The 40,794-nt window shown below is 59.4% G+C and carries 36 protein-coding genes, 1 tRNA gene and 1 other RNA gene (1 of these 38 cut by a window edge); 30 read left to right on the forward strand and 8 right to left on the reverse strand.

What is annotated here, in order from left to right; translation table 11 throughout:
- The 6 genes from MHY22_RS07465 to MHY22_RS07490 all read left to right on the forward strand — a co-directional run.
- A protein-coding gene (locus MHY22_RS07465) for a hypothetical protein (protein ID WP_239278763.1) crosses the window boundary here: on the forward strand, nucleotides 1–295 show its end. It extends 491 nt beyond the left edge of the window; the window shows 295 of its 786 coding nt (coding positions 492–786); the start codon falls outside the window, past its left edge; its stop codon occupies nucleotides 293–295.
- Between the two features lie 32 nt (nucleotides 296–327).
- Complete coding sequence (locus tag MHY22_RS07470) at nucleotides 328–3,435, forward strand: ATP-dependent DNA helicase (RefSeq protein WP_239278795.1); 3,108 nt, start codon at nucleotides 328–330, stop codon at nucleotides 3,433–3,435.
- Nucleotides 3,428–6,607, forward strand: coding sequence for an ATP-dependent helicase (locus tag MHY22_RS07475; RefSeq protein ID WP_239278764.1), 3,180 nt, complete (start codon nucleotides 3,428–3,430; stop codon nucleotides 6,605–6,607). The genes MHY22_RS07470 and MHY22_RS07475 overlap by 8 nt, the downstream gene beginning before the upstream one ends.
- 72 nt (nucleotides 6,608–6,679) lie before the next feature.
- On the forward strand, nucleotides 6,680–7,798 hold the full coding sequence (locus MHY22_RS07480) for a TrkA family potassium uptake protein (RefSeq protein ID WP_370658844.1): 1,119 nt from the start codon (nucleotides 6,680–6,682) through the stop codon (nucleotides 7,796–7,798).
- A complete protein-coding gene (locus MHY22_RS07485; RefSeq protein WP_239278765.1) occupies nucleotides 7,799–8,530 on the forward strand; it encodes an NAD(+) diphosphatase in 732 nt (243 codons plus the stop codon).
- Complete coding sequence (locus tag MHY22_RS07490) at nucleotides 8,523–10,580, forward strand: ATP-dependent DNA helicase UvrD2 (protein WP_239278766.1); 2,058 nt, start codon at nucleotides 8,523–8,525, stop codon at nucleotides 10,578–10,580. The genes MHY22_RS07485 and MHY22_RS07490 overlap by 8 nt, the downstream gene beginning before the upstream one ends.
- On the opposite strand, the gene MHY22_RS07495 is transcribed toward MHY22_RS07490, so the two are convergent.
- Nucleotides 10,558–11,445 carry a hypothetical protein gene (locus MHY22_RS07495; protein ID WP_239278767.1) on the reverse strand — a complete coding sequence of 296 codons (888 nt, stop codon included), beginning with the start codon at nucleotides 11,443–11,445 and terminating at the stop codon, nucleotides 10,558–10,560. The two genes, MHY22_RS07490 and MHY22_RS07495, sit on opposite strands and share 23 nt — an antisense overlap.
- Before the next feature lie 62 nt (nucleotides 11,446–11,507).
- On the opposite strand from MHY22_RS07495, the gene MHY22_RS07500 reads away from it, so the two are divergent.
- Nucleotides 11,508–12,029 carry a M48 family metallopeptidase gene (locus tag MHY22_RS07500; protein ID WP_239278768.1) on the forward strand — a complete coding sequence of 174 codons (522 nt, stop codon included), beginning with the start codon at nucleotides 11,508–11,510 and terminating at the stop codon, nucleotides 12,027–12,029.
- Here MHY22_RS07500 and MHY22_RS07505 read toward each other — a convergent pair.
- Nucleotides 12,026–13,447: a zinc-dependent metalloprotease gene (locus MHY22_RS07505; RefSeq protein ID WP_239278769.1), complete on the reverse strand. Its 1,422-nt coding sequence runs from the start codon at nucleotides 13,445–13,447 to the stop codon at nucleotides 12,026–12,028. The genes MHY22_RS07500 and MHY22_RS07505 overlap by 4 nt on opposite strands.
- Nucleotides 13,448–13,540: 93 nt before the next feature.
- Between MHY22_RS07505 and MHY22_RS07510 the strand changes: the two genes are divergently transcribed.
- Nucleotides 13,541–14,605: a PDZ domain-containing protein gene (locus MHY22_RS07510; RefSeq protein WP_239278770.1), complete on the forward strand. Its 1,065-nt coding sequence runs from the start codon at nucleotides 13,541–13,543 to the stop codon at nucleotides 14,603–14,605.
- A 5-nt stretch (nucleotides 14,606–14,610) separates the two neighbouring features.
- Here the strand turns inward: MHY22_RS07510 and MHY22_RS07515 are convergent, their stop codons facing one another.
- Both MHY22_RS07515 and MHY22_RS07520 read right to left on the reverse strand, forming a co-directional pair.
- Complete coding sequence (locus MHY22_RS07515; RefSeq protein ID WP_239278771.1) at nucleotides 14,611–15,282, reverse strand: beta-N-acetylglucosaminidase; 672 nt, start codon at nucleotides 15,280–15,282, stop codon at nucleotides 14,611–14,613.
- A gap of 46 nt (nucleotides 15,283–15,328) precedes the next feature.
- Nucleotides 15,329–15,865 (reverse strand): PPA1309 family protein, encoded by a 537-nt coding sequence (locus MHY22_RS07520; RefSeq protein WP_239278772.1) that lies wholly within the window; start codon nucleotides 15,863–15,865, stop codon nucleotides 15,329–15,331.
- Nucleotides 15,866–15,988: 123 nt separating this feature from the next.
- Between MHY22_RS07520 and MHY22_RS07525 the strand changes: the two genes are divergently transcribed.
- The 7 genes from MHY22_RS07525 (at nucleotide 15,989) to MHY22_RS07555 (ending at nucleotide 23,713) form a co-directional block, all read left to right on the forward strand.
- Nucleotides 15,989–18,946, forward strand: coding sequence for a UPF0182 family protein (locus MHY22_RS07525; RefSeq protein WP_239278797.1), 2,958 nt, complete (start codon nucleotides 15,989–15,991; stop codon nucleotides 18,944–18,946).
- Between the two features lie 151 nt (nucleotides 18,947–19,097).
- A tRNA-Met gene (locus tag MHY22_RS07530) sits at nucleotides 19,098–19,174 on the forward strand.
- Nucleotides 19,175–19,325: 151 nt separating this feature from the next.
- Nucleotides 19,326–20,201 carry an ABC transporter substrate-binding protein gene (locus MHY22_RS07535; protein WP_049157735.1) on the forward strand — a complete coding sequence of 292 codons (876 nt, stop codon included), beginning with the start codon at nucleotides 19,326–19,328 and terminating at the stop codon, nucleotides 20,199–20,201.
- Between the two features lie 29 nt (nucleotides 20,202–20,230).
- Complete coding sequence (locus MHY22_RS07540; protein WP_255710473.1) at nucleotides 20,231–21,163, forward strand: iron ABC transporter permease; 933 nt, start codon at nucleotides 20,231–20,233, stop codon at nucleotides 21,161–21,163.
- Nucleotides 21,153–22,136, forward strand: a complete 984-nt coding sequence (locus MHY22_RS07545; protein ID WP_239236405.1) for an iron ABC transporter permease — start codon at nucleotides 21,153–21,155, stop codon at nucleotides 22,134–22,136. The genes MHY22_RS07540 and MHY22_RS07545 overlap by 11 nt, the downstream gene beginning before the upstream one ends.
- A gap of 2 nt (nucleotides 22,137–22,138) precedes the next feature.
- Entirely contained in the window at nucleotides 22,139–22,951 is an 813-nt protein-coding gene (locus MHY22_RS07550) for an ABC transporter ATP-binding protein (RefSeq protein WP_239278773.1), read from the forward strand.
- Between the two features lie 24 nt (nucleotides 22,952–22,975).
- Nucleotides 22,976–23,713 (forward strand): kinesin, encoded by a 738-nt coding sequence (locus MHY22_RS07555; protein ID WP_239278774.1) that lies wholly within the window; start codon nucleotides 22,976–22,978, stop codon nucleotides 23,711–23,713.
- A 66-nt stretch (nucleotides 23,714–23,779) separates the two neighbouring features.
- Here MHY22_RS07555 and MHY22_RS07560 read toward each other — a convergent pair whose 3' ends face one another.
- Complete coding sequence (locus MHY22_RS07560; protein ID WP_239278775.1) at nucleotides 23,780–24,223, reverse strand: DUF1990 family protein; 444 nt, start codon at nucleotides 24,221–24,223, stop codon at nucleotides 23,780–23,782.
- A 149-nt stretch (nucleotides 24,224–24,372) separates the two neighbouring features.
- Between MHY22_RS07560 and MHY22_RS07565 the strand changes: the two genes are divergently transcribed.
- From MHY22_RS07565 to MHY22_RS07580, 4 genes are all read left to right on the forward strand, one after another.
- Nucleotides 24,373–25,461 (forward strand): S1 family peptidase, encoded by a 1,089-nt coding sequence (locus MHY22_RS07565; protein ID WP_239278776.1) that lies wholly within the window; start codon nucleotides 24,373–24,375, stop codon nucleotides 25,459–25,461.
- Nucleotides 25,462–25,723: 262 nt separating this feature from the next.
- Nucleotides 25,724–25,969 (forward strand): FeoA domain-containing protein, encoded by a 246-nt coding sequence (locus MHY22_RS07570; RefSeq protein WP_225745784.1) that lies wholly within the window; start codon nucleotides 25,724–25,726, stop codon nucleotides 25,967–25,969.
- Entirely contained in the window at nucleotides 25,969–27,891 is a 1,923-nt protein-coding gene (gene feoB, locus MHY22_RS07575; protein ID WP_239278777.1) for a ferrous iron transport protein B, read from the forward strand. The genes MHY22_RS07570 and feoB overlap by 1 nt, the downstream gene beginning before the upstream one ends.
- On the forward strand, nucleotides 27,888–28,148 hold the full coding sequence (locus MHY22_RS07580; RefSeq protein WP_239278778.1) for a MarR family transcriptional regulator: 261 nt from the start codon (nucleotides 27,888–27,890) through the stop codon (nucleotides 28,146–28,148). The genes feoB and MHY22_RS07580 overlap by 4 nt, the downstream gene beginning before the upstream one ends.
- Here MHY22_RS07580 and hisN read toward each other — a convergent pair.
- Nucleotides 28,145–28,927: a histidinol-phosphatase gene (gene hisN / locus MHY22_RS07585; protein WP_239278779.1), complete on the reverse strand. Its 783-nt coding sequence runs from the start codon at nucleotides 28,925–28,927 to the stop codon at nucleotides 28,145–28,147. The genes MHY22_RS07580 and hisN overlap by 4 nt on opposite strands.
- Nucleotides 28,920–29,756, reverse strand: a complete 837-nt coding sequence (locus MHY22_RS07590) for an inositol monophosphatase family protein (protein WP_239278780.1) — start codon at nucleotides 29,754–29,756, stop codon at nucleotides 28,920–28,922. Before MHY22_RS07590 ends, hisN begins: the two co-directional genes overlap by 8 nt.
- Before the next feature lie 60 nt (nucleotides 29,757–29,816).
- Between MHY22_RS07590 and prfB the strand changes: the two genes are divergently transcribed.
- Nucleotides 29,817–30,920, forward strand: coding sequence for a peptide chain release factor 2 (gene prfB / locus MHY22_RS07595; protein ID WP_239278781.1), 1,104 nt, complete (start codon nucleotides 29,817–29,819; stop codon nucleotides 30,918–30,920).
- Nucleotides 30,921–31,003: 83 nt separating this feature from the next.
- Here prfB and MHY22_RS07600 read toward each other — a convergent pair whose 3' ends face one another.
- Nucleotides 31,004–32,623 carry an AbgT family transporter gene (locus MHY22_RS07600; RefSeq protein WP_239278783.1) on the reverse strand — a complete coding sequence of 540 codons (1,620 nt, stop codon included), beginning with the start codon at nucleotides 32,621–32,623 and terminating at the stop codon, nucleotides 31,004–31,006.
- A 109-nt stretch (nucleotides 32,624–32,732) separates the two neighbouring features.
- Between MHY22_RS07600 and ftsE the strand changes: the two genes are divergently transcribed.
- The 10 genes from ftsE to MHY22_RS07650 all read left to right on the forward strand — a co-directional run bounded on the left by ftsE (nucleotide 32,733) and on the right by MHY22_RS07650 (nucleotide 40,053).
- Nucleotides 32,733–33,422, forward strand: a complete 690-nt coding sequence (gene ftsE / locus MHY22_RS07605) for a cell division ATP-binding protein FtsE (protein WP_150851432.1) — start codon at nucleotides 32,733–32,735, stop codon at nucleotides 33,420–33,422.
- Nucleotides 33,419–34,321, forward strand: coding sequence for a permease-like cell division protein FtsX (ftsX, locus tag MHY22_RS07610; protein WP_239278784.1), 903 nt, complete (start codon nucleotides 33,419–33,421; stop codon nucleotides 34,319–34,321). The genes ftsE and ftsX overlap by 4 nt, the downstream gene beginning before the upstream one ends.
- A gap of 44 nt (nucleotides 34,322–34,365) precedes the next feature.
- Entirely contained in the window at nucleotides 34,366–34,869 is a 504-nt protein-coding gene (gene smpB, locus MHY22_RS07615; RefSeq protein ID WP_005322310.1) for an SsrA-binding protein SmpB, read from the forward strand.
- Nucleotides 34,862–35,218, forward strand: coding sequence for a DUF488 domain-containing protein (locus tag MHY22_RS07620; protein ID WP_239278785.1), 357 nt, complete (start codon nucleotides 34,862–34,864; stop codon nucleotides 35,216–35,218). Before smpB ends, MHY22_RS07620 begins: the two co-directional genes overlap by 8 nt.
- A gap of 62 nt (nucleotides 35,219–35,280) precedes the next feature.
- Nucleotides 35,281–35,661: a transfer-messenger RNA gene (ssrA, locus tag MHY22_RS07625) on the forward strand.
- A gap of 54 nt (nucleotides 35,662–35,715) precedes the next feature.
- A complete protein-coding gene (locus tag MHY22_RS07630; RefSeq protein ID WP_239278786.1) occupies nucleotides 35,716–35,919 on the forward strand; it encodes a hypothetical protein in 204 nt (67 codons plus the stop codon).
- A gap of 184 nt (nucleotides 35,920–36,103) precedes the next feature.
- Entirely contained in the window at nucleotides 36,104–37,126 is a 1,023-nt protein-coding gene (locus MHY22_RS07635; RefSeq protein WP_239278787.1) for a siderophore ABC transporter substrate-binding protein, read from the forward strand.
- A gap of 110 nt (nucleotides 37,127–37,236) precedes the next feature.
- Nucleotides 37,237–38,265, forward strand: coding sequence for an ABC transporter permease (locus tag MHY22_RS07640; RefSeq protein ID WP_239278788.1), 1,029 nt, complete (start codon nucleotides 37,237–37,239; stop codon nucleotides 38,263–38,265).
- On the forward strand, nucleotides 38,255–39,301 hold the full coding sequence (locus MHY22_RS07645) for an iron chelate uptake ABC transporter family permease subunit (RefSeq protein WP_239273510.1): 1,047 nt from the start codon (nucleotides 38,255–38,257) through the stop codon (nucleotides 39,299–39,301). Before MHY22_RS07640 ends, MHY22_RS07645 begins: the two co-directional genes overlap by 11 nt.
- Complete coding sequence (locus MHY22_RS07650; RefSeq protein WP_239278789.1) at nucleotides 39,298–40,053, forward strand: ATP-binding cassette domain-containing protein; 756 nt, start codon at nucleotides 39,298–39,300, stop codon at nucleotides 40,051–40,053. Before MHY22_RS07645 ends, MHY22_RS07650 begins: the two co-directional genes overlap by 4 nt.
- Nucleotides 40,054–40,794 lie beyond the last annotated feature (741 nt).

The following is a 40,794-nucleotide window of genomic DNA, read 5'->3' on the forward strand; positions in this document are numbered from 1 at the left end:
CCACGGCTCCAACCCGCCGGGCATTGTGGACATTGTGCCGAGCGAATCCCCGCGCCCGGCCGGCTGGACGGCCGCTTTGGTTATTGTGGATGGGCTCATTGGCCAAGCGGTCGATGATGGGATCTGTCAGCGCTTTAGTCATGTACCCGGTATGCCGGAATTGCTATTGCGCGCTGTGTCGTATCGCCGTCATGTCAATGACCTGCACCCCGCGTCGCGTTCAAACACGCGTTCGCACATTGAGCGGGTGGAGCAGCATCTGGTGTCGCGGGCATCTGCCATACTGGAGCGGTGAGTTACGACCCCCATTCCACCGCGCGTGCGGGAGTGGTCCTTCCACCGTCCCCGCAGGTGCGCCTCGTTTCCCGTACCCAGTCCGTCACGACCCGCAGTTGGCCTGTTGACCTGCCCGAATCCGGCACCTGGAAGGTAACCGGTGCCGCCGGCACCGGCGTGTCCAGCTTCCTTATCGATACCGTCATTCATGCCTTGGATAAAGCCCGGGAGACCGGCGCGGATCCCTCCGGCATCCTCGTTATCGCTCCCTCGAAGGAATCCGGCGCCCGGCTGCGCCGCGAGCTCTCTGAGCGCCTCGAGGATTACGCCGCACAGACCTCCATGGTGCGTTCCGTACACTCCCTAGCATTCGCGTTGCTGCGCACAGCGGCCGAGGAGGAGCTGCGACTTATTACCGGTGCGGAGCAGGACGCCGTCATCCGCGAGCTGCTCACTGGCCAAGCAGAAGACGGGCATGGCTCGTGGCCCGCGGAGATGCGGCCCGCGCTGGAATATGTGGGATTCGCCCGGCAGCTGCGCGATTTCCTTTTGCGTTCCATTGAACGCGGCCTGGGTCCGGGCGACCTAGAGCGCCTCGGCGCCGAGCACGGCCGCCCCATGTGGTCCGCGGCGGGTGAATTCCTGCGCGAGTACGAACGCGTGCAGCTCCTTTCCCGCGCCCATTCCTATTCCGCTGCGGAATTGGTTACCGCGGTTCTTCAGCGCCCCCAGCTACTGCGCGAGCATCCCTTCCACACCATCATTGTCGATGATGCGCAATTGCTCGATCCCACTGCGGGCAAGCTCATTCGCGACATGACCCCGCAGGCGGATCTCGTGGTGGTAGGCGGCGATGCCGATCAATCCGTCTTTGCCTTCCGTGGTGCTAGCTCGCGTTTCCTGCGGGACTTCCCAGCTGACCACGACATTGAGCTTACCGAGCCTCACCGCACACCCTCACCGGCGTGCATCTCCATTGTGGATTCGGACGGCAGGCTGCGTGACGTCGTAGCCAATACCGTGCGGCGCCGTCACTTAGAAGACGGCGTGCCCTGGCGCGATATCGCCGTCATCGTTCGTTCAACCGGTGATATCGGCCAGATGCGCCGCACCCTTTTGTCCGCCGGCGTGCCCGTGCACATTAGCCCTACCGACGTCGTCTTAGCCGAACAGCGTTTGGTTTCCGCCGTGCTGCTCGCCCTGCGTGCCTTGGAGGAAGACCTATCAAACTCGGAGTTGGAAGAATTGCTCACCGGTCCCGTGGGTGGCGCCGATCCCGTCACCCTGCGCCGCCTGATCCGTGGATTGCGCCGCTGGGATTCCACTACCCGGGGCATCGATAGCCTGCGCGGTCTTCTCTACGGCGAGCTCCCAGACTTTAATGGACAACTCACTGAGCGCGAATACTCCATCCTGGAACGTGTACGCGCGGTTCTAAGTGCCGGCCGGGACGCACTCGCCTCCGGGGACTCTGTGGAGGAGATCCTCTGGGCCGTGTGGAGCGCAACTGAGCTTGATAACCGCCTGCAGGCTTCGGCGCTGCGCGGTGGTGCGACCGGCTCGCAGGCCGACCGCGACTTGGATGCAATGATGGCGCTTTTTGACGCCGCAGGCGACTACGTCGAGCGTCGCCCTGATTCCTCGCTGCGTGCCTTCCTGACGCATATCACCGAACAAGAACTTCCCACCGGTGTGCGCGACCGCCGCACCGCCATTCCGCAGGCAGTAGAGATCCTGACTGCACACGGTGCCGTGGGCCGCGAATGGGATACCGTCATCGTGGCCGGCGCGCAGGAAGGAAGCTGGCCTTCGCTAGGGGAGACCGGCTCCATCTTTGGGCAAGAAGATCTCATCGATCTACTCGACCACGATATTGATCCCGATACCCCCGTCAGCCACGTTGCCTCCCGCTTGGCAGAGGAGCGACGTCTCTTCCACGTCGCTACCACGCGCCACCGACAGCGCCTGCTCATTGCCGCCGTGGAAAACCCGGAGGGCGATACGGTCTCTGAGCCTTCGCGCTTCATTAGCGAATTCGCTGGCCGTGGTGTGGACGTGCCTGGCCAGGCTGGGCGTCGGCAAGCAAAGCGGGCGCTGCGCCGCACCCAACTCCCGCGCGAACTGGGCCTCGATGTGCCCGAACCCGCACCCGTGTCATTGCGCGATGGGCTCGAAGTGGATCCCCTTGATGTGGCGGTGCTGTCCGTGCCGGCCTTTGTCGCACAATTGCGCCGCGTAGTTACCAATCCGGAATCCGGTGAGGTTGAGCGCAAACAAGCAGCGCGCCAGCTCGCTCGGCTAGCGGCAGCCGATATCCCTGGCGCCCACCCGGAGCAGTGGTGGTCTGCGCGCTCCGTTGCGGCTGAAACGCCGCTGCATACCAGCGGCAGTTTGTCACCCTCCCGGGTGGAAGCATTACTCAACTGCCCGCTCAAGGCCGTGCTAGGAAATGTGGCCGAGGACCCAAGCACCGAGGAACCCCTGCTCCGCGGTACTTTGGCGCACGCCTTCTTTGAAGCCCTTGGCCGCGGCATGGACGCGGAAAAGGCCAAGCTATTGGTGATGGAGGCTTTCGAGCGCATTCAGGATGTACCGCAGTGGCAATTGCGATTCAAGCTCGATGAGTTTTCCACCCTGTTGGACCGCGCCCGGGAATGGGCGCGCCAATCCGAGGTCAATCAAGAGCTTGCCGGTGTGGAAATCCCCGTAGGCGTACGCGTCAGCGAGGAGGTGCGCATCGGCGGCTATATGGACCGTCTGCTTCGCGATGAAGAGGGCAATTACTTGGTGGTGGACCTCAAGACAGGTAGAAGCACGCCGGCTAAGAAGGAAGGCGAAGACCATGTGCAGCTGATGACCTATCAGCTCGCGCTTGCCCACGGCGCATTTGACGGCCACCAGGTTCACGACGGCGAAGGCATGCCGCGCCAGGGCGGTGTGCTGGTGTATCCGGGGGTGACCACCAAAAAGATTGGTGAGATTTGGCAAAGCGATAAGTCGCCGGAGGCCTTAGAAGAATTCGCCGCGCTTCTGCCCCCGCTGGTGAAGGAGATGCGTGGCCCGCGCATCACTGCGCGCACCAATAAAGACTGCGATAAATGCCCAATTCGCTCCATCTGCCCTGTGCAGGAAGAAGGAAGGATGACCACCGATGCCTAAGAGCAATTTTTCCCCACAGCAGATCGCTGCCGCCTTGGGCAAGGACTTTCCGCCTACCGAGGAACAAGCCCACGTCATCGAAGGCCCATTTAGCCCCAAACTCGTGGTTGCCGGCGCTGGTGCCGGCAAGACAGAAACCATGGCCTCGCGCGTGGTCTATCTTGTAGCCAATGGCTATGTGCGCCCGGAGCAGGTTCTCGGCCTGACCTTCACCCGTAAGGCCGCGCAACAGCTGGAGCAACGTATCCGCCGGCAGCTGATTAAATTACGCGATTCCGGCCTCATCCCACCAGGCGGTGAGGTGGCAGAAGCGCTAGAAAACATTGCGCCGAAGGTAGCCACCTATGACTCCTACGCGGGAGAACTCGTTCGCGAATATGGGCTCTTGGTTCCAGTAGAGCCCACCGCACGCATCATCACCGAGGCCGAGCGCTATTCCTTGGCCTACGATGTGGTGCGCAATTACACCGGCCAGCTGGAAGACGACCGCGCCCTAGCCACGATTACCGAGACTCTGCTGAAATTCAGCCAGGATATCGATAACGGGCTCAAGGACACGAGTCACATCGCCCAGCATGCCCGCGATTTTCGGGCGGACATCGATAACCTCGATAAATCCCAAAAGAATGGCCCCGAATACTCGCAAAAGTTGCTGGAATATATCCAAACACAGGAACGCCGCGTGCAGTACGTGCCGCTGCTGGAGGCCCTGAAAAAGGAACAATCTGAGCGACAAGTCATCACCTTTGGCGAGCAAATGGCCGTCGCCGCCCGCGTCGCGCGCGACCATCCTGTGGTGGGAAAGCAGCAGTCCCAGCGCTATAAGGTCATCATGCTAGACGAGTACCAAGACACCTCCTATGCCCAGCGCGTGCTTCTCCGCAGCCTGTTCGGAAGGGAGCAAAAGGATCTTTCTGTGACGGCCGTGGGCGATCCAATGCAGGCCATCTACGGGTGGCGTGGTGCTACCTCTGAAAACCTCACTGCCTTCGTGGAAGACTTCCCAGTCGCGCCGGGCACACCCGCCCCGAAGGACCAGTTGACCACCTCTTGGCGCAACCCCTCTGGTGCGCTGGATTTGGCTAACTCAGTGGCGGAGGGAGTATTCGAAGGCGTTGAACGTCCCGTGGACGAGCTGTCTGCCGCCCCGCATAAGGGCGAAGGCGATATCCAGTTGGCGTACTTCGACAGCGAGGTTCGCGAGCGTGAATTCGTTGCCGAGTACCTGAAAGAGCAGTGGGAAAAGCGCGAGGGAGATACCTTCAGCGCGGCGGTTTTGGTGCGCAAAAATAGGCACTCCGCACCCATCGCTGCGGCCCTCGACAAAGCGGGCGTACCCAATGAAATCATCGGTCTCGGTGGCCTGCTGTGGCAGCCAGAAATCCAGGACCTCGTAGCTATTGCCACCATGCTCGTGCGCCCAGAAGACTTGCCTGCGGCAGTGCGGGTGCTGGCAGGGCCGATTTGTGGCCTGGGAATCAGTGATATTCAAGCGCTCGCTTCCCGCCAACGAAACCTGGCCGGCGCGAGGGAGGAGCGCTTGCGCTGGGAGCCGGGGATGGACCCGGAAGAATACTTGCGTGCGCAGCTGGAAGATGTCACCGCTGAGGAGCCGGATCAGCGCGTCGGCCTTGCCGACGCCCTGGCCGATCTAGGTGAGAGAGACCGCTATACCCCGCAAGGCCTCGCCCGTATGGAAGAGGTTTCTGCCAAACTGCGACACCTGCGCACCTATTCTCTTTCCAAACCGCTGGTGGACATCTTCGCCGATATTGAAGCATTGTTTAATATCCGCACCGAGGTACTAGCTCGTGGAAGCGCAGGGGGCGCGACACATCTGGATAAATTTGCCGATATCGTCGCAGGCTTCCACGGTGATTCCTTGTATGCGCTCTTGGATTACTTTGCGTTAGCGCTCGAAAAGGAAGATGGCCTAGACCTCGGCGAGGTTCCCGCCGCCACTGACCGCGTGCAGATTATGACCGCGCACAAGGCCAAGGGCTTGGAATGGGAACACGTCTGCGTGGTGCATGCGGATTCGTCTAGTTATAGTGCGAAAGCAGAGACTTTCCTGTCCAGGATCGACAAGGTCCCAGGGGACGATGACTATATTGAGATCCCGGAGGATGCCCAAAAGCGCTCGCATTTCCAAAACGCGTGCGAGGAGTTTAAGAAGGCAGATAGCACCATCAAGGCGGAAGAATCGGCGCGCCTTTTTTATGTGGCGCTGACGCGTACCGAATCCACCCTGACCGTTACCGGATCGGGCACCAATAACGCTCCCGGAAAGAACAAGAAGGCTCCCTATGAATACCTAGAGCGCCTGAAAGAGCAATTCCCGCAGTACGTGGTGGAGTGGTCCGTCCCCGACGAGCCTTCCGAGGATGATTATGGGGAGAGCGCCCAATTCCCAGCGCTGCAGGCCAGCCCTGAGGCGGTCGCCGGTGCGGACATGGTACTTGAAGCACTGGAAGAGCTCCCAGAAATGAGCCGCGGTGAAACTTTTGAGTTATGGGAGCAAGAAGCTGGCGCGCTCATTGAGGAGTACAAGGCCCTGCAACAGCCGGTGGTAGACGTTGAGCTACCCAGCGAGCTGACCGCCTCGGACATGGTTGCGCTGCGGGCAGACCCGCTCCAGTTTGCCCGCAGGCAACGCCGCCCCGTGCCGTTTAAGCCGAATTCCTATGCCAAGCGCGGAACCGCCTTCCACGCGTGGTTGGAGGATCGCTTCGGCAGCCCGGCACTATTGGGTGAGGAGGAACTTCCCGGCATTGATGAGCCGGAAGATTTCGATTTGGAAGAGCTCAAGGAGGCCTTCCTGAACTCCGAGTGGGCCGAGCGTCAACCGGAGCACGTGGAGGCGCCCTTTGAAATCACCATTGGTGAGGCCGTGGTGCGCGGGCGCATGGACGCGGTATTCCGCTTGGAGGATGGCACCTGGATGGTGGTGGACTGGAAGACCGGCCGCCCACCCCAGGGAGAAGCCATGGATGCTGCCAAGATACAGCTAGCGGTGTACGCAGAGGCATGGCGCCGCATCCACGGCGGGGAAAAGATTCGTGCCGCGTTCTATTATGTCCACGATGGTTATACCTTCGAGCCTGCCCGCCTGCCGCGTGGGGAAGAGCTGAAGAAACTCCTTGAATCGTCAGTAGAGCACCACAAGGGCTAAGGTATGTGGGCGGTTGCGTAAGCGCGCAATCTCTTGAGTAACCATTCGAGACCAGAAAAGAAGGCTGGACTAGTGGCCAAAAAACGTGCGCAGGCAATGAAGTCACGCTTTAGAAGTCGCTTCTTGCCGCAGGTCGAGCTGTCCTCGCAGCCGGACCACGCGCTCATTGATGTCATTACGGTGCCGAGGGATGAAAACTCCAGCCCGTGGCGTCAGTTGGGCAAGCGTGTGCTGTGGGCTTTGGGCATCGTTGTCTTCGTGACCGTCGTGGTCTATTTAGACGGCGGTGGGTATAGCGAGGACATGTCGTTATTGGACTCCGCCTACTATGCGGCGGTGTCGCTGACTACCGTGGGCTACGGCGATATCGTGCCCGTGTCCCCGCAGGCCAGGTTTATTAACTTAACGCTTATTACCCCCGCCCGCCTGATCTTCCTTGTTTTATTGGTTGGCGCGACCTTGTCCGTGCTGACGGATAAGGCCCGCCGTACTTTCCAAATCCAGAACTGGAGAAAGCAATTGCGTAACCACACCGTCGTTATCGGATATGGCACCAAGGGCGCCGGAGCCGTGGCCGCGCTGCTGGCCGATGATGTTCCGTCCTCCCAGATCGTGGTCATCGATACCAACCGTGCGTCCCTCGCCCACGCCGAGCACCACGGGCTGGTCACCATCTTTGGGTCCGGCACCAAGCAGGATGTGCTGAAGATCGCTGGGGTAGAGCATGCCAGCTCCATCGTCGTTACCCCATCCACGGACGATACCGCGGTGCTGTGTTGCCTTTCCGTGCGAGAGCTTGCGCCCAAGGCCAAGATCGTGGCGTCGGTGCGCGAGTCCGAAAACCGTCACCTGTTGCTCCAATCCGGTGCAGATTCCGTGGTCACCTCCGCTGAGACGGCCGGCCGACTGCTAGGCCTGGCCACCGTCACCCCGACGGTGGTGGAGATGATGGAAGACCTGCTCTCACCCAACGAGGGTTTCTCCGTAGCCGAGCGCGCCGTGCGCGAATTCGAGGTGGGCTCCAACCCACGCCACCTGGCAGATATCGTGCTGGCTGTCCTACGCAATAACGAGCTGCACCGCGTGGATACTGCGGATGCCTCCGCGCTGAAGCCGGGCGACCGCCTGCTCTACATCAAGCATGAGATGGAGCAACCCATCGAGGTCATGGACGATGATGACGAGGATTAAATGTTCCTCCCAGTAACCCATAACGGCCAAGTACCGGTTACAGCAGCGGGGGAGCCGGTGCTGGTGGAGAAGGTTCCCGGGGGCGTCGGCAAGCACGCAGTAGTGGACCTAGGTGCCCTGCAGGCGTGCGCGTATCCGGAAGACGGTGCCAGCGAGCTGGGCCGGCTAGAAAGCGCGACGTTCTTTGCGGACCGGCCGGTGATTTTGCAAGCTATTGCACTGATCCGCAATCGGCGCGAGCAGTGCTTTGATCCGCGCACCGGCCGCAAGCTGGACTACCCAGCACCGGGAATCGTGGGGCGCGATCCTGTGGACGAGCGCCGAATGGTTTTCCCACGCCTAGATCCTGCCGTCATCGGGCTTATTCGCCTCAGCGACACCGACCGGATTTTGCTGGCGCGCAATCGCCGCCGCAATAGCTTTTTCTCCCTGATTGCCGGCTATGTTGAGCCGGGCGAGACCGCAGAGGCTGCTTTTGCGCGCGAGGCCTTAGAAGAAACCGGGCGCAGGGTGGAGGATATTCGCTATTGGGGCTCGCAGGCGTGGCCACCGAGCGGCTCCCTTATGCTGGGCTTTTGCGCGCGCACGGCTGATGTCCACCCCACCTGCCATACTGATGGGGAATTGGAAGAAATCCGGTGGGTGGAGCGCGCCGAGCTGCCTGAGCTTACGCTTCCTCGTCCGGGTTCAATTGCACACACGATGATTATGGAGTGGTATCACGGTGACTAAGCCGGATTTGTCCCTGCTGGATGAAGATCAGCTGCGTGCGGCCACGGCGCCGCGCGGGCCCGTGTGCATCTTGGCCGGCGCGGGTACGGGCAAGACCCGCACTATTACCTATCGCATTGCCAACTTGGTCGACCAAGGCTTTGTGAGCCCGCAGCGCGTGCTTGCGGTGACCTTCACGGCACGAGCGGCCGGAGAAATGCGCGATCGCCTGCGCACCATGGGCGTGGCCGGCGTGCAGGCGCAGACTTTCCACGCGGCCGCGCGCCGCCAGTTGAAGTATTTCTGGCCGCAGGTAGCAGGAGACCTTCCGTGGCAGCTGCTGGATAATAAATTCCCACTGGTTGCCCGCGCGGTGCGCTCGGTGGGGCTGGATAATTCCAAGGACATGATTCGAGACGTCCTGGCGGAGATCGAGTGGGCTAAGTCCGCGCTGGTCAGCGCCGAGGATTATGAGTCCGTGATCGAGAATACGGACCGCAGTGCGCCGGCCGATCCGGCCAAGGTGGCAGAGGCCTTCCGCCGCTACGAGCAGTCCAAGGCCACGCCGGACATGATGCATCTGGATTTCGATGACCTGCTCATGCACATCGCGGGTGCCATCGAGAATGTGCCGGCGATTGCGGAGACCTTCCGCGAGCAGTACCGCACCTTTGTCGTCGATGAGTACCAGGATGTTACCCCGCTGCAGCAGCGGGTGCTCAACGCGTGGTTGGGAGAGCGCGATGACCTCACCGTGGTGGGCGATGCTAACCAGACCATCTATTCCTTCAACGGCGCCTCCCCGGACTACCTGCTCAATTTCTCCCGCACCTACCCGGATGGCACCGTGGTCAAGCTGCAGCGAGACTATCGCTCCACGCCGCAGGTAACTGACCTGGCCAACCGGGTCATTGGCAAGGCCACCGGCCGCGCGGCGGGCACGCGCTTGGAGCTGCAAGGCATGCGCGAGCCCGGCCCCGAGCCCACCTTCAAGGCCTATGAGTCCGAAGAGATTGAGGCCCAGGAGGTGGCGGGCCAAGTCCTTACCCTGCTGGACCAGGGCGTGCCGGCCTCCGAGATTGCCATCCTTTACCGCATCAATGCCCAGTCGGAGCAGTTTGAGCAGGCGCTTGCTGACGCCGGAGTGGTCTACCAAGTCCGCGGCGGCGAAGGCTTTTTCCGCCGCCCGGAGATCCTGGAGGCTATTCGCGTGCTCATCGCCGCGACCCGCCGCGAGGACCTGCCGGATGACCCAGTGGCGATTGCCCGGGCTGCGTTTGTCGAGTTGGGATTGAGTTCCACCGAGCCGCAGGGCGCCCAGGCCCGCGAGCGCTGGCAGTCCCTCAACGCACTGGTTGGGCTCATTGAAAAGATTGTGGAATCCACTCCTGGCATCGATCTCAACGGGGTGCTGGGGGAGTTGCGCCGGCGCTCCACCGATAAGCAGGCCCCAGCTATGGAAGGCGTGACGCTGGCTACCGTCCACGCCGCCAAAGGCTTGGAATGGGACGCGGTATTTCTCGTGGGGCTAACGGAAAAGCTCATGCCCATCAACCACGCCATCAAGGCTGGCGACGAACAGATAGAAGAGGAGCGCCGCCTGTTTTACGTCGGCATTACCCGCGCCCGTGAGCACCTCGCGCTGTCGTGGGCGCTGGCGAAGACTACCGGCTCGCGTGCCTCGCGCGAGCGTACCCGCTTCCTCGATGGCATCGTTCCGGCGGCCGAGGATGTTTCCGGCGGTGGGGCTCGCTCGCGCCGCCCGAAGCGGTGCCGCGTGTGCTCCGGTCCGCTGGGAACACCGGCGGAAAAGGTCATCGGCCGCCATGAAGATTGTGAAAGCGGCGGCGATGAAGAGGTCTTTGCCGCTTTGCGCTCGTGGCGCTCCCAGGTTGCGCGTGAGGAAAAGGTGCCGGCTTATGTCATCTTTTCTGATGCCACCCTGCAGGCGATTTCGGAGGAATTGCCCTCCGATGAGGCAGAGATGCTCTCCATCTCCGGCGTAGGCCCGAGCAAACTGGAGCGCTACGGTGCCCAGGTGCTAGAGGTTATTCGTTCGGTTCGTAGCTAGCCAGGTTGGTCTTGCCGCCGAAGCATACGGGGCAGCGTGGATGCGCTATGACGGTGCGCTGTTGGTGGTGTCCGTAGACATCGATCTCCCATTGCTGCCCGGGGCGCGGCTTAGCGGTTGGCGCGCCCGGCGGCAGCGAGCGCCCCATCAGCCGCCGGATGATCACCTGCGTATGCGCCGCAACCGCATCGAGCACCACGGCTTCTGGCGTGCGGCGCACGCGGGTGAGCTGGGTGCTGATGATATTCCAAAGCGGGTCCATATCAACGCGGGCCAAGTGCGCACACAAGGGGCAGGGGCCTTGGCCGCGGATACGAACCGGTCCGATGACGCCACGATTGTCCAGCAAAGATACCGGAACCCACGTGGTTGCTGTGCCCGCCAGTGCATTCGCGCAATCCAGCGGGCAGTGCAGCTGGTCCACGGCGAGGACCGGATACATGCCGTCGAGGTCGTGGATATAGGAAAAGGCATTGTCCTCCTCCAGCGGTATGCGCACTTGGAAGCCGTCCTCCTCTAGGCGCGCGCGAAGGCTGTGCGCCAGGGTGGATTCTCCCATGAGGACAATGGTGTCTGTCTTTTCGGCGGCCTCCCTGTGCGGCCAGAGGATGCCATAGTCCAGTGCGTCTTCAATCAGGCTCTGCGCCGCCGCCTCTTCTAATCCTGCTGACCGCAGCCGGTCAGACAGTTCTTCTGGGGAAATTGGCTCGCGAGCGGTGTTGAAAGCCGTCGCGACGGCGAGCGCGCTTCCTGTTTCCGCAACCCCAACGCGGGTGGCATCCATGCCAAATTGGATCACCGTTTCCTCGCGGCAAAACACTGCGCTGCCGGGTGCTAAGACCACCTGGGTGGCAGAAATCCCCACGCCTTTAACCCCTTCCCCCGAAGTATGTGGTCTCCATTGCACCACAGGTACAATCACCTGTCATGTCGAGCACGCAGCCAACCGCACCGCAGCCCCCAGAGGTCAAAGTCATTCGCTCTGCCAAGCGGAAGAAAACCGTGCAGGCGCGCATGGTATCCGGGGTGCTCGAGGTACGCATTCCCGCGTGGATGTCCGCGCGCGATGAGCGCGAAGCAGTCGCGGACATGTTGGCGCGGGTGGAAAAGAAGCAGGGCAGCGGGCGCCGCACGGACGCCCAGCTCGAGGAACGTGCGCGGCGGCTCAACGCGGCGTATTTAGATGGTCGTGCGACCATCGGCTCTATTCGGTGGGTGAGTAATCAAAATACGCGGTGGGGTAGCTGTACTACCTCCACCGCGGATATTCGGCTGAGCGACCGGCTGCAACACGTGCCGGACTATGTGCTGGATTCAGTAATCATTCACGAGCTCACCCACACCTTCATTCCGCGCCATGGGCGGGATTTTTGGCAGTGGGCGGACAGGGCGCCCCACGCCGAGCGGGCGAAGGGCTATCTTGAGGCCTATCAGCGCTGGGGCTGTTAGTTCTCCTCGTCCTCGTTGCCCTTGTCCTTCTTCTCGTCCTTGCCTTCCGGCTCCTCGGACTCCTTGGACTCGTCATCCTGCGCAGCAGAGGAATCCTCGCCGTTCTTCAGCATCTCCTCCAGCTTGGCAAACTCTTCTTCAAAGCCCTCATCTGGGCCTTCGTCCAGCAGGGAATCGATAAAGGCGGCCGGGTTATCGAGGTGCTCTGCAGTGGGCAGGAAGTCTGGGTGATCCCAGGCCTTATCGCGCTTTTCCGCACCCACGGCGACGGTGGCGCGGCGCCATAGCTCAGCGGCCTCAGAGACCTTCGGGGCATTAAGCTCTATGCCGACCACCTTGCTGAAGGCGTTCTCGGCGGAACCGCCGGTGCTGCGGCGGTGTGCCCATGCCTGGGTCAGCTTCGAGGTCGACGGGATGCGCTCGCCCAGTGCCTCAGTAACGACGTGCTCGGCCCAGCCTTCCACCAGCGCCAACAGGGTCTCGAGGCGGGATGCGGCCGCAGTGTTCTTGGAGGTAATGCGCGGGGAGAGGTCCATGCCCTGCAATTTGCTCATCGCGTCCTGGATTGCCTGTGGATCGCCGGACTCGAGGTTGAGCTCGCGGGTGACTTCCTCCAGGTGGGAGGTATCAATAACCAGGCCGATGGCATATTCCTCCACGGAGGAGACGATGCGCTCTACCAGCCAGGGCACGTGCTTGAACAGGCGCTGGCGGGCAGCCTCGCGGGCGGCAATATAAACCAGCACTTCCTGGCCAGGAACATTAAGCTCGCGGGCGACCTTCTGGATGGTCTGTGGCAATAGTGCCACAGTATTGGCTGGGGCGATGGGCAGGCCGAAATCGGAGCCGGTCAGCGCCTGGGAGGCCAAATCGCCCAAGGCGTGGCCAAGCTGCATGCCAAAGTTCATGCCAGACATCTGGTTCATCATCTTGGTCATGGGGCCCATCATCTCGCGGGCCTCTTCCGGCATGGAGTCCAGCTGAGCATCATTCATGTGCTCTGCCACCGGGGTGACCATGCGCTGCCACGCCGGCATGGTCTCTTCCAACCACTGCTTGGAATCCCAAGCCTTGGCCGTGCCGGAGGCGGTGGGCAAATAGGTGGCGTCATCAAGCCAGAGCTCCGCCAAGCGGACGGATTCCTCCACTGCCTTGGTATCGTCCGCGCTTACCGCCTTGGACTGCGAGATCTGCTGCAGGGCGATGCGCTTAGCCATGTCGTAATTGACTGGGCCGGAGTTTTCCGGCGAGTTCATGGAAGAGCCCATGCCGGACAGCATCTGACCGAACTGGTTCAGCATGTCACCCAGGCCGCCACCATTAGCGCCGCCGAATGCGCCGAACGGGTTCTGGTCACGACGTCCGTCATTATCGTCGTCATCGTTATTGGGGAAAGAAAAACCGAATCCGTTGCTCATGCGTCCTAATCTACCGGCACCGTCCGGCTACTTTCCATGATCCCCGCTACGCTGACAGCGAACACTACGGCAAAGGTTGTAGGGTATTGATCCGTGAATTCTCCTGCTAGCCGTCGCGTCCGCACCATTGCTTGGGGTGCCATCCCCGTCGTCCTCACCGGTGCGTTGGTATCGCTTGACCATATCCCTGGCACTGATGTGTCTTTGACCGTGCCTTATGCCGCTGAGGGGCCAGGTCCCACGGTGGACACGTTGGGGGAGGTCGACGGCACTCAGGTCGTCGATGTCCAGGCGCCGAAAACCTATGACACCGACGGCCACCTCAACATGACCACGGTCTCTGTGCGCACCAATATGACCCTGGCGCAGGCGCTAGGCCGCTGGATGATGACCGATGACACCATCGTGCCCATCGATACCGTCATTCCGCAGAACATGAGCGATAAAGAGGTAGAAGAGTCCAATAAGCAGGCCTTTACCCAGTCCGAGTCTGCCGCAACCGTCGCGGCAATGGATTACCTGCACCTGCCGGTGAAGATCACCATCGCGGAAGTCATGGATGAGGGCGCGGCGCAGGGCGCGCTGAAAAAGGACGATGTCCTTACCGCAGTAGACGGCAAGGAGGTCTCGGAGCCAGGCGAGGTCCAAGACGTCATCAAGCAGAAAAGCCCTGGCGATAAGGCCACGCTGACAGTCAAGCGCGGCGGCAAGAAGCAAGAAGAAGAAATAGAGCTAGGGGAGAACCCCCAGCAGAAGGGGCAGGCAATGCTGGGCATCGCCATGCTCTCGGTCCCGCAAGACGATATTAAGGTCAAATACAACCTGCAGGATATTGGCGGTCCCTCCGCCGGCATGATGTTTACCCTGGCGGTCATCGATAAGCTCAACGAGGAAGACCTCACCGGCGGCAAGTTCGTGGCCGGTACGGGCACTATTCAGGAAGATGGCAAAGTAGGCCCCATTGGCGGCATCCAACATAAAATCGCCGCGGCGCATGAGGCCGGAGCGGAGCTCTTCCTCGCGCCGAAGGATAATTGCTCCGAGGCCGCCGCGAGCGACCATGGCGATATGCCCATCGCGGAAGTTTCCACCTTGGATGAAGCCGTGTCGACGATGAAGAACTTCGCGGACGGCAAGGATATTAAAACCTGCCAGTAGCCAGCCTACTTAGCTAGGCCCAGCTCCTTGATCTTCTCTTCTGGGTCTTCTTGGTCGGAGGAGATCATCTGCTGCATGACCATGCCTTCTTTATTGTCCACTACGGTAATGACCGCGGTGGTTCCCAAGGTGGACCAGCCTACGACGCGGTCGCCGTCATCCTCAATGACCTGCGAGCTGCGCAGCTCGGTAAGCACCTGCGTGGTTTGCTTCGCCTTGGAGTGCGAGCGGAAGAACTGGAACTGGCCTACCTTCGGCCCAGAGCAGTTATAGGAATCGTCCCCGCCCGTGGAATCGCAGCGGTCGAAGTGCGCGAAGAGCTCCTTGGGCGCTACCGGAGCAAAGATGTCATAGGCTTTGGCCACCGACTTCTCCAATTTTTCGCTGCCGGGTTCCTTGCTTGCCGACGCCCCCTCAGACACCCCCGAGCTCTCCGCCGCGCTCGATTCCGCGCTGGACTCAACGGTGGAAGAGAAGCTAGAGGCGGAGCTGGTTTCCTCAGCGGTATCCGCCGCAGGGGTGGTGGACTCGGCGTCGGCAGGGGAGGTCTCCACGGGGGCGTCGGCAGGCGCGGCATCGTCCGAGGAACAAGCGGCAGTGCTCACGCCTACACCCAGCAGTAGCGCTGCTGCGGTGGCGCGGGTGGCGGTCAGGCGAGTGAGAGTAGTGCGTCGCACGGTAGGAAAATGCTCCTTAGTCGCAGGCGAGAATTGTCACTTCAGTCTAATCTAGCTCATCCGGGTCTTGGTTCAGCCCATAGCGCAAGGCCGCAATGACCCCCGGAGCCACCTGGGGACCGCCGCGCAGCTGGATGTCATCTTCCGCGAACGGTCCGGCCGCTTCCAGCTCTTCTTCGGTGGGGCGCAGCTGCAGCAACGTGGTTTCGATGCCTTCCTCGCGCAGCGCACCGGAATAAAGGCGCGCCGGGCGAGGGGAGGAGTCCTCGCTGGAGGTATCGCGGAATTTAATCTCTTGGGCCAAGATGACGCCGGCAACCTCCCGCGGCCAGGCCAGGCGGGAGACATAATCGGCCAGCTGCTCCGAACCAGGCTCGATGTTTTCGGGCACATTATCTTGCACGATGAGGGTAAGCGGCGCGGCATCCTCTTCATCGAGCGCGGCAAGCTGATCGGCTACCAAGTGGGTGGGAACCAGCGCGAAGATGGTGGGCCGAGCGTCCCAGCCTTCGGCGTGGACGAATTCCACGGCTTCGGTCATCGCGCGGTTTAAAGCTGGCTGTGATAATTCGGGGGAACTCATGAACATCCTTATTCGTTATCTGTGTATTGCTTCCTTAAGCTGGAAGAAGTCTACAGGTTTTAAATTCGCACTATTTGATTGGAGCTGGCGTTGTCCTTTGGGTCATCCACACCAGCCGCCCCGTTGAAGCGGCCCCCGCGGGTCGCGACAATCATTGCGGCCATCATTGCCGTCCTCTTGTTCTTCGGCCCCATGCTCGTGGGCATGTACACGGATTGGAGGTGGTTTGGTGCGATTGAATACCGGAACGTCTTCACCACCGCGATTATTGCGCGGATAGTCCTCTTTATCATCTTTGGCCTGGTCGCAGCTGCAGTGGTGTGGGCCGCCGGCTACTTTGCCTGGCGCGGGCGCCCGGATTCGCTCGACTTGGGAGACCTGAACTCGCCGGTGTATCAGTACCGCAAGTCCATTGAGAAGTCCATGGGCGTCTTCTTCAAGGTCATCCCCGCCGTCGTGGGCGTCATCGCCGGTTTCATCGGCCAGTCCAATTGGCGCACGGTACTGCTCTTCCTCAACGGCCAGGAATTCGGCGAACAAGACGCCCAGTTCCACCACGACCTAGGTTTTTATGCCTTCACGTTGCCAGTTCTCAAGATGGTGGTTAGCACCCTGTCCATCTTGTTGATCCTGGCCTTCCTCATCGCGCTTTTTGGCCACTACGTGCTGGGCGGCATCCGCATTGGCAATAAGGCCGCCGGTGTGCGCGGCTCCATCTCCCACCCCGCTCGTCTGCAGCTGGCTATTACCGCCGGCCTGTGGATGGTAGTCCAAGTCATCGGCTACTGGCTGGAGCGCTATGAGCTGCTTAATACCCAGCACGACCTCTTTACCGGTGGTTCCTATACCGATATTCACGCTTATCTGCCGGCGAAGATCATCTTGATGATCATTGGCATCTTCGTGGCCGTGGCCCTGTTTATGGCCGTTGTCATCAAGGACCTGCGCATCCCCGGCCTAGCCGTGGTGCTGATGCTGCTGTCCTCGCTGGTCATCGGCCAAGCATGGCCGCTGCTGATGGAACGCTTCTCCGTACAGCCCAACCGCCAGGCAAAGGAAGAAGAATCCATCGCCCGCAATATCGAGGCCACCCGCTATGCCTATGGGCTCACGGATGAACACGTCACCTATGAAGACAACTGGGGCGGAGATGATGTCTCCGATGACAAGGTGGCCTCTGATAACGCCACCATCAATAACCTCCGCCTGCTGGATCCGGAGATCCTTTCTCCTACCTTTACTCAGATGCAGCAGCTGAAGAACTTCTATGGTTTCCCAGAGACGTTGTCGATGGACCGCTACAAGATCGACGGCAAGAAGCGCGACTTCGTCGTCGCCGCTCGCGAGCTGGATCCGAACGAGCTGCGGGAGAACCAGTCGGACTGGATTAACCGCCACACCGTCTACACCCACGGCAACGGTTTTGTGGCAGCGCAGGCCAATAAGGTCGACGAGGTAGCTCGCGATGCAGGTTCTGCCCGCGGTGGCTTCCCCATCTTTACCGTGTCTGACCTACAGACCCAGGCCGGCGAGTCTGAGGGCGAAGGCGAGACCCAGGACGCAGAGAAGTCCCTTGGCATTAAGGTAGACCAGCCGCGCATTTACTACGGCCCGGTCATTGCCGGCGCGGCCGACGGAATGGACTACGCGATCACCGGCCAGACCGGCGATAATCCGGTCGAGTATGACACCGATAGCTCCACCTACACCTATGACGGCAAGGGCGGCGTTGACATTGGCAATATCTTTGACCGCACCATGTACGCCGCCAAGTACCGTGAGCTGAATTTCCTGCTCTCGGATCGCGTCGGCAGCGAATCGAAGCTGCTGTATGACCGCGACCCGCGCGAACGCGTGGAAAAGGTTGCTCCGTGGCTGACCACCGATTCTGCTACCTACCCGGCCGTGGTTGATGGCCACCTGAAGTGGATTGTGGATGGCTATACCACCTTGGAGTCCCTGCCTTACTCCCAGCGTGCCTCGCTTTCCGACGCCACCCAGGACACCCTCAATCCCGATGGCACCACCCAGCGCTTGGTCAATGACAAGGTCGGCTATATCCGCAACTCGGTCAAGGCCACCGTCGATGCCTATGACGGCACTGTGGACCTGTACGAGTTCGACAAGAATGACCCGGTGCTGAAGGCCTGGCAGGGCGTCTTCCCGGACGTCGTTAAGCCTGAGGCGGAGATCTCCGATGAGCTGCGCGAGCACTTCCGCTACCCGGAGGATATGTTCAAGGTGCAGCGTGACCTGTTGGCCCGCTATCACGTGGATGACCCGAACGTCTTCTTCAATAACGATGCTTTCTGGTCCGTGCCGAATGACCCCACTGCGGAGGAATCCCGCCAGCTCAATCAGCCGCCGTACTACGTAATGGCCGCAGATCCGAAGACCGGCAAGCCGACCTTCCAGCTAACCACGTCCTATCGTGGCCTCAACCGCGAGTTCTTGTCTGCGCACATGGCCGTATCCTCCGAACCGGAAAACTACGGCGATATCACCGTGCGCGTGCTGCCCACCAATACACAGACCCAGGGTCCGAAGCAGGCCCAGGATGCGATGATGTCCTCCGACCAGGTCGCCCGCGACCGCACCCTGTGGGAGGGCACCAACGACCTGCACAATGGCAACCTGCTAGCCCTGCCAGTAGGTGGCGGCGAAATCCTGTACCTCGAGCCGATCTACTCGCAGCGCAAGGACCAGGCCTCTGCCTTCCCGAAGCTGTTGCGCGTGCTCGTGTCCTATAAGGGCCGCGTAGGCTACGCTCCGACTATTGGTGATGCGCTTGAACAAGTTGGAATCGATGCCAAGGCTGCCCAAAACATTGAGGAAGTCGAGGGCGATTCCGAGGACAAGGATGGCGCCAAGGACGACAAGAATAAGAAGGATGCCAAGGAGGACAAGCCTTCGGCCCCGGCCTCTGCGCCTTCCTCTTCCGACCAGGCCGGCGCCATCGATGACATCAACAAGGCTTTGAAGGGCCTTGAGGATGCACGCGATGGATCCTTCGAGGAATACGGACGCGCCTTGGATGAGCTCGACAAGGCAGTCGAGTCCTACCAGTCGACGGAGAAGTAGTTCCGGCTTATAACCGCGATGGATTAGGCACCTGCCCAGCGGATTTGGGTAGGTGCCTTTCCCTATGTATAGTTACATGAGTCGCCAGGACAGAGCGAATACACTTTGTGTTAACGCACTGTTCAAGCGCAGATGATGGAAGTCATCTCGACGCGGGGTGGAGCAGCTCGGTAGCTCGCTGGGCTCATAACCCAGAGGTCGTAGGTTCGAATCCTGCCCCCGCTACCAACTTCCAGGCCCTCATCGGTTTGCCGGTGAGGGCCATTTTTTATTTTTGCTTACTGGGCGGAATCTAGTGAACGTGCGGCGACATGGTCTGTAGCGGGAAAGTAGCAATCAGGCTCTAGACAGCAAACCCTTACCTAGGTAAGGTAAGCCTATGCAAAAGAAAGACTTCATGAATGTGCGTGCAGTTATCGCACTCGTAGCCACTCTAGCCCTAGGCGCAGGCCTTGTTGCGTGTTCTTCTGATTCTTCTTCTAAGGAAGGAAACGGAGAAAAGAAGATCGAGCGAGTTGTGGCGCTTGATTGGCGCTACGAGGAAATTCTCAAGGCCCTCGATGTGGACCCAGTGGGAATCGTGGAAATCGGTAAGTCGGAGGCACCGACCACTTTGAAAGGGCAGCTGGGTCAGGCGACCTCTGTGGGCCAGGCCAAGCAGCCGAATCTAGAGGTTATCCAGTCCTTGGAGCCGGATCTGATCCTGGCTAGCCCTACCCGTCAAGCCGATATCATGCCGCAGTTGGAAGAGATTGGGCAGACCGAATCCTACCCAGATGAGACTTACTTGGACGTGCTGGACTCGATGGATGAGATCGCGGCCAAGCTAGGTAAAGAGGAAAAGGCCAAAGAAGTCCGTCAGCGCATCGAGGACAAGATTGCTCATACCAAGGATGCGGTAAAGCCGGGGAGCCGTGCGGTCGTGGCTGGCTGGTCCAGTGAGATGCTCTATACCTGGGTCAACCCTTCCTTCCCCCAGTCGCTACTAAGTGAGGTGGGCTATGACTATGCCTTCGAAGGTGAGAAGTCATCCATCGAATCTAAGACTGATGTAGCGGAACTGACCGGCGATAAGCTCCCTGGTATGAAGGCTGACCTAGTCTTTATGTACAAGGACGTCGATGCGTTTAAAAAGACGCCCTATGCCAAGGGTAGCGGCGACATCGTAGAGGTGGACCAAGATATCTGGTCGCGCGCCCGCGGGCCGCTTTCCGCCGAGCATATGCTCGATGACATCATCGCCGCTGAAGAGTAGTGGCACCTCGAACTAAAACCAGCGCCTGCCTGGTCCTTGCAACCGCTGCCGTCGCCTTCGTGTGGTGGTGGCGGCTTCGCCATGTTCAGGTGCCAGCTGATACCCCGTGGCTGGAAGAAGAGCTGCATAGCGTGGCCTTTGACCGTCTCCTTGCCACCACGGTCGTCGGTATCGCATTAGGGGTAGGCGGGTTATTGCTGCGGACGGCAACTGCGAATCCGCTAGCCGATCCGTCCATCACTGGTGTGAACTCCGGTGCGGCACTCGGCGCAGTCGCAACAGCAATGTTTATAGGAAGCGAAACCTCGAGTGTTGACCAGTTGCCCGGTGCGCTGTTGGGTGCGGGGATTGCTGTGGGGGTGACGGTGGGCGTCGGTAAGAGCGGTGCCATTCAGCGCATGGTGCTTGTTGGCGTTGCCGTTTCCGCGCTGTGTAGCGCCTTGACCTCCATTTTCTTGGTGATAGATGAAGCTCAACTGGCTACGGTGATGTCATGGCTTTCTGGTCGGCTTGCCGGTGTGCGCCTAAGCGGTATCATACCGGCGCTGATTGCCGTGCTGGTCGTGGTTCCCTTGACCTTAGTCGGTGCAAAAACGCTGGACTTGCTCGTAGCAGGCGATGCCGTGGCTGGTGCTGTCGGCGCGAAGCCGGAGCGCATTCGGTTGGCAGCCATTGTGGCGGCGGTAGTGCTTATTGCTCCGGCCGTAGCTGCAACTGGGCCGATTGGCTTCTTGGGGTTGATGGCCGCGGCCGTAGCGTGGCGGGTGTGCGGCTCACACCACCGCATGGGGCTGTGCGTGGCTGGAATTGTTGGAGCAGCGGTGCTTTTGGTGGCCGATTCGGTTGGCCAGGCAATCTGGGCGCCAGCCGAGACCCCAGTGGGCATCGTGACTTCTTTGGCTGGCATGCCATTAGTGTTGTGGGCCGTCCATGCGCTGGGGAGGAGGAAGCATGCGGCATAAGAGATTTGTTGGGGTGCTAGTAGGACTCATCCTGGCGTTGGCGTTGAGCGCAATCATCGGCATGGGCGTCGGTGCGGTGATGAAACCGCCGGGCGAGGTGATCACCGCCTTCGTTACCGGAGAGCCGCTCATCTGGAAGTACCGCGCCCCGCGGATCTTGGTGGGAATCTGCGCTGGTATTGCCATGGCCGTCTCTGGCTGTCTATTGCAGTCCGCGCTACGCAATCCTTTGGCCGCACCAGATACGGTGGGTATTACCTCCGGCGGCGGACTCGCGGCCGTTGCGGTACTCATGGGATCAGGCGCCCTGCCGGCCCACCTGCTGACTTTCATAGCCTTTATTGGAGCGTTGGCTGGAACTGGGCTGGTTCTTCTCCTCGCCGGACGCGGGGCAAGTGATCCGGTGCGCCTGCCGCTTACCGGGGTGGCGGTATCCTTTGGGCTGGGCGCCATCACCGAATTGCTCTTGGTGCGGGCCGCCCCAGAGGCAGGAGCGGCCATGACATGGTTGAAAGGTTCGCTTTACGCCCGCTCGCTTGGCGATGCCACCATTGTCGCCCCCTTTATCCTTCTCGCCCTAACCGTCTCGATGGTGGTGGCAAGACACCTGGATATGCTCGCGCTGGATGACTCGACCATGGCCGGCATCGGCGTGAGCACCAAGATGTTGCGCCTAATAGCAGTAGCATTAGCCGTCATCCTCGGCGCCGCGGGAGTCGCCGCGGCCGGGGTCTTGGGCTTCGCCGGACTCATCGTCCCACATGCTGCTCGCTTGGTTGTTGGCGCGAACCTGCGCCGGCAAATACCCGTGGCGGCCCTGGGCGGCGCGGTCCTTGTGACCGCATGCGATACGCTCGGTCGCTGGGCCTTCGCCCCCACGGAACTCCCCGTTGGCGCGCTCATCGCGCTGATCGGTGCACCGTATTTCATTTTCCTATTGACTCGGCTGACCCGAGTGCGAAACGGAGGCTAGACATGACCCTGACGTGTAGCGAATTAACCGTGGGCTACGGTGGCCCCGATGTGGTCAAGGATGTAAATCTTCACTTATCCAGTGGTCAAGTAACCGCTCTGATCGGGCCGAATGGCTGCGGCAAGTCGACGCTTCTCAAGACATTGGGCCGCCAGCTTACGCCCAGCGCAGGCGCGGTGTACCTCTCGGGCCAAAATATCAGCAAGTATTCCTCGCGTGCCTTTGCCCGTGAAGTTTCTTTTCTGCCACAACATCCCGTGGCTCCGGAAGGGGTATTAGTGCGTGACGTCATCGGTTACGGCCGCTATCCCTATACAGGGGCGCTAGCGACGATGCGGGCCGGAGATCATGCAGCGGTTGAGCGTGCTGCCTCGCGTGCTGGGGTGAGCGCGCTTCTCGACGCCCCCGCGGCAGATCTTTCCGGTGGTCAGCGCCAGCGCGTCTTCCTCGCCATGACCTTGGCCCAAGAAACACCAATTACCTTGCTTGATGAGCCAACTACTTACCTCGACCCCGCGCACCAATTGTCCATTTTGGATCTGATTCGAGACCTCAATGGCGCTGGGACCACAGTGGTCATGGTGGTCCACGATATGGTCCATGCCGCGCGTTATGCCGATCGAATCGTAGCCATGCGTGAGGGACGCATTGTGGCCGAAGGGCCTACCGAGGAGGTAATGACCGCTGAACTCGTACGCGAAACCTTCTATGTTGAGTGTTTAGAGATGACTGATCCATCCACCGGTCGACGCTTTCCCATACCCATTTCCGTGCACGCTCCTGAACTTTCTGGAACCCTAGAAGGGAGAAGATAAATCTATTTAAAGGAGTACGTAGCAATGGCGAATAACCTAGGCCACGAAGTCGACTTGGACCGCAACGAATACAAGTACCTGGCGTCTGAAGACACCGTATCTTCGGCAGCTAAGTCTGGCGCCTCCGCTCAGTCCGGCGCGGCTGCAGCGGCTGCAGCGGGTGCAGGGGCTGCAGCGGCAGGCGCCGCGGGCGCTGCCGGCCTATCCACGCCGGTAGGCAAGCAGGCTGCGGATAATGCAGAATCCACCGCCAGCAAGTATGAGCCGCAAAACCACGTAGTCGCTGGTGCCGACGAAGAGCATGTAGGCTCCGCTCCGCAGCAGCCAGATCTGCAGGAGAAGCTGGACGAGGATAACTCTGACTACGCCCCGAGCCAGCACATCGTAGGCGGGGCACAAGAAGAGCACATCGGCTCCGCCCCGCAGCATCCGGACCTGCAGGAGAAGCTGGACGAGGATAACTCGGACTACGCGCCAAGCCGGCACATCGTAGGCGAAGCAAACGAAGAGCATGTTGCTACTGCGCCGAACCAGGACAACGTCAATGGACAGCAGTCCTCTGAGCGCCTGGATCAGCTAAAGGGCAAGGCATCCGAGGCCGGTAGCGCCGTCGGCGGTGCTTTCCAGCGCGCTAAGGGCTTCGTGGAGGACAAGGCACACGAGTACCAAGAGGAGTCCACGAAGAAGGGCGGCTTCTTTGACCGCGTCAAGGGCGCTGTCCGCGATGCTCGCGAGTCTATTGAGGACAAGCGCAAGAACTAACCAGCGCTGAGATTGAGCCGCTTTCCCGGGTTCGGGGAGGCGGCTTTTGTCGTGTATGCAATCCTGCTAATCGTCCAAGGCGCGAAGATAGAGTCGGCTAATCAGCAGGCGCCTTGGCACGTCCACGAGTGGGCGCAGGAAGGGGAGGAAGGGCTCGGAAGCGGCGTCGATAAGCAGCAGGGTGCGACCGTCGCGCAGGCGCTCAAGGGTAAAGGTTTCTACGCCGCGCTCGAGGTGTCCGGGAAGGGTGCCGTAGGTGAACCCGCAGCGGCCGTCTTCGTGGAAGACATCGACCACGCGGCAGCGAAAATCCCATGGGCCAAGGCCCATGGTGACCTCCGCGCCGAGCTTCACCACCTCATGGGTGGGGCGCACGCGGAAAAGGCCGCTGCGTTGGATTGACCAGCGGAATAGCCGGTGTGCGGCGGTATCAAAATCAGCGTCGATGACTCGTGACATGTGCAGCTGCGGGAAGCCAGAGGTATCGGAATAAGACAGCGGTGTGACCATGCGCCCAATGATAGGGGAGGGGTGATTACCCCCGAATTCTGGAAGAAATATAACGGCTTGGACACAGTCACAGGAGTTTGCTGATTCCACAATTTTTTCGTGCCAGTATCGAGCTTGCACGATGTTGACAACTGAAAGTAGGTACCTTGATGCTTCGCATTCCGCACCTTAAGAAAGTCCTGGTGGGCTCGGCTTTCGCTGGTGCGTTTTTCCTGGGATCCCCGGCCGCAGGCGCCCAGGAATTGCCCCAACCGGATTTCGACTCCGCAGGGATTATTAACCAGGTCCGAGATGGCCTGGCGGGGGTTGGTATCCAAACCCCGCAGGTGGATAAGAACGTCACCGACGCCGTAGATTCCTCTGTGCGCAACGCGCAGCAAGCCGTGCAGCACACGGCGCAGCAGGCACAGTACGCGGAGCCGATGACCAACCCGAATCCCATCGGCCTAGCGGAGCAGGCCACCCAGCCGGAATTTAAACCTAAGGGCACCAATCCGAATTACAAGTGGAAAAATGATGGATTTTCCAAGGTAGCTGCGGGCAAGCCACAGGCTGACTACGTGCTGCACCGCGTGCCGGGCTCCTTCTTTGATGCCCCACGCATTCCAGAAGAATCTGTTGCAGCCATGAATGAGGGGGAGTCCCTCTATGGCCCAGGCACTCCGGTTTATGTCAATGAACAGATGATGTGCACGCTGACCGTGGCGGGCAACGATAATGCTGGCCGCAAGGTTGGGCTCACCGCCGCGCACTGCGGCAATGTGGGGGATTCGGTCACCTCCGCCGATTCGGAGCAGATTGGCCCGACGGGCACCGTGGTGTCCAAGAATGAGGACTTGGATTACGCCGTTATCGAGTTCGGCTCTAAGGCCAAGGTGTCCCGCTCCTACAATGGCGTGACCGTCAATGAGTTGGGCGGCGGCGTAAAGCCGGGTCAGCAGGTGTGCAAGCAGGGGGTCGCTACCGGCAAGACCTGCGGCATGACCTATCAGCAGGCAAAGAAGATTCAGGTTAACCAAGTATGTGCCATGATGGGCGATTCCGGCGCTCCATTGTTGGTCAATGGCCGCCTAGTTGGCTCGATTACCGGTGGTTTCCTGCCGGTGAATTTCCCGTGCCGTACCCCATTGCAGGGTCCGGTGCATAACCCGACCGCCGCAAACACCATGGATGCGGTCTTGGCGGATATGAACCGCCGCGGTGGCGTCGGTGCTGGTTTTACATTGCCTGAGGACTAACCTCGTCCCTGCTTTTTGCCCGCTCCCGATGTACTGGGAGCGGGCACTTTTATGTCTCTGTCTAGTGCTGATAATCACAACTAATCGGCGCTTGTGTGAAACACTTTTGCGGACTAAGGTTAGGCTTATCTAGAAGCTACTTAGGTGTGGCTAAGAACACCGGCGTGAGCCGGACCGAGAGAACCGAGGTAACCGCGCGATGTTTCAGCTGTCCTTGTCGTCCCGCACCCGTACCCAGCAGACCTGCGAAAGGTCCGAATGTATGCGTGCCGATCAAGCCCCAGTGGACGCATTGGTAGAACTACCTGAATGCTGCCTGCGGCATGCGATTGAGTCGCAGCCGGCGTTGGCGCTGCGTATGCGTGAACTGGGTTTCCGCCCAGGGGTGCGCGTGCAGATCGGACGCAAGGTGGCCGGCGGGGCGCGCCTGGTCACCGTGGGTACCGCCCGGTACGCGGTGGATGCAGCTACGCTCGGCCAGCTGGAAGTCATCCCGGTGGCGGCATAATGGCACGCAAAACCGCAGCGCCAAGCTGCCACTCCACCTCCTCCATGCGTATCGCCGCGGAGGGAACGCCGGTCCTCGCCTTGGTCGGGGCTCCAAATTCCGGCAAATCTACCTTGTTCAACGCGTTGACCGGAGCGAAGGTCCAGACCGGCAACTGGCCGGGTACCTCCGTAGAAGTCAGCCGTGGTTTGTGGAATGCGCGGCCAGAGGCCTTCGACATCATCGATCTGCCCGGTGCTTATTCCTTGGATCCAATGAGTCCGGACGAGGAATTCACCCGAGATATGCTCGTTGAGTGCCCGCCGTGTGAGCGCCCAGATGTGGTTGTGGTGTTGGTGGATGCCACTGCGCCGGCGCGAGGGCTTAACCTCGCATTCCAAATTGCGGAATACCCGTATCGAGTGGTGGTGGGGGTGACCAAAGAGGACGTCGCCAAGCAGCAGGGCATAAGCATCGATACCTCCGCGCTATCGCGCGTCGTGGGCATGCCAGTGGTCAGCGTCAATGGTCGCCGCCGAGAAAACCTCGATGCGCTGGAGGGCGCCGTTGCAAAAGCAATGCAGACGGAGCCACAGACTATCCGGCCCAACGCCGACGTGGACCAACGCTTTGCGGATTTGGATGCGGCCGAGAAAGTTGCAGTCAGCCATGAAAATGTGGGGGAGCCACTTAGCCGGCGCGTAGACCGCTTGGTATTGCACCCAGTGCTCGGGCCGATTCTATTCCTGGCGGTGATGTGGGCCGTCTTCTTTATCACCACTGCGGTCGCAGGGCCGCTGCAGGACGGATTGGAGGCGTTCATTGCTGGCCCTGTATCCGATGCAGCGCGCAGCATCCTCCCGGACCATTGGCTGGTAACGGGCCTGCTGGTAGATGGGCTCATCGGTGGTGTGGGCATGGTGCTGACCTTCGCGCCGCTGTTGGCCCTGATGTTCCTGTGTCTAGCCGTGCTGGAGGATTCCGGTTATATGGCGCGCGCGGCGGTGGTCACTGACCGCGTTATGCGCGCTATTGGCCTGCCGGGCAAGGCCTTTATCCCCATTGTGGTGGGCTATGGCTGCAATGTGCCGGCGATTTCGGCAACCCGCGTGCTTGGCGACGTCCGCCATCGCATCCTCACTTGCCTGCTTATCCCCTTCACCTCCTGTTCGGCCCGGCTCATCGTGTTCATGATGCTGGCGCAGGTGTTTTTCCCCGCTCATGCTGGTTCTGCGGTATTCGCGATGTACCTGCTGTCTATCGCACTGGTGGTGTTGGTAGGCCTCGCCTTGCGCCGCACGGTGTGGCGGGCCATGCCGTCCGAAGCCCTCGTTATCGACCTTCCGGCTTATCAGTTACCTACGTTTAAACTCACCGTGTCGGTCATGTGGGTAAGGCTCAAAGGATTTTTGCACACCGCCGGAGGCATCATTGTGGCTACGGTCGTGGTCATCTGGTTGTTGATGTCTATTCCGGTCACTGGTGGGCACTCCTTCAACGAAGAGGCGGTACCGCCGCAAGATTCCGCCTACGGTGCGGTGTCTAAAGCGATGTCCCCGGTCTTTGCACCTGCTGGGTTTGATTCTTGGTCCCTCACCGGGCCGCTTGTCACCGGGTTCGTGGCGAAGGAGACGCTCATTTCCACTTGGGCTCAGACGTATGCGGTAGAAGACGTCACTGATGATGCCCCAGAAGAGCAGGCCGAATCTCCGCTGGCCAGCCACATTCGCGCTGATTTTGATGCGGCCTCTGGCGGGCATGGGCTAGCGGCAGTATGGGCGTACATGGTATTCCTGCTGGCCTATACCCCGTGCGTGGCCACGGTGGCCGCGCAGCGGCGGGAAATAGGCTGGAAATGGACGCTCATAGGTTTCGCCCTTCAGCTCGCCACCGCCTGGATCCTCGCGGTGGGAGTATTCCAGGTCCTCAAGGTCTTCCTATGAGCCCCACGGAGAAGGTTAAGGAGGCCATTAAACAGGGAAAATCCAACCCGGTCGAGATTGCAAAAGCTACTGGGTTAGGGCAGGGCACCGTGGAAATTATCCTCGCCCATCTCGAGCGCAGTGCGGAGCTGGTGCGCGAATCGCTCACCTCGTGCCCCACGGGCGGCTGCGGCAGTTGCGCGCAGGCGGGTGGGTGTTCCGGAGCGGCGGCGAAGCGCCGCGGTCCGGTGTTACTTCAGCTGCGGAGACATTTCTAGCCTTGCAGCGCGGCTAGGGCGTGCTTGTGGAGCAGGCCGTTGGAGGCGACGCCGGATCCACCGTGCGGGCCGGGGTTTCCGTCCAGATCCGTGAAAGTGCCGCCGGCCTCGGTCACGATGAGGGAGGGCGCGGCGAGGTCCCACAAGGACACCTCGGGTTCGGCGGCGATGTCTACCGCGCCTTCGGCCACGAGGCAGTAGGACCAGAAATCACCATAGCCGCGCAGGCGCCAGGTCTTGTCCGTGAGCGCGAGGAACTGATCGCGCAGGCCGCGTTCGGCCCATCCGGTAAGCGAGCTCATGGCCAGCGAAGAGTCGGCGAGCTTTTCCACGTGGGATACGCCCAAGCGCTTTGGCTCGCCGCCGAAAACGCGGAAGGCACCAGCGCCCTTGGCGGCGTACCAACGGCGGCGCAGGGCGGGTGCGGAAACCACCGAGACTACCGGTTCGCCATCTTCCAAAAGGGAGATGAGCGTGGCCCATACGGGGACGCCACGCACGAAGTTCTTGGTTCCGTCGATGGGATCGATGACCCACTGGCGGCCCTTATAGCAGGCCTCGCCGCCGTATTCCTCACCCAGCACTTCATCGCGCGGGCGGGAGCGCTTGAGGGCTTCGCGGATATGCTTCTCACAGGTGAGATCCGCATCCGATACGGGAGACATATCCGGCTTTTCCTTGACGGAAAGGTCCGAGGCCTCGAAACGATGCATGGTCACTACATCGGCATGGCCCGCCAGCTCGAGCGCGAGGCCCAAGTCTTCTTTGAACTTACCCACGGAGCCAATCCTCCATCTGATCCACTACCTGTTTATTTCCAGCGAGGCACCATTCGACGCCGCCGGCTTCTACCTTGCGGGCAGCACCGCCGGCCGCCTCCACGAGGGTTTTGCCGGGGAACCAATCCCAATCCGCCACCGAATGCTGCATCCATGCGCCCCATGTGCCATCGGCCACGGAGGACAGGTCAACAGAACCGGCACCGAGCATACGGACTGTAGCAAAGTTTTCCGCCACGCGCTGCCATGCCCCGCGGATATCCTCATCCGCCAGCGAGGCTGGGTGCAGATACGTGGATAGTGAAATCTGCTCGGCCGGCTTCTCCTGCAGGCGAGCTACCTCCTTGCCGTCGAGGGAAGTGGGGTAGTCCCGGCCGCCGAACCAGGTATAGCCCATGGCGGGGCGGTGGACGGCGCCGAGGGTGATCCCGGTGGCGTCGGTAAGCGCGAGCGCAGAGCACCAATAGTCGGAGCCGGAAGAGAAGTTGTAGGTGCCATCGACCGGGTCAATGACCCAGGTGCGGCCGGACTGGGACTCGCGGGCCGCACCCTCTTCGCCGAGGATGCCGTCTTCCGGACGCACGGCCTCGAGCACGCCCGCAACGAAGCGCTCGGCCGCCCGGTCCGCATCCGTAACAACGTCCGAGATAGAAGTCTTTTGCTCTACGTCGACGCCCATCTCGCGCAAGCGCCAGGCCAGGCGGCCGGCGTTATAGACAAGGGCCTGCGCTAGGTGCGCATCCCCGTCATCCGCGTGCGCAACAATGAAGGTCTTGATGACCGCATCGATCATCTCCTGCAAGCTCGGCTTTTGATCCATGCCCACCATTGTCACCCTAAACGCGGCCGATGGCTAATTATGCCGGCCGGGTGGGTAGGATTGGGGCCTATGCGTCCCGAAGTAACAGCACGGCTCAAGCAATTGGAAACCACCCTGACCACCATCGAGAAGGTCATGGACCCGGAGGCTTTGGCTGCCCGCATTCGGGAACTAGAGGCCCAAGCCGGCGACCCATCCCTGTGGGATGACCCCGCCCACGCGCAACAGGTTACTTCCGAGCTTTCCGCAGCGCAGGCCAAGGTCCGCAAGCTGGAATCGCTGCGCGGGCGCTTAGAGGACATGCCCGTGATGTACGAACTCGCGGAAGAAGAGGGCGATACCTCCCTGGCGGATGATGAGCTTGATTCCCTGGAATCTGCCATCGAATCGCTGGAGGTCACCACCATGCTTTCTGGTGAGTATGACCCGCGTGAGGCGGTTATCAATATCCGCTCCGGTGCCGGCGGTGTGGACGCGGCCGACTGGGCCGAGATGCTCATGCGCATGTACACGCGCTGGGCGGAAAAGCATGGCCATAAGGTTGACGTCTATGACATCTCCTATGCAGAAGAAGCAGGCATCAAGTCCGCGACCTTTGTCGTCCACGGTGAATACATGTACGGTCAGCTCTCCGTGGAGCAGGGTGCGCACCGCCTAGTGCGCATCTCGCCCTTTGATAATCAAGGGCGGCGCCAGACCTCCTTTGCAGAGGTAGAAGTTTTGCCGGTGGTGGAGCAGACCGACCACATCGATATCCCGGATAATGACGTGCGCGTCGACGTCTATCGGTCTTCTGGTCCGGGCGGCCAGTCCGTCAATACCACCGACTCGGCGGTGCGCCTGACCCACATTCCCACCGGCATTGTGGTGACCTGCCAGAATGAAAAGTCGCAGATTCAAAATAAGGCCTCGGCCATGCGCGTGCTGCAGGCAAAGCTACTGGAGCGCAAGCGCCAAGAGGAACAAGCCGAGCTCGATGCGTTGGGCGCCGGTGGCAACGCCTCTTGGGGCAATCAGATGCGCTCCTACGTGCTGCACCCGTATCAGATGGTCAAAGACTTACGCACCAATTTTGAGGTGGGCGATCCCTCCAAGGTGCTCGATGGCGATATCGATGGCTTCCTTGAATCCGGTATCCGCTGGCGCATGCAGCAACAAGAAGACCAAGCTTAGGTCCATACTGATCGGGCTGAATTGAACGCGAAAAGGCCGAACTGAGGGGAGAAAATCCTCAGTTCGGCCTGATCTCTATGGACTTAACCCACGTAGTCCATCGGCGCGCCCGGTCCCAGCGGGATGCCGATGAGATACCAGATGACGAAGAAGATGAACCAACCCACGAGCATGCAGAGGGAATAGGGCAGCGCCAGTGACATCAAAGTACCCACGCCTGCTGGCTTGTAATAGCGCTGCAGGAAGGTCAACGCCAAGGCGAAGTAGGGCGACATTGGGGTGATGATATTCGTCGGAGAGTCACCGATACGGAAGAGCATCTGGGAAACCTCAGGCGAGACGCCCACATACATCATCATCGGCACGATGACCGGGGCCATCAGCGCCCACTGGGCGGAACCGGAGGTTATGAAGAGGTTAAGCAGCGCGACCATGGCCACCAGTGCCGCAAACATGACCAGCGGCGGCAGGGACCAGTGTTGGAGCAGCTCGGAGCCCTTAATCGCAGTCCACACGCCCAAGTTCGACCACTCGAACCAGGCCAGGAACTGTGCCACCGCGAAGAAGAGGACCAGCATGGGGACGAGGGTCTCGATGCCCTTGGCCATAAACTCCGGCACATCAGCAAAAGACTTCACGGTGCCAGCTGCCAGGCCGTAGACGATGCCGCATACCAAGAAAGCCAGGGCAATCGGCACCGCGATGGCGCTAATGAGCGGCGACTCCATGAAGCTATCCTCTTGGCTCGCCAGCGGGGAGCCAGGAATAAATAGCAAGGCAAAGAAGGCGGCAAGGAAGAGCACGAGCGCGATGCCGGAAGCAATCAAACCACGCTGCTCGTTAGGCTTGATGCGCATCGCCTCTTCATCATCGGTGAAGTCGTACTCTTCATCCTCTTCTGTGTCCGCGGTGGCCCCACCGGCGGCCTTGGAAAAAGACACCTCTTCATAATTAATGTGGTCGTGGTCCACGAGCTCGCGGGCCTTTTTGACCATGAGGAATTCCGTGACCGCGGTAATGATGAGGGAGAGCACCACTGCGGATGGGATGACAAAGAAGATATTGGCCAGCGGGCTGACCTCATATTCTGGGTCCACAAACTGTGCGGCCGGGGTAGAAATTCCCGCCAGCAGGAGGTCGGTGATATTCAGAATCAGCGAGGCATTAAAGCCGGCAGACGACGCCGCAAAGGCCACCATCGCGCCCACGATGGGGGAGCGGCCCACGGCGTGGAAGGCCATTGCGCCCAGCGGAATCAGAATGACGTAGATGGCGTCGGAGGCTACGGAGCCGGTCACACCGGCCAGCGCCACAACGAAGGTCAGCATTTTCGCACTAACCTTGGTCACCATCGCGCGCACCAACGCGGAAAGCAGGCCAGACTGCTCCGCCACAGCCACGCCGAGCATCACGGCAAGGATGACGCCGAGCGGTGGGAAGCTGGTGAAGTTCTCCACTGCATCAGTAACCATGCGCGAGATATTCTCGGTGGTCAGCAGGGATTCCACTTCGATGGTTTCGCCGGTTTTGGGATCCTCTGCGGTCATGCCGATGAGGTGTCCTAGCCAAGAGGTCACAGCGACGATGGCTGCGAGGATGACGAAGAGCCAGAATGGATCCGGTAGCTTATTGCCAATCTTTTCTACAGTGCCCAGGAAGCCGCTTGCAGAACGTGGTTTTTCTTTAGTTTCGGTTTCGGCCATTGTATCGGCACTTTCTGTCGATTGGGTCGGAACAAATTAGTGTCTTAGACCACATTACTTAAATACAGTTCACAGCGTGGTGTCAACTTTAGTTGCTACAGTGATTCGCGTGATTAGATTCGACAACGTGACTAAGGCTTACTCCGCCGAGTCTCGCCCAGCGCTCGACGGGGTGTCCTTCGAGATTGCGGATGGTGAATTCGCTTTCCTTATTGGTCCGTCCGGCTCCGGTAAGTCCACCTTCTTGGAGCTCATGGTGCGCTATAGCAACGTGACCAAGGGCGATATTTATTTCGATGATTTCCACGTCAATGAGCTTTCAGGCAAGCAGATTAACGCGCTGCGCCAGTCCATTGGCTATGTGTTCCAGGACTTTCGCCTGCTTCCCAAGCTGACGGTATATCAAAACGTGGCCTTTGCGCTCGAGGTCATTGGCAAGAGCAAGTACCGCATCTCCACCTCGGTCCCGCAGGTCTTGGATCTGGTGGGCCTAGAGGATCGCCGCGATGCTTATCCGCACGAGCTTTCCGGTGGCGAGCAGCAGCGCGTGGCCATTGCGCGTGCGGTGGTCAATCGGCCGAAGCTTCTGCTTGCCGACGAACCCACGGGCAACCTCGATCCCTCCACCGCCGACGAGATCATGGACTTACTGTTGGGCATCAACCGCCGTGGCACCACCGTGGTCATGTCCACCCACAACGCTCGCGCCGTCAATAGGGCACGCAAGCGTGTCCTGGAGCTGCGCAATGGAGTCCTCGTGCGCGATGAGCACGAGGCGATGTACGAGGGGGAAGCATGAAGCTAGGTTTTATTTTCCGCGAGGCCACCAAGGGTCTTGGCCGCAACCTGACCATGACCATCGCCATGATCATCACCACCGCTATTGCCGTAGGCCTCGTTGTCGCCGGCATCATGGTGACCAACCTGACCAAGGACACGAAGGAGATCTATCTCGACCGCGTCGAGGTCATGGTCCAACTCAATGAGGATATTTCCGCTGGTGACCCGGACTGCTTAACCCCGGCCTGCGCGGATCTCAAGAAGCAGCTCGACGCGGATGATTCCGTCGAGTCCGTGGAGTACCGCAACCGCGCGGAATCCTATGAGCGGTTCAAGGAGCTTTTCCAAGACACCGATCCCATCATGGTGGAACAAACCTCGCCCGACGCACTGCCGGCAGCGTTCCACGTGCGCCTGAAGGATCCAGAAGACGCTTCTGCGATCGATGCGATTAGGGATAATCCGGCGGTAGAGGATGTCGTCGACCAGCAGCAAGAAGTGCGCGATGCCGCAAGCAACCTGGACTCTATCCGCAATGCCACCTTTGTGCTGGCCATCGTGATGTCCGTGGCGGCCATCTTCTTGGTGGCCAATATGGTGCAGATCGCCGCGTTCCACCGCACCCGTGAAACGGAAATCATGCGCATGGTGGGTGCGAGCCGGTGGATGACGCAAGCGCCGTTCGTACTGGAAGCAGTGCTGGCCTCGCTCATCGGCGTGGTCTTGGGTGGTGCCGGAATCTTCCTGGGCAAATCCCAAGTGGTGGACCCATCCCTGCAAGGCCTGTATGAATCCCAGCTGCTTGCCCCCATGAAATCCGGCGACCTCTGGATTGCCCTGCCTCTCGTGGGCTTGCTGGCGTTGGTGGTCACCGCCGTCACGGCACATATCACCCTGCGGTCCTATGTGCGCAAATAGCCCGTTTGCTGGGGCAGCCAAAAGGGCACTACACTGCCATAATTATGGCTAAGAAGGGCAAGAAGAATAAGAAGGCGGCGTCCGGCGAAGCAACGCTCGCTACCAACCGCCGGGCCCGGCATGACTACAAGATCCTCGAGGAATACGAGTGTGGCATCGTCCTGCTCGGCACCGAGATCAAATCCCTGCGCGAGGGAAAAATTTCGCTCAATGATGCCTTCGCCACCATCGACGATGGCGAGGTGTACCTGCGCAACCTGCACATTCCGGAATACTCCATGGGCTCGTGGACAAACCACAGCCCGCGGCGCACCCGCAAGCTTTTGCTGCACCGCCGCGAGATCGACAAACTTTACGGGCAGGTGCGCAACGGCAATAAAACCTTGGTCCCGCTCAAGGTCTACCTTAAGAATGGCTACGCGAAGCTTTCGCTCGCGCTGGCCCAAGGTAAGCAGGACTACGACAAGCGAGAGGATATTAAGCGCCGCGACCAAGACCGTGAAATCTCCCGCGAGCTCGGCCGCCGCGTGAAGGGAATTAATGTTTAAGACTGCGAAAGTGCATGACGTTGCCAAAGGCGAGGACACTATCCAGGGCACCGGAGTGCTGGTAGACCGGATGTGGCCCCGGGGCGTTGCCAAGAGCGACCTAGACTATAGAGAGTGGTTCAAGGATGTCGCGCCGAGCCCGGATCTGCGTAAATGGTGGAACCACGACGAGGAACGCTTCGACGAGTTTGCCCGCCGCTACAAGGCCGAGCTGGATGACAATGACTCCGAAGAGCTCACCCAACTGCTTGCGCTTGCCGACGCCACCCTTCTCTACGCCGCCTCCGACCGCAAGGTCAACCATGCGGTGGTCCTCAGAGAGTGGTTAGAGGAGCACTTGAGGAAATAAAAGTGGGTAGGGTAGTGTTGAACGAACCGTAGGGAAGATGCACTATCCCGTCCCTACAGCATGGGGTTGATTTGGTTTCGACTTCGTGCACTGCGCCAGGGGAAGCGTGCCGGTGCAGGCTAACGACCACCGTATAAGCGTCGTAGCAACCAATAAACGCAGAGAAGAACTCTCAGCGTGACTACGCCCTCGCTGCCTAAATACAGCGACGCGTGTCTGTCAGCCTAGGTTTCGTTCCTGACCTAGATCCTGGCATCGACTAAGGAACTAGCCGGCTGGCCGGGTCATCAGGACCAGTCGGGACTCTTACTGGTGACTGGGCCCATCATCCGGACGTGTTCGTCCGATCCGGAGGGCCGAGCAGAGATTCTGTGCGAACTGCGCACGGAGAAGCCCTGGCAAGGTGACGAAGGACCCGGGTTCAATTCCCGGCAGCTCCACTAAGAACTCCCGTTAGGTATATCGCCTAGCGGGAGTTTTCTTCACTCTTTTTGTTTATGGATGTCGGAATTGGCTTCGGACCAATCTTGTTGGGCACGATTATCTCGGCCGTTGGTTACACGACGATGTACTGGATTTTGGCCGGTTTCGTAGTGGTCGCCGGCGCCGTGTACTTCCTCGTTCATGGGCGTACCGACGCCGCGAAGGCGCGTTTGTCGCATTTCCTTATTGCGGAATTAACCCCGTTCCACCCCCTCTAAAAGCGACTGTGATTAACCTCGCTAGCGCTATCGTCGCAGGTTAATTGTTGTTTATAGGGGGTGGGGCGGGGTTTTGGAATTTCGAAACATTCATGTGCTTGAAAGGTAAGCCTTACATAGGTTAGGTTAACCAGGTATTCGAAAATCGCTAGTGTGCTTAGGCACACCTAACCTCAAGGACAAAATGTTTACCAAGTTCCGTCGCTCTATCCTTACCTCCGCCGCCACGGTTTCTGCGGCAGCTTTGGTTCTTTCTGGCTGCTCCGCCGCCGAATCTGGTTCAGGAGACAAAGAAAACACTGCGTCCTCTTCTTCCGAGCAGGCGAAAGAAGTAAAGCTCGAGGATAACTTCGGTTCCAAGACCGTAAATACCCCGGTTGAATCCGCAGCGGTGACGGATAACCGTGCTTTTGAGGTGCTGGCGCAATGGGACGTCGAGCTGGCGGCTGCACCTCTCAAGCTGGTGCCTAAGCCGCTGCGCGATACCTATAACAAGGACACCGTTGCCGTCGATATGGGCTCCCACAAGGAACCCGATCTGGAAAGCCTCGTCGCTGCAGAGCCAGACGTTGTATGGAATGGCCAGCGCTTCGAGCAGCACCAGGAAGACATTGAAAAGCTGGTCGAGGATGTCCCAGTTTTGGACTTCGAGCCACGCGATGACAAGGAATTCTTCGGTGAACTCAAGCGGCACACCGAAGCACTTGGTCAGGTCTTTGGCCACGAAGACGATGCCTCCAAGTTGATCGAGGACTTCGATGCAGCTGCCAAGCGCGCTAAGGAAGCCTACGATCCTTCCAAGAAGATCATGGCCGTCAATACCTCCGGCGGAGAAATCGGCTATATTGCTCCTACCGTTGGCCGCACTTACGGTCCGATTTTTGACCTGCTGGGCATGAAACCATCGTTGGAGGTGGACAACGCCTCCGACGATCACGAGGGTGACGACATTTCCGTCGAAGCTATTGCGGAGTCCAACCCGGATTGGATCCTGATCATGGACCGCGATGCCGCCATCAGCAAGGAAGGTCAGGAGCATACCCCTGGTGACAAGCTGGTAAAGGACAACGCTGCGCTCAAGAACGTCACCGCGGTCAAGGAAGGAAACGTCTACGTAGCGCCGGCTGACACTTATGTCAATGAGTCGATCGTTACCTACACTGAAATCCTTAACGCCATGGCGGACTCCTTCGAGCAGCAGAAGTAATGCTCACACCCCCTGCCTAACTGCGATAACCGGGAAGCCTTGCGGCCTTCCGGTTTTCGTCGTACTTACCGTTTATCACTTTCATCTCCATATTGGATTCGTCACTTCCCATGACACAGACTGCATCACCAACTCGCACGGACCGAACGAGCGCACCCAGCAAGAAGCGCTCGCGGGCCCGGGTATCTCGATCCCCATTGTTTTCTTGGCAGCTCATTTTCGGCGTACTCGGAGTGTGCGCGCTCTTGCTCCTATCTCTCATGGTGGGCGAGTACAGCATTCTGGACCATGACGATGGGGCGGATATGTTTATGACCACCCGTGTTCCGCGAACCATTGCTTTGGTTCTTGCCGGGGCAGCTATGGCGATGAGCGGGCTGGTTATGCAGTTGCTCACGCAGAACAGGTTTGTCGAGCCCACCACGACCGGTACCACCGAATGGGCGGGCCTAGGCTTGCTGTTCTCGTTGATTCTCCTGCCCAATGCGTCGGTTTTGGTGAAGATGATCATTGCAGTGGCCTTTGCCTTTGTAGGAACCATGGTGTTTTTCGCGTTCCTGCGCAAGGTGACATTGCGCTCCTCGTTGATCGTGCCCATCATCGGCATCATGCTCGGTGCGGTGGTTAGTGCGGTTTCGTCCTACGTGGCGCTGGCAACGGACACGCTTCAGCAATTGGGCATCTGGTTTATGGGGTCGTTCACCTCCGTATATGAGGGACAATACGAAGTCCTGTGGGTCGTGCTGTTGGTATTGCTGGCGGTGTTCTTCTACGCCGATAAACTCACGGTGGCAGGCCTTGGTGAGGAAATTGCTACCAATGTCGGTCTTAATTACAACCGCATGATCCTCATAGGCACGGGGCTTATCGCCGTCGCTACCGGCGTGGTTACCGTCGTAGTGGGCTCCTTGCCGTTCCTGGGGCTGATTGTTCCAAATGTGGTGAGCATGTTCCGTGGAGATGATCTGCGCTCCAATCTGCCTTGGGTGTGCCTTTTGGGTATCGCCACAGTTACGGTATGTGACTTGCTTGGCCGCGTTGTCATTGCGCCGTTCGAAATGCCCGTTTCGGTAATCCTCGGTATCGTCGGCGCCGTTGTTTTCGTATTCCTGATCGTGAGGTCTACCCGTGAGCGTTAACGCAGCAACTGGTGTGGCTGCGGCAAGCAGACAGCACCGCGCCGTCGGTAGCTTTCAATCGGCAGCGGCGGCGAGGAAGTATTGGATTCTCCTTGGGGTACTCGCTGTTGTAGGTGCAATCAGCGCCTTCGGGTTATTGGCCTATGAGAATCCTATGGAACTGGGAACCCGTAAGTGGTGGCTGATTGCGCAACGCCGTGCTGACGCCGTAACCGCAATGGCGATCGTCGCCGTGTGCCAAGCGGTAGCTACCGTGGCTTTTCATACGGTGACAAATAACCGCATCTTGACCCCATCAATCATGGGCTTTGAATCGCTGTACGTGGCCATTAATACAGCGACCATTTTCTTCCTCGGTTCCAGCGGGCTGACTCAGGCGCGCAATCTCGGTTCGTTCCTGCTCCAGATGGGCATCATGGTGGCGTTGTCCTTGGTGCTTTATTCGTGGCTGTTGACCAATCGCAGCAACAATATGCATGCGATGTTGTTGGTCGGCATCGTCATTGGCGGGGGATTGGGGTCAGTGTCCGCCTTTATGCAGCGTATGTTGACTCCTAGCGAATTCGACGTACTGACCGCCCGGCTTTTCGGTTCAGTAAACAACGCGGAAACCGAGTATTACCCCATCGCTATTCCGTTGGTTATTGTGGCCACGGCGGCGTTGTATGTGAACTCTCGGAAGTTGAACGTATTGTCCTTGGGGCGGGATGCGGCTACGAACTTAGGCGTAAACCACAAGACCAACGCGATTTACACGTTGATCTTGGTCTCCGTACTCATCGCTACCTCCACCGCGTTGGTAGGCCCGATGACGTTCCTGGGATTTTTGGTGGCGACGTTGACGTATCAGTTCGCAGAGACCTACGACCACCGTTTTCTGTTTCCCATGGCAGCGGTAACCGCGTTCACGGTACTTACTGCGGCTTATTTCCTGATGAAGCACGTTTTCTACGCGGAAGGCGTGGTCTCCATCATTATCGAGCTCGTGGGAGGCTCGGTATTCCTATTCGTCATCTTGAGAAAGGGACGCCTGTGATCAAGCTTTCCAATGTTTCTAAGGCATATTCCTCTGAGACTTCCATTGGTCCTGTGGATTTGGAGATCCCGGCAGGCGGTATCACCGCGTTAATCGGGCCGAACGGCGCGGGTAAATCGACATTGCTGACGATGGTCGGCCGCCTGCTTGAAATGGATGAAGGCGCAGTAGAGGTAGCTGGAATGGATATCGCTGATACCAAGTCGGAGGATTTGGCTAAGGTGCTATCGATTCTGCGCCAAGAGAATCACTTCATCACCAAGCTGACGGTGCGCCAGCTCGTGGGCTTTGGCCGTTTCCCGTATTCCCAAGGGCGGTTGACCGAGCACGATGAGGAGATTATCTCCCGCTATATCGACTTTTTGCACCTGCGGGAGCTGGAGGACCGCTACCTTGATCAGCTTTCTGGTGGTCAGCGCCAGCGTGCTTACGTGGCTATGGTCCTGTGTCAGGAGACCGACTACGTATTGCTCGATGAGCCTCTCAACAACCTAGACATCGCCCATTCAGTGGAGATGATGAAGCACTTACGCGAGGCAGCTCAGGAATTTGGGCGCACCATCATCATTGTTTTGCACGACATCAACTTCGCAGCGCGCTACGCCGATTACATCTGCGCCGCAAAAGACGGCCAGATTGTCGCTTTTGGCAGGCCGCACGAAATCATGCGCGATGAGGTGTTGACTCCTATCTTCAATACGCCGATCACAGTCATCGATGGGCCCGCCGGCCTGCTGGCCTGTTACCACTAAGGCGTCCACCGTCTATTCCACAGACACCAAGGGGTCGTGGGGAAGCATTGCATGCTTGCCGACGCCCCTTTTTCCATACCGGCGCCGCAACCACCAAGGTTGAACAGGGGGATGAGGCTGCCCGTAATAAACGAAATAACCGTAGCGTTAATTAAATAACGTAGAAAACAGGCAACAGCCTGCAGATTTGCTAAGGACAAGGTAGTTCTACTAACTTATAGCGAGTCGCCGCGAGGTAGCCGAGAGGTTACAAGCGAGCGACAAAGACGAACTTCAAATCAAGGATTTGACAATTTTCAGAGGATTGATTAAGTTAGTCCGAGTCGCTTGAGAGAGGAACCGCAGCGTTCCAATCAAAGCGTACCGATGATGTTTGAGAACTCAATAGTGTGCCAATGTACTTTTTATTTTTTGTGTGCATGGTTGTGTGTTGATTGGTTTGTCTGCCAATGGGCCTTTAGGTGGTTTGTTGGTTGGTGTGTGCCGGTTGGGTATGTGGAGCACGTACTCTTTTGAATGCTGTTTGGTGTTTCGGCTGCATTGAGATGGATTGGTTGGCATGTGATTGTGTTCAACTTTTTGGTTTCCTTATTTTTGACCCCGTCGGGTTGAGGGGACTGTATTTTTTCTTTGTAGTAATTTTTTGGACGCCAGCACAGGCTTTTGTGGTTTGTGGTGGTTTGTTCTTTTGTTGGGTTTCGGGCTTTTCACGGCCTGTTTCGGATTTTGTTCTGAAATTTT

It is taken from the genome of Corynebacterium sp. ACRPO, from assembly GCF_022347205.1.
Lineage (GTDB): Bacteria > Actinomycetota > Actinomycetes > Mycobacteriales > Mycobacteriaceae > Corynebacterium.

Excerpts from the sequence above, each read along its gene's own strand:
- MHY22_RS07475 (WP_239278764.1), top strand. The coding sequence starts at position 3,428 with ATGCCTAAGAGCAATTTTTCCCCACAGCAGATCGCTGCCGCCTTGGGC.
- MHY22_RS07485 (WP_239278765.1), top strand. The coding sequence starts at position 7,799 with ATGTTCCTCCCAGTAACCCATAACGGCCAAGTACCGGTTACAGCAGCG.
- MHY22_RS07500 (WP_239278768.1), top strand. The coding sequence starts at position 11,508 with ATGTCGAGCACGCAGCCAACCGCACCGCAGCCCCCAGAGGTCAAAGTC.
- MHY22_RS07505 (WP_239278769.1), bottom strand. The coding sequence starts at position 13,447 with ATGAGCAACGGATTCGGTTTTTCTTTCCCCAATAACGATGACGACGAT.
- MHY22_RS07520 (WP_239278772.1), bottom strand. The coding sequence starts at position 15,865 with ATGAGTTCCCCCGAATTATCACAGCCAGCTTTAAACCGCGCGATGACC.
- MHY22_RS07535 (WP_049157735.1), top strand. The coding sequence starts at position 19,326 with ATGCAAAAGAAAGACTTCATGAATGTGCGTGCAGTTATCGCACTCGTA.
- MHY22_RS07545 (WP_239236405.1), top strand. The coding sequence starts at position 21,153 with ATGCGGCATAAGAGATTTGTTGGGGTGCTAGTAGGACTCATCCTGGCG.
- MHY22_RS07550 (WP_239278773.1), top strand. The coding sequence starts at position 22,139 with ATGACCCTGACGTGTAGCGAATTAACCGTGGGCTACGGTGGCCCCGAT.
- MHY22_RS07555 (WP_239278774.1), top strand. The coding sequence starts at position 22,976 with ATGGCGAATAACCTAGGCCACGAAGTCGACTTGGACCGCAACGAATAC.
- MHY22_RS07560 (WP_239278775.1), bottom strand. The coding sequence starts at position 24,223 with ATGGTCACACCGCTGTCTTATTCCGATACCTCTGGCTTCCCGCAGCTG.
- MHY22_RS07565 (WP_239278776.1), top strand. The coding sequence starts at position 24,373 with ATGCTTCGCATTCCGCACCTTAAGAAAGTCCTGGTGGGCTCGGCTTTC.
- MHY22_RS07570 (WP_225745784.1), top strand. The coding sequence starts at position 25,724 with ATGCGTGCCGATCAAGCCCCAGTGGACGCATTGGTAGAACTACCTGAA.
- feoB (WP_239278777.1), top strand. The coding sequence starts at position 25,969 with ATGGCACGCAAAACCGCAGCGCCAAGCTGCCACTCCACCTCCTCCATG.
- MHY22_RS07580 (WP_239278778.1), top strand. The coding sequence starts at position 27,888 with ATGAGCCCCACGGAGAAGGTTAAGGAGGCCATTAAACAGGGAAAATCC.
- MHY22_RS07590 (WP_239278780.1), bottom strand. The coding sequence starts at position 29,756 with ATGGTGGGCATGGATCAAAAGCCGAGCTTGCAGGAGATGATCGATGCG.
- prfB (WP_239278781.1), top strand. The coding sequence starts at position 29,817 with ATGCGTCCCGAAGTAACAGCACGGCTCAAGCAATTGGAAACCACCCTG.
- MHY22_RS07600 (WP_239278783.1), bottom strand. The coding sequence starts at position 32,623 with ATGGCCGAAACCGAAACTAAAGAAAAACCACGTTCTGCAAGCGGCTTC.
- ftsX (WP_239278784.1), top strand. The coding sequence starts at position 33,419 with ATGAAGCTAGGTTTTATTTTCCGCGAGGCCACCAAGGGTCTTGGCCGC.
- smpB (WP_005322310.1), top strand. The coding sequence starts at position 34,366 with ATGGCTAAGAAGGGCAAGAAGAATAAGAAGGCGGCGTCCGGCGAAGCA.
- MHY22_RS07620 (WP_239278785.1), top strand. The coding sequence starts at position 34,862 with ATGTTTAAGACTGCGAAAGTGCATGACGTTGCCAAAGGCGAGGACACT.
- MHY22_RS07630 (WP_239278786.1), top strand. The coding sequence starts at position 35,716 with ATGGATGTCGGAATTGGCTTCGGACCAATCTTGTTGGGCACGATTATC.
- MHY22_RS07635 (WP_239278787.1), top strand. The coding sequence starts at position 36,104 with ATGTTTACCAAGTTCCGTCGCTCTATCCTTACCTCCGCCGCCACGGTT.
- MHY22_RS07640 (WP_239278788.1), top strand. The coding sequence starts at position 37,237 with ATGACACAGACTGCATCACCAACTCGCACGGACCGAACGAGCGCACCC.